Below are 57671 nucleotides of genomic sequence, written 5' to 3'. Positions count from 1 at the left end.
CGACACCCGCCGTCTCACCGGCTCCGCCACGACCCAGGTGCTCGAGGCCCTGAAAAAGCTCGGGTTGCCCTACAAGATCCGTTATCTGCCCTGGGCGCGGGTGCAGCAGGAGCTGGCCGATTATCGCCAGAACCGCTTGTGCGAGCTGACCTGGGATGCCAGCTACAAGCTGGAGCGGGCGGAATATGCCTTCTACAGCGTGCCGCTCTACTACACCCACCTCGGATTTTTCTATCTCAAGCGGCGCTTCCCCGAGGCGCCCGATCTGCAGACGGTCAATCGCTCCCGGGTGTGCGGGGTGATCGGCTACAACTATGCCCCTTACGGACTGGCGCTGGAGCCGCGCCGGGTCAAACAGCTGCAGCAGGCGCTCGACATGCTGGGGCGCGATCGTTGCGACTTCTTGCCCAGCGAAATTGAGCCGCTGATGAGCGGCATCGGCCTTGGCATCTACCAGAGCGAGAGCGGTCTGCTCAACCTCGCCCTGCCCAGCCGCAAGGGCTTCTATCTGCTGGTGAGCAAGGGATCGCCACGGGCCTATGAACTGGTGACCCGCCTCAATCAGGTGTTCATCGAGTTTCAGGACAGCGGTTACAGCGACGAGGTGACGCGGCGCTTTTTACCGCCGACAGAGTGACCAGCATCAACAACCGGGCCTGGCGCCCGGTTTTTTTATGGCGGTGATGGGGCTGGCTGGCGGTGGCTCTTTGGCGGGTTCCGCGCTCGGATGTCATCTCGCCCGTTGCCATGGTGCAGCCTCCTTGTCGAGGAGTGTGCCTATTCCCGCACCAAACCGGGCAGAACCAGAGCAACGGCGGCGGCGATGCGCGCGCGGATGTCGCTGCCCGGCGCCAGCAAGCCGAGCGCCATCTGGCGCAGCGGCTCCGCCATGGTCATCGCCAGCAGCAGATCGCTGGTCTGGGCGGTGTCCAGCTCGCGCAGCCAGCCCAGTTGTTGCTGGCGCTGCAACCACGCCGCCAGGGTCGCCCTGCCGCGCGCAATGCCGTTCTCCTGATAGGCCGCCAGCAGGGCATCGCGCCCCGCGAACTCATGCTGCAGCAGCCGGAACATGCCCACAGCCTGCGCGCTCAACACCTGGCTGGCAATGGCTTGCAAACCCTGCTCCAGCATCTCCCCCAGCGCGCCTGGGTGAGCTGCATCCTGCTCGAAGGCCGGCTGAAAGGCATCGGTCCAGCTGCGCACCGCCTGCGCCACCAGATCGTCACGGTTGGCGGCAAAGCGGTAGAGGGTTTTCTTGGCAACCCCCGCCTGCTTGGCCACCGCATCCACGGTCGCGGCGCCGTAGCCCCCCTTGAGCAACAAGGTCAGCGTCGCCTCGGCCAGGGCGGCGCGCAGGTCGGCTTCCGGGGTAAGCGGGCGGCCTCGTGAGCGTGTTTCTTCATCGGTTTGCTGTGACATGATTGACTCCTGGAAAGCATTGACAGACCCAGCATACAGGCATAGTTTAAATTAGGAAACGAAATTAGTTTCCTAATTTATCGGAGTCTCATCATGGATACTTCCCCGCTGTTTGCCCCCTGGGGCGTCAATGACATCAATGAGTTGCTCAGGCCGCAGCCGCTGCGCCTGGAAATGGGCCTGACCCGCAGCACCGACGGCCTGCTGACGGTCGCCATCCGCACCGATCTGCACGGCTGCAAGGGGCGCATGCTGGATTGGTGGTTCACCTTCTTCGAGACGACCCAGCACATCAGGTGGTGGCACCCGCACGACCACGTCGAGCACCGGGGCTGGGATCATCACTGGAAAAAAGGGGAGCGCTATGTGGGGGCCAGCATAGCGGCGGTGGAGTGGCTTGCCGAGCTGCCACCGGTGGCGGCCCGCCTCAAGTTCCACTGTGCCGAAGAGGTGTTCGCCCCGCAGCCACTGCTGGAGGCGCGGGAGACACAGGCACTTTCTGCCGCCATCTGCGCCAGCATCGGCTTTGGCGACGAGGTAGCCCTGGATGAGCAGGGGGCGCCGCTGGATGGCGAGATGCTGCACCTGGCGCGCGATACTTCCTATGGCTGTGTGCTGCGCAGCCGCTTCCTGCTGGGCAAGGCCTGCGCCAATCCGTTTGACGAGGTGCCGGACGAGGTAGGCTTCAACCTAATGCGCCACTGCTACAGCGAGTTCAGCTATCTGGCGCAGTTTCTGCCGTCGCTCTACTACGCGGAAAACGGCCGTGAGCCGGCGCCGACGCTCTGGTGACGGGGCTGACAGTTGGCATTGAATGTTGCTGGGTGCCTTGGCACATCCAGGGATCATGCCCGCTATCGGGCTGCGGCGTGAGCCGCCGAGGGAGCTATAAAAAAACCGGGCACTTGGCCCGGTTTGTCATTGCGTCAGGATGCGCTTACTGGAATACCAGTACCATCAGCAGACCCAGAGTGATGGCGGACACCAGGAAGGCGAAGCCATAGAACACATAGTGGTGCAGCTTGGTGGTGTGGATCCCCAGATCATGCAGACCGTGGTAGATGCGGTGCATGCCGTGCCAGATGGGCAGGGCGATGATGACCAGCAGGATGCAGGCACCCCACCAGGAGCTGGCGAACTCGAGTGCGCGTTCGTAGCTCATGGTCTCCACGTCCATGATGCCCATGGGCACCAGCAGACCGGTGATGAGGACAATGACCGGCAGCAGCATGGCAACCACCATGCCGCCGGCACCAAACAGTCCCCAATATATAGGCTCGTCAGAACGTCTCATATTTTTTCCTCAAATCATGATTGAGAGATCGTGGCCGACGTTTCTGAGTGACAGCCCGGCACCAAACAGGCACCAATAACTGGGTTCGTCAGAACGTCTCATGGTTTTCTCCTCAGGCCACGATGATCAGGACAAGCAGGGATACCACCGCCAGCGCCACATACTGGGCGATGACGATCGGCTTCTCCGGCACCAGGTCTTCGCCACGGAAGATGCGCATGGCTTTCGGGGCCAGTGCGAACCAGGTCTTGGCGTGGAACAGGCAGGCTGCCAGGGCGATGACATGGAACAGGATGGCGATCGGGCTTTGCAGGGATTCCAGCCAGCCGTTGAACGCCTCCTGACCCTGTACCAGCCGCAACAGACCCCACATCAGCACGACGGCGTAGATGGAGACGAAGATGCTGGTGCCTTCGCGGATCATGTAACCGGTGTAGAAGGCATTCTTCAGCCACCAGTCTTTCTTCATTTCGCGGACGTAAGGCTTACGTTTGCTATTGGTGTTGTTCATGGTCTCATTCCTGATCTCAATCTGGCTTGAACATGGCGATCATGTAGTCCTTGGCGCTCTCGACCTTGCCAAGCTGGATGGCCGCCGCCGGATCCACGCCTTTCGGGCACACTTCGGAGCAGTAGCCCACGAAGGTACAACCCCAGACGCCCTCGTCCTGGCTGATGATCTTCATCCGCTCTCTGGACGCGCTGTCGCGGTTGTCGGCGTTGTAGCGATAGGCCAGCGCCAGTGCTGCCGGACCGGTGAACTTCTTGTTGATGCCATATTGCGGGCAGGCCGCATAGCACAGACCGCAGTTGATGCACATGGAGAACTGGTGATACTTCGCCATGTCAGCAGGTGTCTGGGTGTACTCGCCGTCGCACAGGCTGCGCGGCTCGGCCGGGATGATGTACGGCTTGATGCTCTCCAGCTTCTCGATGAAGTCGGACATGTCGACCACCAGATCGCGCTCGATCGGGAAGTTGTTGAGCGGCTCTATGGTCATCTTGCCCGGCAGGTAGTCGCGCAGGAAGGTCTTGCAACCCAGCTTGGGAATGCCGTTGACCATCATGCCGCAGGAGCCGCAGATCGCCATCCGGCAGGACCAACGGAAGCTCAGGGTAGAGTCCAGATGATCCTTGATGTATTGCAGCGCATCCAGCAGGGACATCTCTTTGAGGTAGGGCACCTGGAAGGTCTGCATCCAGGGCTCGTTATCCTGCTCGGGACGGTAGCGCAGGATTTCAATTTCGATCATCTCAGCCATTCTTCTTAGCCTCGTCTTGTTTCTCACCCTCGGAACCGTATACGCGTTTCGCCGGTTGGGATTTAGTGATCTTCACATCGGAGTAATCGATGGTCGGGGCCCCTTCGCCGTTGTAGAAGGAGAGAGTGTGCTTGAGGAAGTTCACGTCATCACGCTCTTCGTAACCGTCCAGACGCTGGTGGGAACCACGAGACTCTTTCCGGTTGAGGGCGGAGTGCGCCATGGCTTCGGCCACGTCCAGCATGTAGCCCAGTTCGATGGCGTACAGCAGGTCGGTGTTGAAGACCGAGGACTTGTCGTTGATCTTGATCTTCTTGTAACGGGCTTTCAGCTCGTTGATCTTGTCGATGGTGCCCTGCATCAGCTCTTCGGTACGGTAGATACCGACCCCGGCTTCCATGGACATGCCCAACTCGTTGCGGATATCGGCCGGGTTTTCGGTGCCGTCGATGTCGAGCAGGGAGAGGTGCTGCTTGATCAGCGCCTCGGCCTTGGCGGCCAGCGCCTGGGTGTTGCCGTGTTGCTGGGTCTTGGCAAACTCACCGGCGTGCTCACCGGCTACCTTGCCGAATACCACGATCTCGGACAGGGAGTTGGAACCCAGACGGTTGGCGCCGTGCAGACCGACGGAGGCACACTCGCCCAGGGCATACAGACCCGGCATGCGGGTGGCGCACTGACCGTTGGTCTCGATGCCGCCCATGGTGTAGTGGGCAGTCGGACGTACCGGGATCGGCTCTTTCACCGGATCCACACCCACGTAGGCCTTGGCCAGTTCGCAGATGAACGGCAGACGCTCTTTGAGGTACTTCTCGCCGAGGTGGCGCAGGTCGAGGTGAACCACATCGCCCATCGGGCCCTGGATCACGCGGCCTTTTTGCTGCTCCTGCCAGAAGGCCTGGGAGAGACGGTCGCGCGGGCCCAGCTCCATGTGCTTGTTCTTCGGCTGGCCGACCGGGGTTTCCGGGCCCAGACCGTAGTCTTGCAGGTAGCGGTAGCCATCCTTGTTGAGCAGGATGCCGCCTTCACCACGACAACCTTCGGTCATCAGGATGCCGGTACCCGGCAGGCCGGTCGGGTGGTACTGCACGAATTCCATGTCGCGCAGCGGCACGCCGTGGCGGTAGGCCAGCGCCATGCCGTCACCGGTGACGATGCCGCCGTTGGTGTTGTAGCGATAGACACGACCGGCGCCACCGGTGGCCAGAATGACGGATTTGGCCTGGATGAAGCGGGTGATGCCGTTCTGGATGTCGAAGGTCAATACGCCCTGGACGCGGCCATCTTCCACGATGAGATCCATGCAGAAGTGCTCGTCAAAGCGCTTGATGGTCGGGTACTTGATGGAGGTCTGGAACAGGGTGTGCAGAATGTGGAAACCGGATTTGTCTGCCGCGAACCAGGTGCGGGGAATCTTCATCCCGCCGAAACGACGCACGTTGGCCTTGCCGTCCGGCTTGCGGCTCCAGGGGCAACCCCAGTGCTCCAGCTGGATCATCTCGTTGGTGGCATTGTTGACGAAGTAGTCGACCACGTCCTGCTCACACAACCAGTCGCCACCGGATACGGTGTCGTTGAAGTGGTTTTCGAGGGAGTCATCATCACGGACGACACCGGCGGCACCGCCTTCTGCGGCCACGGTGTGGCTGCGCATCGGGTAGACCTTGGAGATCAGGGCGATCTCCAGCTCCGGGTGGGCTTCTGCTATGGCGATTGCGGCACGCAGGCCACCGCCACCAGCACCGATGATGGCGACATCGGTCTTGATAATATCCACATCTGCCTCCTTAGGGATAGATTTGCTGGGCACGATTTTGCTCTATGAAAAAAATTCAGGCTTGATGCAAGTCAAACTGGTTTGTTTTAGTGCTTGGCAATGGTGACTTTTATCAAAATCACCCCATTCCTTGGATGAAAACGCCGTAATTATCGCCATCCTTCAGTTATCGGTATCAGCCGCTGTCATTGCTATGGTTATTTTAAGCTCAGGATTATACGTAGTTTTCTTTCAAAAAAATGAGAAACACCTCTCTTTTTAGGTATTACCCATAAAGTTTTTAAGTTTTTTATCAAAAATATTTAATAAGAATTATTCACGGATAGAACAATACTGTGCTTGAGTTCAAAAAACTAATCCGAATGTCAGCCTTGATGCGTTGCTTTATGACGAGATAGCGCTTCGTATGGGGATTTTCATCCCCATAGTCCCGATGGTTGATGTGGTAATAACTATTGAAACAAAAGCATTTTTCTATAAAAAAAGGGGCCTGTGTGGCCCCTTTGATTGCGGTTGATCAGATCCGGAACATGCCGACCTGATTGCTCAGTTCACCTGAAATATTTTTAAGTTGTTCAGACAGATGGCGCGAACTGTCGGCATCGACCGCCAGCTCGTCCGAGACATCCTTGACCGCCTGGATGTTGCGGCTGACCTCGTCGGTCACCGCCCGTTGCTCCTCGGCGGCGCTGGAGATCTGGGTGGCCATGTCGGAGATCTGGTTGATGGAGGCGGTGATCTGCTCCAGTGCCTGGGTGGCATCGTTGGCATCTTCCACGCTGTTCTGGGCCAGCAACTGACCCTCGTGCATGGTGCTGACGGCGCCCTGGGTGTTGCGCTGCAGGGTTTCGATCATGCTGCGGATCTCGACGGTGGAGCTGTGGGTACGCTGGGACAGCACCCGCACTTCGTCGGCCACCACCGCAAAGCCGCGACCTTGTTCACCGGCCCGTGCCGCTTCAATGGCGGCGTTCAGCGCCAGCAGGTTGGTCTGCTCGGCGATGCCTTGAATGGTGGAGAGGATGGTGTTGATCTCCTGGGCATTCTTTTCCAGTTCCTGAATGATGCCGGAGGCCTGCTTGACCTGGGTGGCCAGATCCGTAATGGAGCGCTGGTTGCGGGCGATCACCTGCTTGCCATGCTCGCAGCTGCTGGAAGAGCTGCGGGCCGCATCGGCGGTCTGCTCGGCGTTGCTTGCCACTTCCACCGCAGTGGCGGACATCTCGTGCACAGCGGTAGCGATCTGGGAGATCTCGTTTTGCTGGCGAGCCAGACCCTGGCTCGATTTTTCCGCCATGTTGTGGGACGACTTAGCTTGCTGGTTCAGTTGGCCGGAGGAGTTGGAGATGTCCTGCACCATCACGTGGATCCGGTCGATGAAGGTGTTGACGTGCTTGGCGACAATGCCCACTTCGTCTTCACGCTCGATCTTGACGCGGCGGGTCAGATCGCCGTTGCCGCGGGAGAGATCGGCAATCGCTTCGCCCAGGGTTTTCAGCGGGGCCAGCGAACCGTTGATGGCGACATAGGAGAAACCGGCGACGATGAGGATGGTGAGCAGACCTTGCAGCAGGGCGGAAGTCACCATGCGGGAGACGGACTGATAGGCGACCGCTTCATCCACCACTATGCCGAAATACCAGTTGGTGTTGGGGATCTCGGTCAGGTCGAACACGCTGGGTTTGCCGCTGATATCCATCTCGGAGATGGTGTTGTCATGAGCCAGCTCGTTGACCTTGGCGGCGGTCAGCTCGGGGGAGATGGCGGTGGCCTGTTTGAGGGTCAGATCCTTGTCCGGGTGGGCAATGATGGTGCCGTTGCTGTCCACCAGGATGGCGTAGGTTCCTTCCGAGTTGATGGCCAGCACATCGCGCACCAGGGCGTCGATGGAGACGTCACCGGCGATGACCCCCTGGGTATTGCCCCGGGTGAATGGCTCGGCGATGGTGATGATCAGCTGGCCGGTGGTGATGTCGGCGTAGGGGGCCGTGATGACCAGCTTGCCGGCGGCCATGGTGTCCTTGTACCAGGGGCGTTGACGAGGGTCATAGCCGGCCGGCAGGTCGGTCGGCTTGCTCTGGATCATCTTGCCATCCTTGGTGCCGACGTAGACCAGGTCAAAGTTGCCGGCATTCATGGATTGGGCCAGATGGCTGATGGGTTCGTCTTCCTTGGCGAAGGCCTCCTTGGTGGAGGTGACCATGCTGATGCGGGCATCCAGCCAGCGGGAGATGCCTTTCACATTGGATGCCGAGCTGTCGTCGATGAAGCTCCAGATCAGGCGCTGGGTTTCGCTTCTCAGCTGGGTGGTGTTGTACCAGACCTGCAGGCCGGTGATGACCAGGATAATGACCCCGATGGCGAGGACAAGCTTGTTCTTGATGGATAAGTTCATGTTTACATCCTTGTGAGCGTCAGTCTGCGATGTGTGGTTTTATTGTTATGGGCCAACACTGTATCGGCCAAAGTAGAACTTTTTGTATCCCGGTGCGCCTTTAAATTTATAGCTTAAATCAGCGGTTATCGATCTCCCCCTGGCACAATGAGTCCGTTTTTGGCCGGCGGCAGGAAGCGGTCCGGCCGGTTGGTAAAGATGCCATCGACGCCGATGGCGGCCAGCATCGCCTGATCGGCGGGTTCATCGACCGTATAGACCAGCACCTTGAGCCCGCGGTCGTGGGCATCCTGCACCAGCGACTGATCGACAAAATCCACGTCGCAGTTGAGCGACCAGGCCCCCAGCTCGGCTGCAAACTTGGCGAGGGTGAGGGGAATGGTGGAAGTCAGTGCCCCCAACCGGATGTCGGGGCGCAGAGCGGCAAAGCGGGCGAGCTCCGGGTGATGGAAGGAGGAGACGACCCACTGCGTGGGCGCGAAGCCAAGCTCTGCCTCGGCACGCCGGGTCAGTCGGGCCACCTCGTCGGCTGTTTGTGCTCCTTTCAGCTCGATATGCAGCTCGGCCTGGCCAGCAATCGCCTCCATCACCTGCCACAGGGTCGGGATCCCTTCTCCCTCACCGGCATTCAGGCTCGCCAGATAGGCGTGCGATTGGGCCGTCAACACGCCGCCGCCGTCGGTGCAGCGCTCCAGCCGCCGGTCGTGGAACACCCACAGCTGGCCGTCGGCCAGCTGCACGTCGATTTCGATGGCCTCAGCGCCCAGCGCCAGCGCCAACCGGATGGCCTTGAGGGTGTTTTCCGGCGCGAGTCCGCTGGCACCGCGATGGGCAATGATCTGCATGATGTACTCCTGTGGTGCCTGCTCAGGCCCGGCTCAGACGAATGTCGATCTGCTGGTGCGGCAGCCCCAGCCCCTGTTGCTGCAATTTCTCCAGCACCAGCGAGTGGACCTCGTGGGTGATGGGCATGCGGTGATCCATGCTGTTGACGTAGAGCCGGATCTCGTAGATCAGCGCCGAGTCGGTGAATTCGATCAGGAACACCTCGGGGGAGGGGGTCTCCAGCACCAGGGTGGAGGCCCGGATCGACTCTTCCAGAATGGTCTGTATCTTTCTGGGCTCCTGGGTCAGGCCGATGCGGATGCGCAGCCGTACCCGAGTGATGGCGTCTGACAGCGACCAGTTGATGAACTGTTCTGTAATGAAGGCCTTGTTTGGGACGATGATCTCCTTCCTGTCCCAGTCCACTATGGTGGTGGCGCGGGTCTTGATCTTGGTGACGGTGCCGGTCAGCTCGCGAATGGTGACGGTGTCGCCGAGCCGGATCGGCTTCTCGAACAGGATGATGAGGCCCGACACGAAGTTGGCGAAGATCTCCTGCAGTCCGAAACCCAGACCCAGGGAGAGGGCCGCCACCATCCACTGCGCCTTGGACCAGTCGATGCCGAGGATGGAGAAGCCGGTCAGCGCCCCCACCACCAGCACTATGTACTTGGTCACCGTGGTGATGGCAAAGCCGGTGCCGGGGGAGAGGCTCAGGTGTTGGAGCAGGGTCAGCTCCATCAGGCCCGGCAGGTTGCGGGCGGTGACCACGGTCAGGATGAAGGTAAACACCGTCAGCATCAGATCCTGCAAGGTGATGGCGGAGAGCTGTTCGATGCCGCCAATCTTGCTGCTCACCTGCCACACCTCGATGCTGCGCAGGAAGCTGAACGCCGAGTTGAGTTCAGACCACTGCACCACCACCAGCATGGTGAAACCCAGCATCAGCAGGGTGCGCACCAGCCCGAGCGACTGGGCGCTGATGGTATCCAGATCCAGCTCGGTGTCTTCCACCACATCCGGGATCTCGGAGCTGAGCTCGTCATGCCCCTCTTCCCGGCCGCGCTGGGCCAGGATCTCGGCCCGCTTGCTCTTGGCCCGCTCGAAGGCGAGGCGACGGCGCTGGATCAGCATCCAGCGGTGCGCCAGATAGTAGACGAGCAGACAGCCCAGTCCCATCAGCAGGCTCAGCTCCAGCTGGCGCAGCAGGATGCGGGAGGTATAGAAGTAGCCGAGCAGGGAGCCGATCACCGCCAGCAACGGGGCCAGCATCAGGCTGTTCCAGATGAAGTGGTGCAGCAGGTGTGGCTTGGTCATGTCGGCCTGGCCCCAGGTGAGCGGCAGCCGCTCCCGGTTGAGGCGGGCGAAGAACAGCAGCAGCCAGAGGGCGCCGACGATGAAGGCCAGCCGGCCGAGAGAGTCGTAGAAGGCGTGCTCCTGATAGCTGTTGGCCATGCCCTGCACGAAGAAGCTCGGGATGATCACCAGCAAGAGGGTGCGGAACTGGCTCCACACTTTCTGCACCCGCTCCTTCTGCCAGCGGAAATGGAGGATCAGGATCCCCTTCTCCAGCGTCAGGTGACGGGCCATCAAGAGTGCCAGCAGCAGGAACCAGATCTCGCCGAGGCCACGGGCCACCGCCACCGCGAACGGATATTGCCATGCGCCGTCGAGCAGGCCGCGCACCATCAGCACCATGGCGGGCAGCGGCAGGGAGGCGAGCAGGGAGCGCATCAGCAGCCTGCTGGTGAGGCTGAACTTGTCCTGGGTCACCTTGCCGATGCGGGGCGCTATGTGCTGGCTGTAGTGGGTCAGGTGGCGAGCCAGTTTGAACCAGCACCAGGCCAGCACCAGGATGCCGATGCCGGCGAAGGTGAGGGTGATGGGGTTGTTCTCGGCGATGGCCTGGGGCAGTTGTAGCCAGTTGACCGGGTTGAGGGCGAGGCCGAGGGCCGCCGGCACCCCGAGCAGCACGGCCGGGGTGAGCGGGCGCACGTCCGGCATCCAGAACAGGTGGCTGGCGCTGAGCTCGCGGATCTCGTCGATCTTGCTGTTCTGGCGGCTGTAGAGCAGCTTGAGCCGGGTCTGCTCCTGAATGAGGCTGTCGGAGGCGTCGTTGAGCCGGGTCAGCAGCTGGCGACGGGCCTTGAGCAGGTTGTCGAGCACCGCCTGCTGAGCGCGATCGAGGGCCACTTCGTCGGTGGCCAGCAACTGATCGCGCATCTGGCGCGGATCCTTGAGCGCGTCCTGCTCGGTCTCGTACTGGTACTTGGCCATGCGGGCGTTGACGATGGCCGACTCCAGCTTGTCGAGAGGGAAGTAGGCGGGCAGATCCGAGAGCTTGCTGCGCAGGTTCTCGCCGTAGGCGTTGCTGATCTGCAGCCACTCCAGTTGCTCGCGCACCGAGTTGACCAGGTCGTTCAGGCTCGACAAGTTCTTGTCGATCACCCGTTGCTCATCCTGCACCCGCTCTATCTGGTCCTCCAGCGCGCCGAGCTGGATGGAGAGCGCCTGGTTCTGCTGTTGCTGCTCCAGCAGCAACGGCATGTCGGAGGTGAGCTGCTTGCGCAGGCGCTCGCTCTCCGCCAGCGCCTGCTCGGTCTTGTCGCGGCGCAGCTGGTTCTGCTGGTTGAGCAGGCTGGTCTGCCACTCATCCTCGTCGGTGATGGCGAGGTTGAGCTCCTGCAGCCTGAGCTTGCCGAGATCGTTGCGCTGCTGGGCGGAGAGCTGCTCCAGCTCCAGCATCTGGATCCGGTCGGAGAGGCTCTGCTCCTTGAGGCGGGTGACCAGCTGCTGGGCATCCTGCAGGCGATCCGATTCACTGCTGAAGCTGAGCCGGTCGAGTAGAGTGCGGGTCTGCTGCAACTGCTTGCGCAGCTCGTCGACCCGCAGGTGATACTCCTGGCCGGTGCTCTCCAGCTGGTTGAGGCTGTCCATCACCCCCTGGCGCTCCTTGCGCAGGTTGAGCTGGCGGTTGCTGCTCAGGCCGATGGCCTGGCGCAGCGCCTCCTCCTTCAGGGAGGATAGGGCCGGGCGAGGCTGGGGCTGGTAGTTGTGCAGGCTCTCCTTGAGGCGGGCCGACTCCTTGGGATAATCGATGAGGATCTGCTGATAGGCCTTGCCCTGCTCGCGATAGCGCTGGGCCTCCCGGGCAAATTGCAGCGCCTGCTGGTAACTTTCCCGCAACTTCTGGTTTTCCGGGGTGTCGGTCTTGGGCACGCTCTGCAGCAGCTCTTCCACCTGGGTGATGGCGTCATCGGCCTGGGCAAGGGGAGTGAGGAGAGTGAGAGAGAGCAGCAGGCAGAGCAGGCGTTGCAACATGGCGCACGTTTCCGTTCAGGTGAGGTCGCCCTAGCCTAAAGCAGGGGCCGGGGTGGGTAAAGTTTTCCATATTAATGATTTGTAACATAAATAACGGGCGTTCCCAGCCTGCTTTGGCTATCATTCTGGCCGTTTTTCCCTCCGTTGAGCGTTTTATGTCCGCAGTCGATCTGGGCACTGCCCCTCTTTCTCGCCTGTTCTGGCGCTACGTCACCCCGACCGTAGCCGCCATGCTGGTCACCGGCATCTATGTCACCATAGACGGCATCTTCGTCGGCCATATTCTGGGTCAGGACGGGCTGGCCGGCATGATGCTGGCGTACCCCATCTGCGCCGTGCTCTATGCGGTGGGGGCGCTGATCGGCATGGGCTCCTCGGCGCTCGCCTCGTTTTATCTGGGCAAGGGGGAGCAGGCGAGGGCCCGCCACATCGTCGGCAACGCGCTGGTGATGGTGCTTATCGCCTCTGGGCTGCTCGCCTTCATCGGCATCCGTTACGGCGAGGCCATGCTGATCTGGATGGGGGCGGAGGGAGTCATCTTTGACGCCGGTTTCGCCTATTTGCAGTGGTATGCCTGGCTCGGAGTGTTTGCGGTGCTCTCCATGGCGTTTACCGCCCTGCTGCGCAACGACGGGCGACCCGGCCTCACCACCTGGATCCTGGTGGGAGGCGGCGTGCTCAACGTGCTGCTCGATTACCTGCTGATGGCGGTGATCCCCTGGGGACTGGCGGGGGCCGCCATTGCGACCATGCTCTCCCAGGCGGTGACCGGCGGCCTCTGTCTGTGGCACTTCTTCACCCCGCGCAGCCAGCTGCGCATTGGCTGGGACACCCTGCGACCCGACTGGCGGTTGATGGGGGAGACGCTGCGACTCGGGGTGTCGAGCTTTTTGATGTACCTCTATCTGTCGGTGGTGCTGGCGCTGCACAACAAGGCGCTGCTGGCGGTGGGCACCTCGCTGCACGTGGCGGCCTACGGCGTCATCAGCTATAGCGAGGCCTTCTTCTATCTCATCTTCGAGGGGATCGCCATGGGCATCCAGCCCATCGCCAGCTTCAACGCCGGGGCGGGCCACTGGGCACGGGTGCTGCGGGTGCGCAACCTGGCGCTGGGGGTGACCCTGCTGGTGGCCCTGTGCGGCATGCTGCCGCTCTATCTGTGGCCGGAGGGGGTGGTCTACCTGTTTGCCGGGGACAACGCGGCCCTCTTGCCGGTGGCCAGCCTAGGCATCTGGCTCTACTTCTGGGGCTTGCCGATGGAAGGGTTGCTGCTGGTGGGGGCCACCTACTTCCAGGCCATCAACCGGGCTCGTATCGCCTCCCTGCTCACCGGCGGTAAGCTGGTGCTGATCGGTGGTTTCCTGTGGGGCTTCTCCTCCCTGTGGGGGGTATCCGGCGTCTGGCTGGCATTGCCCACCTGCAGCACCCTGCTGGTGCTGGTGATGTGGCGAGCCATGGGCAAGGAGGCGCGCCAGCACGCCGCCGCCTGACATGTCATCATTCGGCCATCAAAAAGGCAGCCTAGGCTGCCTTTTTCGTTTTGAGCGCCCCTGACAGGTCACCGACCTCAGGGCTTGAAGGCACCGATGAAGATGGCGGGGTCGACACGGGCGTCGTTGAGACTGACATTCCAGTGCATGTGGGGACCAGTGGCACGGCCGGTAGCGCCGACCCGGCCGACGATGCCGCCGCGGGGCAGGCTCTGGCCCAGCTTCACGTCGACCTTCGACATGTGGCAGAACATGCTGATGAGGCCCTGACCGTGATCGACGAACACCGTATTGCCGTTGAAGAAGTAGTTGCCGATCAGGATCACCTTGCCTGCCGCCGGCGACTTGATGGGGGTGCCGGCACCGACCGCGAAGTCGAGGCCTGAGTGGGGGTTGCGCTCCTCGCCGTTGAAGAAGCGGCGCAGCCCGAACGGGCTGGAGAGCGGCCCGTCCACCGGTTTGTCGAACAGCAGGTTGCTCGGCTGGGTCGGGCTGAAGGTCTGGTAGGCGCGGGTCTGTTCCGCCAGTTCGCGGTTGATGCGGGTCATGTCTTCGGCCAGCGGGTTGACCTGACGGCTGTTCTTGAGCTTGATGTGCTGCTCCCGGTAGTGCTTGGTGCCGACCGTAAAGCCGAGGGTGCGGCCATCGCTCACCTGCAGCTGGTGGGCGCCGGGCTGGCTCTTGAGGGGGATGCCGACGATGGCAATCCAGCGTTTGCCCTCTTCACGCACCACCAGCACCGGCTTGCCCTGATAGCGGGCGGTCGGGGCCTGCGCCTCGCTGCCGAGCGCCACCACGGCGACGCCCCCCGGCACCGGGTGGTTGAGCAGGCGACTGATGAAGCCCTCGGCGAGGGCGGACTGGCTGGCCAGCAGCAACAATAGACAACAAACGACTCTCATGATGATTCCAGACTGGGTTGACTAAAACGAAACGGTAACGAAATCAGGACGCTGGCTGGAAGCGCTGGTAGATGGCCTCCATCTGGACCGACACCTCCTGGCGCACCAGGTCCAGCTCCAGCATGTCTTGTACCACCTTGAGCTGATCCGGATTGAGGAAGCTGCGGCTGCTCTCCAGTACCCGCTGGGTATAGGCGCGCTGGTTCTCCAGATAGGTGCCGGCATCACCGCTCTCCTGCTGGGCCAGCTGCTGGTTCGCCTCGCTCAGCAGACGCGTCAGGGATTGGCGCTGGGCCGGTGCCAGCAGCTCGCCGTGCTCCGCCAGGCGACCCTGGATCTCCAGCAGGCGGTTGGTATCGCCCGAGTAGATCTCCTGTTCGAGCCGGGTGCGGGTATCCTCCCCCAGCAGGTTGCTGAGGTTGCCCCAGATGCGCTGGCTCTCTTGCTCATAGGCATCGGGATGGTCGAAGCCGAGGCGATAGAGCTCGCGCAGTTGCTCTTGTACCTGGCCGCGCACGTCTTCCACTATGTCGAGCCGGTCGAAGACGGTGGTGAGCTGGCTGCCCTGTTCGGCGTCATAGAGCCGCTCGATCAGCACGGAGCCTTCGCTCGACTGGCTCCACTGGCTGATGGCGGCCTCCAGCTCGGGATTGGGAGGCAGCACCTCCTGGGCGGGGGCGGGCTCGCTCTGGCTTCCCTTGCCGGGCAGCTTGGCCAGCAGGCTCTGCCCGGTGCTCTGGCCGCTGTTCTGGCTGGTGGCCGAATCGCATTGCGACGGGCTGTTGACGGGGCTGGCGGTGTCGGATCCCGACTGAGGTGCGACAGGGTCGGCCTGCCACTGCCAGAGGTTGAGCAACAGGGAGGCCAGCAGAAGAATTGGCGCCAGGTGAGATGTACGCATCTTGGATTCTCTTGAATAAGTGAATGCCCCTTGCAAAGGGGTCTCTTATGATAACCGTAACGTCTGATACAAGCAGCCATGACGTGCAAAACCGGCCTCGGCGGTGACCCGCCATTGAGTCGGTCGGCCCATGGCTCTAGAATCGGCAACCAGCCGTTTTGAACCGAGGAAATGTTATGAATGGATTGTCCCCCCTGCGCGCAGAACCTGCTCGTCACCCCATCGGGCGTGGCTGGGTCTGGGTGCGATCCGGTTTCGATGTCTTCAACAAGGGGATGGGGGTCAGTGTCGCCATGGTCCTCATCTGGTTTGCGGTCGGCCTGTTGCTGGAGCGTCTGCCAGCGGGCAGCCTCATCTCCCAGCTGCTTTACATGGTCTGGGGTGCCGGCTGGGTGGCGGTGGCCCGTCACGGTTATGAAGGCAATCCGCTGCGCTTTGCCGATTTCTTCTCCGGTTTTCGCCACAAGCTGACCCCGCTGATGCTGGGGGGTCTGCTGGTGCTGGCCCTGTTCAGCCTGATCGGCCTCATCTGCCTGGGACTGCTCTCCATGTGGGGGCTCACTTCCCTGCTGACCCAGGATCCGGAATCTCTGGTGGTGACGGCGGCCCAGGCCCAGGGGCTGCTGCTCTGTCTGCTGCTGGGGCTGGTACTGCTGATCCCGGTGCTGATGGCCATCACCTTCGCCCCCGCCCTCATCTTTTTCCACGATGTGGGGATCCTGCAGGCCGCCAAACTGAGTTTCAAAGGCTGCCTGACCAACATGTGGCCCTTCCTCTGGTGGGGGTTGATCGCCGCCATCCTGATGCTGTTCGGCGCAGCGCTGATGCTGGTGGGTCTGCTGGTGGTGATCCCGGCGCTCAACTACTCCATCTATGTGGCCTATCGGGATATCTATCTGGACGTGACGCAGGAGACGCCTGCCGAAACCCCGCTGACCGGCTTCGAAGCCTGACGCCAACGGATGGGTGTGACATATGCGCGAAAGGGGCCTGCCGGCCCCTTTCGCATGTTTGCATTGTCTCTTACTCCTGCCACTACTCTCGCCACATGGGGTCGACGGCCATGCGTTCCACCAGAAAGTCGAGGAAGCTGCGCAACAGCGGTGACATCTGCTTGCGGGTGCCGTAGACGGCGTAGACGCCGAGTCGCTTGGGTTGCCACTGCTCCAGCAGCGGCACCAGGGTGCCGGTGTCGAGGTGGGGTTGGACCGAGTAGCGGGGCTGCAGGCTGATGCCGGCCCCCTCCAGCGTCGCCTCCAGCAGCAGGTTGGAGATGTTGGCGCTGAGGTTGCCGCTCACCGGCACCGATTCGGGCCCGTCCGGTCCCTGAAACTCCCACAGGCTCTTGCCGAAATAGGTGTAGGTGAGGCAGTTGTGCAGGGCGAGATCCTGCACCTTGTGCGGGGTCGGGTGTCTGGCCAGATAGGCCGGACTGGCGCAGACCACGGAGTGACAGGTACCGAGCCGGCGGGCCACCAGGTTGGGGTCGAGGTCATTGGTGATGCGCACGGCGAGATCGATCCGCTCCTCCACCAGATTGACGGTGCGGTCCAGCAGCAGGATGTCGATGGCGGTGCCCGCATAGCACGCCAGGTAGTCGTTGGCGGCGCCCACCAGCAGGGCTTCCGAGAGTGAATAGCTGCTGGTGATGCGCAGTTGCCCCTTGGGGGCCTCGTCGCCGCGCACGGCGATCTGCTCCATCTCTTCCCCCAGCGCCAGCATGGCGCGGGCCCGGTTCAGCGCCTCTTCCCCTGGGCCGGTCAGACTGAGCCGGCGAGTGGTGCGGTGCAGCAGCCGTGCCCCCATCCACTGCTCCAGCTCTGCCAGGTAGCGCGTTACCATGGCGCGCGACATCTCCAGTTTCTCCCCGGCGCCGCTCAGGCTGCCCTGTTCGACTACGCTGACAAAGACCCGCAATGCGGTCAGTCGATCCATCTCAGACTCTCTATATGCTCGATTAATGCAACAGTGATGCGCTTATTATGCTGTATTTGTACCGTAATTGATCCAATAAACTGTGTCCATCTGATGAACCCCTGATGACTTGATGAGGAATACCCGATGAACAATACCCTGATCCGCAACCTGACCCTGGCCACCACCCTGCTGAGCGGTGCCGCCATGGCCGCCCCGCTCACCGTGACCGTCTACAACCCGGGCGAGAAGGCTATCTTCCCGGTCTCCTCCTCCCTGGTGACCGGCGACAAAGAAGCAATCCTGATCGATGCCCAGTTCGACGTACAAAACGGCCAGGCGCTGGTGGACATGATCAAGAAGAGCGGCAAGAAGCTGACCACCGTCTATATCAGTGCCGGTGACCCCGACTTCTACTTCGGTCTGGAGCCCATCAAGGCAGCCTTCCCGGACGTCAAGGTACTGGCAGACCAGCATGTGGTCGACCATATCAACCAGACCAAGGACGCCAAGCTGAGCTACTGGAGCCCCATCCTCGGCAAGGGTGCACCGAAGAGCTTGACCGTGCCGCAAGTGATGACGGCCAGCCATCTGACACTGGATGGCGAGAAGATCGAGATCAAAGAGATGAACACCCCGAATGCCTACCTGTGGGCACCGTCCATCAAGACGGCGTTTGGTGGCGTACCGGTCTACAGCGGCGTGCACGTGTGGATGGCTGACAGCCAGACCAAGGCTGCTCGCAGCAACTGGGTCAAGGCGTTGAACAATCTGCTGGCGCTGAAGCCCGAGCGTGTGGTGCCGGGTCACTTCCTGGGGACTGCGCCCAAGGGTACTGAAGCCGTGACCTTCACCCGTGACTACGTAGAGCGCTTTGAGCAGGAGCGGGCCAAAGCCAAGAACTCCGGCCAGCTGATTGAAGCACTGAAGAAGGCTTACCCGTCCCTGCCGGTCGACGATGGTCTGGCCATCGGTGCCAAGGTCAACACCGGCGAGATGAAGTGGTAAGCCCCTGACGCCTACTTCCCTGTGTTTTTTTACCGGGCCCGAGGGCCCGGTTTTTTTAGCCGAATGAACGAGTGAATCACATGAACGAAACGACTCTGCATTATGTATACGACCCCCTCTGCGGCTGGTGCTACGGCGCTGCCCCGCTGTTGAAGGCTGCGGCTGCCATCCCGGAACTGCGTATCGAGCTGCACGCCGGTGGCCTCTGGCTTGGCGGGCGCAGGCAGGCGATGGGCCAGGCCCTGCGCGATTACGTCCGTCCCCATGACGAGCGGATCCAGGCGCTGACCGGCCAGCCTTTCGGCGAGCGCTATTTCAACGAGCTGCTGCTGCGCGATGGTCTGCTGCTCGATTCGGAGCAGCCCATCCGCGCCATCCTGGCGGTGACGGCGCTGGGTGGCAACGGTCTGAGCCTGCTGCACCGCATTCAGCAATCCCACTATCGCGATGGCATCTGGATCGGTTCGCTCGCGCATCTGACCAGCCTGGTGGCGGAGCAGAACATTGGCGCGGATGATTTTGTGAAGGCCTACCAGCAGGTCGACCTGGCGAGCCATTTGGCCGACAGCCAGCGCTGGATGCGCCGTCTCGGCGGACAGGGCTATCCGACCCTGGGGCTGGTGCAGGGCGACAATGTCACCCCCTTGTCCGCCTCCTCCTTCCTGGGTGAGCCAGAGGCGTTTGCTCGCCAGATCCAGCTCATGATGAGTCGCTGAGCGAACAGTAGGTCGTATCCGGTGGCGGATGTGCAGCGCCCGAGGTGCTCGTTGCAGATTTTTCCTACCTGTCCGGCACTCATGCTATCCCCTGGCGGGACGATATATTCAGTAGCGGACAGTTTGAAAATCATCCGCTTGCGATCATCACGCTATGCTCTATGGGGATAGCCCGGGCGTTTGAGGCCACGGGCTTGCGTCTAGCCGCCAAGGATACCAATCATGTTCAAAAATATGTCTATAGGTCAGAAGTTGAGCGCCGGTTTTGCCGTATTGGCCCTGCTAGTAGTGGGGCTGGCGTGGTTCTCCATCACTCAGCTGTCCCATCTTTATGCCGATACCGCCACCATCTCGGGCAACCTGTTGCCATCGACCCGTTATGCCAGCCAGATGCATGTGGCCATTCTCGATGCCCGTCGCTCCGAACTGGCGCAGGTGATTGGCGGCCTCAACAAGGATGCTCAGGAGGTGAGCGAACGTACCGTCACCTTCAACAAGGCCAAGCAGGAGTTTGACGCGGCGGCGCAGAAGTATGGCTCGTTGCCTTTCAGCACCGATGAGGAGAAGCAGACTTACGAGGCGTTGTTGGCCGCTGGAGCGAAGTACTTCTCGGTACACGAGCAGCTGATAGCGGCTTTTGCCAGCGGCGATCTGGAAAAAGTGAAGAGCCTGCGCAAGAACGAGACTCGCGCCGCACTGGAAGAGGCGGGGGCCAAATCCTACCGTCTGCGCGAGATCAACAACGAGCTGGCTGACAGCATGGTGAAGTCGGTGGCCGACCTTTACAGCAGCTCGCGTACCATGAGCATCATCGTCAGTCTCATCACCGTCTTGTTCGTGGTGGTGGTGGCCTGGCTGCTGACCGGCCAGATCCGCAATCCGGTGATGGCGATGCTGGAACAGACCCGCAAGGTAGCAGCCGGCGATCTGGCGGCTCATCTTGACGCCAGCCAGTTCAACAACGATGAGCTGGGGCAACTGGCCAAGGGCTTTGGCGAGATGCAGAAGAACCTGCGTACCCTGGTCAGTGAAGTTTCCGGCTCCGTGGTGCAACTGAGTTCGGCAGCCGAAGAGATCAGCGCGGTGGCGCGCCAATCCGCCAACAACATGAACAGCCAGCAGCACGAGCTGAATCAGCTGGCCACCGCCATGAACGAGATGCAGGCCACGGTGCAGGAGGTGTCCCGCAACACCAGTGACGCCGCCAGTGCCGCCAGTGCCGCCAGCAGCACTGCCGAACTGGGGGCTCGCACCGTCAACGACTCCATCAAGCGTATTGAGCAGGTGGCCGGTGCCATCGAGAGCACCGCCGTGGTAATCCGTCAGCTTGGCGACGACAGCCGCAACATCGGCATGGTGCTGGAGGTGATCCGCGGGATCGCCGAGCAGACCAACCTGCTGGCGCTCAACGCCGCCATTGAAGCGGCTCGGGCCGGCGAGCAGGGCCGCGGCTTTGCGGTGGTGGCCGACGAGGTGCGTACCCTGGCGAAGCGGACTCAGGATTCCACCTCCCAGATCAACACCATCATCGCCGAACTGCAGCAGCGGGCCGAGCAGGCCGGCACCACCATGCAGCAAAGCCAGGACATGATGAATTCCACCGTGAGCACGGCGCGGGAGGCGGGGGCATCCATCTCCGAGATCAGCGGCTCGGTGGAGAGCATCTCCCACATGAATATCCAGATTGCGACCGCCACCGAAGAGCAGGGGGCGGTGAGTGAAGAGCTCAACCGCAACGTGGTCAATATCAGCCATGCCTCCGAGGAAGTGGCTGCCGGTGCAACCCAGATGGCACAGGCCTGTAACGACCTCAATCACCTGGCGACCCAGTTGCAGGAGATGGTGCGCCGCTTCCGGGTGTAAGGCGGGTTGGATGCTCGCTGTTGCGGGCCCGGATCCTGGATCCGGGCCCGCCTTGTTTTATCGGCCTGTCGACTTTCCCCCTTGCTCCATCCCTTGTTCGCTCCGCCGTTCTTGGGCATGCTAATGGCCCCATTGGTTGGCAGGATTCTGGATGTATGAACCTTCGCGATCTCGAGTATTTGGTGGCGCTGGAAGAGGAGAAGCACTTTCGCAAGGCGGCGGAGCGCTGCTTCGTCAGTCAGCCCACCCTGAGCGGCCAGCTGCGCAAGCTGGAGGATGAACTCGGGGTGATCCTGATCGAGCGTACCTCGCGCAAGGTGCTGTTTACCCCGGCTGGTGATGCCATGGCCCAGCAGGCCCGCAAGGTGCTTAAAGAGGTGCGTGAGCTCAAGAGCATAGGCCAGCACTTTGCCGAGCCCATGTCTGGTGAAATCCACATCGGCTTCATTCCTACCGTCGGCCCCTACCTGCTGCCTCACATCATTCAGGATCTGCGCGAGCACTTTCCCAAGCTGGAGTTCTACCTCTATGAAGAGCAGACCCAGGTGTTGCTCAAACGGCTGGAAGAGGGGGAGCTGGATTGCCTGATCCTGGCCGAGCTGGAGGGGATGGACGGGTTTGGTTCGATCCCGCTCTACCAGGAGCCCATGTGGCTGGCAGTGCCCCAGCAGCACCCGGAGGCCAAGGCCAAGGCGGTGCCGCTCAGCAATCTCAAGGGCAAGAAGTTGCTGATGCTGGCCGATGGCCACTGCTTGCGGGATCAGGCGATGGGATTCTGTTTCGCTGCCGGTATCGGTGAGGATCAGCGCTTCAAGGGCACCAGTTTGGAGACGCTGCGCAACATGGTGGCCGCCGGCAGCGGCATGACGCTGGTACCCAGGCTTGCCGTGCCCGCCAATGCCGAAGAGGGCGGCGTCAGCTATCGACCTGTGATAGACCCCGTGCCTGGACGCACTATAGCGCTGCTCTATCGCCACTATTCGGTGCGCCGGCCCTGCTTCAACGAGCTGGCCGCTCGTATCTCGCGCTTGATGCAGAGCCTGCTTGGTTAACTGCAGATCACCACTACAAGGCCACAAAAAAGAAAACCGGCGCATTGCGCCGGTTTTTTTATCTTCTGCGGTGATTTAGAAGATATCGTCGGTGGAGACGGGGCCATCAGTGGGCGAACCCTCACCGCCGTACACCTGATTGCCATCCGAGCTCTGTGTCGCGTAGCGGGTCGGCTCGGTGCCTTCCTTGAAGAACTCTTCCGTGCTGCTGCCGTCGGTTCGGTTGGTCAACAGGCCGGTCTCACGATCGATCCGCACCGTGATGATCCCTTCCGGTACCGGCATCTTGCGCTCAGGCACCTGCTTGAGCGCCGTCTTCATGAAGTCGATCCAGATCGGCTGTGCGGCACCACCGCCAAATTCGGCCCGGCCCAGACCACGCTGGTGGTTGTCAAAACCGATCCAGGAGGTGGCGACCAGATTCGGGGTATAGCCGGAGAACCAGGCATCACGGGATTCGTTGGTGGTCCCGGTCTTGCCGGAGATATCGTGGCGTTTGAGGTCGCGCGCCGCCCGCCAGCCGGTGCCGCGCCAGCCATTGCCACCCCAGATGGCGGTGGTCAGGGTGTCGGTCACCAGGAAGGTGCTCTGGGCACTGATGGTCTGCGGTGCCATGTTGCCGGGGACGACCGGATCGATGGGGCACTGGGCTTTCCAGTCCGGCGCCGTATTGGCATAGGCATCCGCACTGTCGAGACCTGCGGCGGCCAGCACGCCACAATCACGGCAGGCGGCTGCCGGGTTGGCCTGATAGAGAGGTGCGCCGAAGCTGTCGGTGACTTCGGTGATGAAGTAGGGGGTGACCTGGAAGCCGCCGTTGGCCATGACCGAGTAGCCGCGCACCACTTCCAGCGGGGTGAACTCGGCGGCACCCAGAGCCAGCGACTCGTTGGGTGAGATGGTATCGCGAGCAAAGCCGAAGCGGGTCAGCCCGTCGATGTAGGTATCCAGCCCGATGGCGCGCATCAGGCGCACTGACATCACGTTCTTCGACTTGGCGAGGCCGAGACGAAGGGAGGTGGGGCCTTCATAGATGGCCGGGGAGTTTTTGGGCTGCCACATGGGGCCCTTGGAGGGATCCCACTGGTTGATCGGCGCATCGTTGATGAGGGAGGCCAGGGTGTAGCCCTGTTCCAGCGCGGTGGCATAGAGGAAGGGCTTGATGTTGGAGCCTATCTGGCGGCGTGCCTGGTCGACCCGGTTGAACTTGGAGAGCTCAAAGCTGAAACCGCCGACCAGCGCCTCGATGGCACCATCCTGCGGGTTCATGGCCACCAGAGCGGCGTTGACCTCGGGAATCTGGGAAAGCAGCAGTTCTTCACCCTTTTCCCGAACCCAGATCTGGGCGCCCACTTTCAGCATGTCGCGGGCCGAGCGGGGAGCAAAGCCCTGACGATCGTCGGTGATGAAGGCGCGCGCCCACTTGATGCCGTTCCAGCCAAGTTCAGCCTGCTTGCCGTTCTTCAGTACTATGGTCGCACTCTTGTCAGCCAGCTTGGTGACGACGGCGGCCATCAGCGGCTCATAGGTGGGCTGCTTGGCCAGATGGGCCATGATCTTGTCATAATCCCAATCGGCTTCGCCCGCTTTCCACAGCTGGGCGGTCACGCCCTTGTAGCCATGGCGGGTGTCATAGTCGAACACGCCGTCGAGCAAGGCCAGACGGGCGGCGCGCTGGCGCTTGGCGGTGACTGTGGTGTAGACGTGCAGACCCATGGTGTAGGCATCTTCACCGAACTGCTCCACCATCTTCTGGCGCACCATCTCCCCCAGATAAGGGGCATTCAAGGTGATCTCGGCACCGTGATAACGGGCCTTGACCGGCATCTTGGACGCTTCGTCGAACTGGGCCTGGGTGATTTTGCCGGTTTCCAGCATGCGACCAAGTACCACGTTGCGACGGGCAAAGGCACGTTCCGGCGAGCGGATCGGGTTAAGCATGGACGGCGCCTTGGGCAGACCGGCGATGATGGCGATCTCGTCCAGCGTCAGGTCCTTGACCTCCTTGCCAAAGTAAACCTGGGCGGCGGCACCGACCCCGAATGCCCGGTAGCCGAGCGGGATCTTGTTGAGGTAGAGCTGCAGGATCTCGTCCTTGGAGAGATTCTGCTCGATGCGCCAGGCCAGGAAGACCTCTTTTATCTTGCGCACCAGCGTCTTTTCATTGCTCAGGAAGAAGTTGCGGGCGACCTGCTGGGTGATGGTACTGGCGCCTTGGCGGGCCTGACCGGAGACGGCCCAGACGGTGGCAGCACGAATGATGCCGATGGGGTCAATCCCCGGGTGCTCATAGAAACGGGCATCTTCGGTCGCCAATACTGCATCGATCATGGACTGGGGGATTTCATCCAGATGCAGCGGGATGCGACGAATTTCGCCAAATTGGGAGATCAATTCCCCATCCCGGCTGTACACCTTCATCGGGGTGGCCAGCTTGACGTCGCGCAGCGCGGTCACATCCGGCAACTGGGGCTTGATGTAAAAGTAGATACCGATGAGGCTGGCAACACCCAGCACAGCACCCAGCATCATGACAATAAACAGGCGTACGAGCCATTTCAGCATGGAAGAACTACCAATCGTCTTAAAATTAGCCAACGGGCGCAGAGTATAGCCCTTTTGCCTCCGGAAATTCGAGGTTTTCCTGACGGCTGCCCGGCTCCTCGAGAAGAGGCGGGAGGTTAGCATTCTGCGGCTCAATAACCAAGGGGAGGCGAGGGGCGGCCGGAAAGCGAGTTGTATCACTTTTCGGCATAAACTTTATGACATTGATAGATAGAGCATTTAGGATGAGTTAAGTCATCATCTTCTGATTAGCTGTCCTACAATCAATCCTAAAACCCAATAACGCATGGATGTGTATATGTTTGGGCTATTCAACAAAGGTTCTCTGCTTCCTCTGGCGGGTATTGATTTTGGCAGCCAGACCATCAAGGCCGTGACCATTACCGGTCGTCCCGGCAAGCTGCATCTCGAATCTGTGGCCGAAGTTGCCACTCCCAAAGGCACTCTGGTTGATTATCAGCTGCAGGATATCGAACGGGTCAGCCAGTCTCTCAAGGCCCTCAAGCGCCTCATCTCGGGCAGCAGCCAGTACGTTGCGACTGCCGTCACCGGTTCCAACGTGATCACCAAAGTCATTCAGGTGGATGCCGCGCTGGGTGAGAACGAGCTGGAGAATCAGGTTCAGCTCGAGGCCGAGCAACTCATCCCCTTTCCCCTAGATGAAGTGAGCCTGGATTTTGAGATTCTGGGCAAGGTCAATGATCAGGAGCGCCGCGAAGTGTTGCTGAGTGCGGCCCGCACCGAGAGCGTGAGCGGGCGGGTGACCGCGCTGGCGGAAGCCGACATGACCACCAAGGTGGTGGATGTGGGCGCCCACGCACTGGGCCGCGCCGTGCTTGCCTGCCTGCCGGAGCTGCAGGAGTGGGATAAACCGGTCGGCGTGATCGATATCGGAGCGAGCGCCATGACCTTTGCCGCACTGGTAAAGGGAGAAGTTATCTACTCACGCCTGCAAAACTTCGGTGGCGATCAATATAGTCAGGCGCTGGCCTCTTTTTACAACCTGTCGCTGGATGATGCCGAGCAGGCCAAGTTGCAGGGCAAGCTGCCAGTTGATCACGAATTGGATGTATTGCTGCCCCATATGAATGCCCTGCTGCAGCAAGTCAGGCGGAACGTGCAGCTTTTTTGCAGCTCTTCCGGGCACAGAGAGCTTTCCAGACTGGTGCTCACCGGCGGTGGCAGCCTGCTGCCCGGGCTGGCGGCCCAGGTTGGCAGCGAGTTGAACTGTGAGGTATTGCATCCTGATCCCTTTGCCCTGTTCGGCAAGCCGAAAGGGGAGGGGGCGGTCCACGGTGCCAAGTTCATGACTGCGCTGGGTCTGGCATTGAGGAGCTTCACGCCATGTCAAATATAAACCTCCTGCCCTGGCGTGAGGCCAGGGCCCAGCGGCAGAAGAAGCAATTCGGGGTCATGCTGGGCATCTTCATGGCCATCACGGCTTCACTCGGCTTTGCCGCCGACTGGCTGGTAGAGCAGCAGATAGGCCATCAGCAGCAGCGCAACCAGCGTTTGCAGCAGGAGATGACAATCCTCGATGCCCAGCTTGGCGAGATCCGCCTGCTCAAGGAGCGACGCAAGGAGTTGATCGATCGCATGCAATTGATCGAACACCTGCAGATGCGCCGCAATCTGCCGGTTCGTCTGTTCAACCAGTTGCCTTCGCTGGTTCCCAACGGGGTTTACCTCAATACGCTTGCCTTGCAGAACAACCAAATAGATGTGAATGGCAAGACCGAGGCCTATGGCAGGGTAGCCAGCATGATGCGTCGTATCGATGGCTCCGGCTGGCTGGGGCAGTCGCAGATCAGCACGATTTTTGCGGCCGATGTGGCGCCCGTTTCGCTCAGCCAGTTCTCCATGATGTTCCAGGTCGCGGGTGCGGCAGGTGCCACGGTCGATGTGGCTAAGGGGCAGCAATGAATCTACAACAGCTCAACGAACTGGATCTCAACAACATTGCCAGTTGGCCCAAGCTGGCCAAGGGGATTTTCATCCTGTTCTTCTGTGCCTTGTTGGGGGGAGCCATCTATTACTACGTGATTGCCAACTCACTGACCCTGTTGACCCAGGAGACCAACAAGGAGGCCGAACTCAAGGCGCAGTTCGAGAGCAAGGCGATGCTGGCTGCCAACCTCGGTGCCTACAAGACGCAGATGGTGCAGCTCGAACAGCTGGTTGATACCCAGCTCAAGCAGTTGCCGAATACTCACGAAGTGGCCGGATTGCTGGATGACATCAGTTTCATTGCCACCGACAATGGGCTCAAATTGAATCGCATCAATTGGGAACCCGAGATCAAACACGAGTTCTCCACCGAGCTACCCATGCGAATCGAAGTGGTGGGTACTTATCATGAGATAGGCAAGTTCACGGCCGACATGGCGGCCTTGCCGCGTATCGTCATCCTGGAATCGTTCACGTTGGGACAGGGCAAGGAGCAGGGTGACATGATTGCCATGTCGATGCTGGCCAAAACCTACAAATACAATGGCAAAACCGTGGGGCAGACCAAATGAAGCTACTCTGCGTGCTGTTGCCTGCTCTGTTGTTGACCGCCTGCGGTGGGCAGGACGACATGGACAACTATGTGGCCGCAACCAAGGCCAGAAAACCAGTACCCATCGAGCCTCTTCCCGAAATCAAACCCTTTTCCCCCATGGCTTATCACCTCAGCGATCAGCGCAGCCCCTTCATTGCTCCCCAGCCTGAAACCAGCAGTGCCAAGGTGGATGCCAAGGTGAAGCCGGATTGCGCCCAGATCGTGGCCAACAGGGAAAAAGAAGTACTGGAACGCTATTCATTGGCCAGCCTGAGCATGCAGGGCTCACTTGGCAAGCAGGGACAGTTGTGGGCCTTGATCAGGACTCCTGATGGTCAATCCATCCGGGTGGGTCTCAATCAACACATGGGACTGGATCAGGGACGGGTGATCAGGATCACTGACACCTACGTGGATTTGATTGAGACTATACCGGATGGCAAAGGATGCTGGGTGACCCGAGAAACTCAGCTGGGCATGGCCAATCTTGAAGCAAAACGATAATCAGGGATGATGCGATGAAAACAACAATAGGTATGGTAGCCCGAGTTACCCTGCTGTTTTGCACCGGAGCATGGAGCCAGGCCTGGGCCGTGGCAACCCTGCAGGAGGTCAAGGTCAATCCGCTGATGGCCGATCAGCTGTTGCTGGAGTTGAGTTTCAGTGAACCGGTCAGCGGATTTACCGATCGTCTCTCCTATGAACCCAACCAACTGCTGCTGCATGTGCCGGGAGCTGTGGGAGCACTCAACGTGAACCCGTTGCCCATCAAGCAGCAAGGGGTGGACAACCTCAAGGTCGAGGGCAAGGGGGCAGGTCTCGATATCAAGATCGCCCTCGATCAACTGACCCCCTATCAGGTGCATCAGCAGGGCAACAAGTTGTTGGTGGCTCTGGGAGAAAAAGCAGCCATGCCGCTGCCAGCCACCACAGCATCCTCCGGGCTGGTGGCCCCCCAGCCGACCTCGTCTGCACTTATCAATACCCAGCCGGCAGCCTCGTCCGCCCTGATCAACAGTCAGCAGCTTGCTCGCCAGAGCGCTCCAGTGGCAGCGTCCGTGGCCAGCAAGCCTGTCTTGCCATCACCACAGACGGCGGCCAGCGGTGCCTACTTCAATTCCGTGAAGGGGGTCGACTTCAGGCGTGGCAAGGACGGGCAGGGGGAATTTCTGGTGACGCTGGACAACAGCTCCGCCGCCGTTGACGTCAGCAGCCGTGGTCAGACGGTGCTTGCCAAGTTTCACGGCACCCGGGTACCGGACGATTTGCTCAACCTGATCAACGTGCAGGATTTTGCGACCCCTGTCTCTCAGGTTGAGGTGTTCCGCCAGGGTAACGACACCCTGTTTGAACTCTCGGTCAACGGTCAGTTTGACTACCGTTACGATCAGGCGGACAAGATGTTCATCGTCGAGGTGAAAAAGCGCACCGCGGCGACTGCCGGCAAGCAGTATCAGGGCAAACCCATCTCTCTCAATTTCCAGGATATCCCGGTGAGAACCGTGCTGCAGCTCATCGCGGATTTCAACAACCTCAATCTGGTGACCACGGATTCGGTGTCGGGCAACATCACCCTGCGGCTGGACGGGGTGCCCTGGGAGCAGGCACTCGACATCATCTTGAAGGTGCGGGGGCTCGACAAGCGGTTGGACAACAACATCCTGCTGGTCGCGCCTGCCGAAGAGATTGCCGCTCGCGAGAAACAGCAGCTGGAGAGCCGCAACCAGGTCGCCGATCTGGCACCGCTTTATACCGAGTATCTGCAGATCAACTATGCCAAGGCATCCGAAGTGGCGGCGCTGCTCTCGTCCGAGAGCACCAAACTGCTCTCTTCCAAGGGGGCGGTGAGTGTCGATGAGCGGACCAACGTGCTGGTGGTCAAAGACACTGCCGACGTCATCAGCAACATCAAGCGGATGCTGGATATCCTGGATATTCCGGTCAAGCAGGTGGTGATCGAGGCGCGCATGGTGACCATTGATGACGGCTTTGACGAGGCTCTCGGGGTGCGTTGGGGAGTAACCAAAAACGACGGGCACGGCAACAGTACCTCGGGCACCATCGAAGGCAATGACAGTTCCGGCAACAACAATGGCGGCTCGACCATCACCCGACCTGGGGTGGACGATCGGCTTAACGTCAATCTGCCGGTGACCAATGCGGCCGGCACCCTGGCCTTCCAGGTGGCGCGGCTGGCGGATGGTACCTTGCTGGATCTCGAGCTGTCGGCACTGGAGAAAGAGAGCAAGGCCGAGATCATCGCCAGCCCCCGGGTCACCACGGCTAACCAGAAACCGGCGCTGATCGAGCAGGGTACCGAGATCCCCTATGTGGAGTCCTCTTCCAGCGGGGCAACCTCGGTCACCTTCAAGAAGGCGGTGCTGAGCCTCAAGGTGACGCCGCAGATCACCCCCGACAACAGGGTGATCCTGGATTTGACCGTGACCCAGGATACCAAGGGTGAAACCGTGCCGACCGGTACCGGTGATGCCGTCTCCATCAACGCCCAGTCCATCACCACTCAGGTGCTAGTCAACAATGGCGAGACCCTGGTGCTTGGCGGCATCTATCAACAGACCATCAAGAGCGACGTCAGCAAGGTGCCCCTGCTGGGCGACATCCCGGGTCTGGGGGTGTTGTTTCGCAAGACAACCAGCGAGAACAAAAAGCGCGAGCTGCTGATTTTCGTGACGCCGAAGATAGTCACCGACGCCTTCTGAAGACTTTACATGTGAAGGTAAAACACATATAACCTTACGCCCCAATGAGGCTGGGGCGTAAGGGCTGCGGTTGCCAGTCCTGATTTCTATTGAGATAATCCCCCTCCTGATCCATCGCAAGATAAGGTTCATAGGTACCCCGATCGAGAGTTTGTCGGGGTCGTACAGTTTGTAATTACTAACGAAAAGACATGGCTGAGAAACGCAATATTTTCCTGATAGGTCCCATGGGTGCGGGCAAGAGCACCATAGGTAGACATCTGGCAGAACAACTGCATATGGAGTTTTTCGACTCAGATCATGAGATTGAGCGCCGCAGTGGTGCCGATATCGGCTGGGTGTTCGATGTTGAAGGCGAAGAGGGTTTCCGGATCCGCGAAGAGAAGGTCATCGGTGACCTTTCCGAACAGCAGGGTATCGTGCTGGCGACGGGTGGCGGTGCCATCAAGAGCCGTGAAACACGCAACAAGCTCTCTGCTCGCGGCATCGTGGTGTACCTCGAAACCACCATTGAGAAGCAACTGGCACGTACGCAAAGAGACAAGCGTCGCCCCTTGCTGCAAACCGAAGAGCCGCCGCGCGAAGTACTCGAGCGTCTGGCACAAGAACGCAACGCCCTGTATGAAGAAGTGGCTGACTTTGTCATCCAGACTGATGACCAGAGCGCTAAAGTTGTTGCCAATCAAATCGTTAAGTTGATCGGCATGTAATATAGAGGACGTCCATGGAAAGGTTGAAGGTCGAACTGGGTGAACGCAGCTATCCCATCGAGATAGCCGCAGGTCTGTTGCAGCACGCAGAGGTGCTGACGCAAACCATCAAGGGCAAGCGGGTCATGATTGTGACCAACACAGTGGTTGCGCCCTTGTATCTTGAGCGGATTGTCCAGTTGCTGTCGGGCTATCAGGTTGAACACTTGATCCTGCCGGATGGCGAGGCCTACAAGACCCTGGCTACCTTTGAGCGGATCATGTCCGCTCTGCTGGAAACCAACCATGGTCGTGATACCACTCTGATTGCCCTGGGTGGCGGTGTGATAGGGGACGTTGTCGGCTTCGCTGCTGCAAGCTATCAACGTGGCATTCCGTTCATTCAAGTGCCTACCACACTGCTCTCCCAGGTTGATTCCTCCGTTGGTGGCAAGACTGCCGTCAACCATCCCCTCGGCAAGAACATGATTGGGGCCTTCTATCAGCCCAGACACGTCGTGATCGATACCGAGTGCCTCCAGACCCTGCCTGCCCGCGAATTTGCCGCCGGCATGGCCGAGGTGATCAAATACGGCATCATCTGGGATGTCGAATTCTTCTGCTGGCTCGAAGCCAACATGTCCCGTCTGCAGGCGCAGGAGCCGGCCGCGCTGGCCTATGCCATCCGCCGCTGCTGCGAGATCAAGGCCGATGTGGTTGGCCAGGACGAGACCGAACACGGTGTGCGTGCCCTGCTTAATCTGGGCCACACCTTTGGCCATGCCATTGAAGCCGAGAAGGGCTATGGCAACTGGCTGCACGGCGAAGCCGTGGCGGCAGGCACCATGCTGGCTGCCAATACCGCCCTGGCCCGTGGTGACGTGACCGAGCAACAGGTAGACCGTATCCGGGCCTTGCTGCTGGCAGCCAATCTGCCGGTGACGGCGCCGCCTGAGATGGATTTTGCGGCCTTCATTCGCCACATGCGCCGAGACAAGAAGGTGCTGGAAGGCAAACTGCGTCTGGTGCTGCCGGTCGGCATAGGTCATGCCCAGGTGGTGGCCGATGTCTCCGATGCTGAACTGCTGGCGGTGATCGAGTCTGGTCGTGACGAATAAACTGCTGAAATTTCCCTCCCAGCGGCAGCTGGTTGACCGGCTGCTGCATCTGATTGAATTCAATCATCCTTTTATCTTTCTTTCCGGCAAACCCGGCAGTGGTCGCGGCACGTTGTGCGAATCCCTGCTGGGAGCGCTGCCGGAAAAAGTGCGGGTCGTCAGCCTGATCGGCAGCCCCGCCATGAAGATGGTGGACGTGCGTCAGCTGCTGCTGCCCCAGGTGGTGGCCCGGCCGTTGTTCAACCCGCAGGATGCGCTGGCAGACAGCTTTTTCCGCATGCTGGAAGGCAAACCCGCTACCCTGCTGCTGCTCATTGAGCGGGCCGACGAGCTGCCTGCCGAGCTGGTTGGTGAGCTGTGGAGCCTGTGTCGTCACAACGATACCCTGAAGATCCCCCATCAGTTGGCCATCGTGCTCTCCGGCAGTGACGTCTGGTGTCGCAATCAGAAGGCGCAGCTGAAAGGGCGGGCGATGCCCGCGCTGGAGCTGGAAGTCGCGCCGCTTGGCGCGCCCGAACAACGCATCTTCTTGTATGAGAAGGCCAAAGAGCTCAAGATCCCGACAGCCCTCTTGCCCAAGCCGAAAGTGGAAGAGATCCTGAAAGTGGCAAATGGACATCCGTCCACCATCATGCAGTTACTGGAGGATATCATGACCGACAGAAGGCCCAAGAAACGTCAGGCCGAGTTGCCCGTCAAGAAGATTGCGACCCTGCTGGCCCTGTTGGCCGGCGGTCTGCTGGCGCTGAGTTATCTGCTGCCGGCCCTGTTTGGCGGCGACAGCAAGAGTACCGTCCCCGAGCCCACCCAAACCACGGCGTTGCCCATCCCCGTCTCGGGTGGCGATCCGCTGACCATCGGTGGCAGCAACACCAGCCAGAACGGCAGCCAGAGTACGGCCAGTGATGGCGCCGCCAGCAATCCCGGCGGCGTGGTACGCGACTGGCAGCCGGATGCCAAGGTATTGCCCAAGGCGGTGGAGAGCGACACCGTGACCACCGAATCGACCAACTACGAAGGGCGCCGGGTGGTGATCTCCGACGAGGTGGTCGAGAAGCTGATGAAGCAGCCCAACGTCAGCGGCGCCCTGCCCACTGCGGTAGTGGATGAGCTGACCGGCGCCGATTCGCAAGCAGCGGCCACTCAAGTTGCTCCTGCCGAGCCGGCTGTTACACCCAATGCCACTGCTCAGACTGCCCAGCCGGCAAACACCGCCAAGGCCCAACCCACGCCAGCGGCCAGCAAGCCGGTGGCCAAGCCAGTTGCGGTTGAACCGGTGGCGGGACCTGCTCCCAAGGTGGCGCTGACCCCCGCTGCCACTCTGAACAAGAAGCCCAGAAACCACTACAGCATCCAGCTGATGGGGGCGAGCAACACCAAGGCGGTGGACAAGTTCGTGGCCGAAAATGGTCTGGCCGGCAAGATCTGGGTCTATCAGACCAAGTTCCGCGGCAGCCCCTGGTACGTGGTGCTGCAGGGGGACTACGCCAGCAGCAACCAGGCCAAGGCCGCCATTCGCAAGCTGTCGCCCGCCTTGCTGAAGGGTCAACCCTGGCCCAAGTCGTTTGCTCAGGTACAAAAAGAGTTGAAGCAATAGCCATTTTGGCCGGGAAGGGGGTAGAATCGTCCCCCTTTTTTGGTCGATGCCTTCTTAACACCGGATTTCCATGAAAAAAACACGCGCTTTTTTAAAATGGGCCGGGGGAAAATACTCCCTGGTTGAAGAGATTGCCGAGCGTTTGCCGGCCGGGCGTGTGTTGCTGGAGCCCTTCGTCGGGGCCGGGTCCGTGTTTCTCAACACCGACTACGACGCCTATGTGCTCAACGACATCAATCCGGATCTGATCGGTCTTTACAATCATCTCAAGTTGACGCCGGATCGGTTCATCGCTGAGTCGCGCAAGCTGTTCGTGACCGAGCACAACCACAAGGCCGCCTACTACCGACTGCGCACCCAGTTCAACCAGACCGACACCAGCTTCGAGCGCGCCCTGCTGTTCCTGTTTCTGAATCGACACGGTTTCAACGGCCTGTGCCGGTACAACAAGAAGGGGGGCTTCAACGTCCCGTTCGGTTCCTACAAGAAACCCTATTTCCCGGAAAAAGAGCTGTGGGCCTTCGCCGAGAAGGCGCAGAAGGCGACCTTCATCTGTGAAAGCTATGCCGATGCCATCCAGCGCGCCGAAGAGGATTGGGTGATCTATTGCGATCCCCCCTATGCCCCGCTCTCCACTACCGCGAGCTTCACCACCTATTCGGCCGGTGGCTTCACCCTGGACGATCAGGCCGTGCTGGCCAGGCTGGCCCGCCATACCGCGGCGCGCAAAGGGGTGCCCGTGCTCATCAGCAACCACGATATCGAGCTGACCCGCGAGCTTTATCGCGGTGCCCGCCTCGACGAAATCCTGGTCAAGCGCACCATCAGCCGCAACGGCGGCACCCGCAACAAGGTGGCCGAGTTGCTGGCGCTCTATCCGCCCGGTATCGAGCCGGAGCAGGGCTACTACCCGAGCGATGCCGAATTGGCGCCACTCGGCTGACACAGACGGCACCTGGGGGTGCCGTTTTTTATGTCTGCTGCGGCCGATGATGGCATGCGCTTTTTCCGTACCGTGTGCGGGCTGTTTTCAGTGCCTGTTTGCGGTGATGATGGCGTCCGCTTTTTCCGTACCGTGTGCGGGTCGTTTTCGGCGCCCGTTTGCGGTGATGATGGCGTCCGCTTTTTCCGTATCATGTGCGGGTCGTTTTCAGTGCCTGTTTGCAGTGATGATGGCGTCCGCTTTTCCATACCGTGTGCGGGTCGTTTTCGGCGTCTGTTTGCGGTGATGATGGCGTCCGCTTTTTCCATACCGTGTGCGGGTCGTTTTCGGCGTCCGTTTGCGGTAAAATTGCGCCGCTTTTTCTGCCACGCTGCCAATGGATGACGCTGATGAAAGACTTTCTGATTGCCCCCTCGATCCTCTCCGCCGACTTTGCCCGTCTGGGGGACGATGTCGCCAAGGTGCTGGCCGCCGGTGCCGACGTGGTCCATTTCGACGTGATGGACAACCATTATGTGCCCAACCTGACCATAGGCCCCATGGTCTGCCAGGCCCTGCGTGACTACGGTATCGAAGCCCCCATCGACGTGCACCTGATGGTCAAGCCGGTGGATCGCATCATTCCCGATTTTGCCAAGGCGGGTGCTTCCCTCATCACCTTCCACCCGGAAGCGTCCGACCACGTCGACCGCTCCCTGGGCCTCATCAAGGAGCAGGGCTGCCAGGCCGGTCTGGTGCTGAACCCGGCCACGCCGCTCACCTGCCTGGAGTACGTGATGGACAAGCTGGACGTGATCCTGCTGATGTCGGTCAACCCGGGCTTCGGCGGCCAGAGCTTCATCCCCGGCACCCTCGACAAGCTGCGCCAGGTGCGCCGCCTGATCGACGAGAGCGGCCGCGACATTCGCCTTGAGATCGACGGTGGGGTCAAGGTCGACAACATTCGCGAAATTGCCCAGGCTGGTGCCGACATGTTCGTGGCCGGCTCGGCCATCTTCAGTCGTCCGGACTACAAGGCGGTGATCGACGAGATGCGGGCGGAGCTCTCTCATGTCAAACGCTGAACGTGATTTTGACCTGGTGCTGTTCGATCTGGACGGCACCCTGATCGACAGTGCCCCGCAACTGGCGCTGGCGGTCAACCGTACGCTGACCGAACTGGGGCTGGCCGAGGCCGACGAGGCCGTGGTGCGGACCTGGGTCGGCAACGGTGCCGACAAGCTGATCCAACGTGCGCTGGACTATCGCGCGGCGCCTGAGCTGTTTGCCAGCGCCCGTCCGCTGTTTGACCGCCACTATCAGGCCTGCCTGCTGGAAGGGCTGGCCATGTATGACGGGGTCGAACAGAGCCTGCGCCGCCTGCAGGCGCTGGGTTACCAGCAGGCGATCGTGACCAACAAGCCGAGTCACTTCGTGCAGCCGATCCTCGATGCTCTCGGCATCGGCGACTGTTTCGCACTCTGGCTGGGGGGCAACTGCGTGCCCGTCAAGAAACCGAGCCCGGAGCCGCTGCTGCTGGCCTGCCACGAGTTGGGCGTCAGCCCGTCGCGCACCCTGATGGTGGGCGACTCTGAAAATGACGTGCTGGCCGCCCAGGCTGCCGGCATGAAGGTGGTGGGGCTGACCTATGGCTACAACTACGGCCGTCCCATCGCGGATTCCCGCCCGGACTGGGTATGTGAACAGTTTGCCCAGCTCGACGCGCTGCTGGCCGAATAAGCTGGCCAGGCAGGCCGAATAACAAGGATCAACACTCTGATGACTAAACCTATCGTATTGAGCGGGGCCCAACCGTCGGGCCAGCTGACCATCGGCAACTACATGGGGGCCCTGCGTCAGTGGGTCAACATGCAGGATGACTTCGACTGCCTCTACTGCATCGTCGATCTGCACGCCATCACCACCCGCCAGGATCCGGCTGCCCTGCGCAAGGCCTGCCTGGACGCCGCCGCCCTCTATCTGGCGGTCGGTATCGATCCGGCCAAGAGCACCGTGTTCATCCAGTCCCACGTGCCGCAGCACGCCGAGCTTGGCTGGATCCTGAACTGCTACACCCAGATGGGCGAGCTGTCGCGCATGACCCAGTTCAAGGACAAGTCCGCACGTTTCGAGAACAACGTCAACGTCGGCCTGTTCGGTTATCCGGTGCTGATGGCGGCCGACATCCTGCTCTATCAGGCCAATCAGGTGCCGGTGGGCAACGATCAGAAGCAGCATCTGGAGCTGACCCGCGACATCAGCACCCGCTTCAACAACCTCTACGGCGAGGTGTTCACCCTGCCGGAGCCCTTCATTCCGACCGAAGGCGCCCGGGTGATGAGCCTGCAGGATCCGACCAAGAAGATGTCCAAGTCGGATGACAACGAGGCCAACTTCATCGGCCTGCTGGAAGATCCCAAGCAGATCGTCAAGAAGATCAAGCGCGCGGTGACCGACTCCGACGAGCCGGCGGTGGTGCGTTTCGATCCGGAGAACAAGCCGGGGGTCTCCAACCTGCTGACCCTGATGTCCGGGGTGACCGGCCGTTCCATCCCCGAACTGGAACAGCATTTCGAAGGCAAGATGTACGGTCATCTCAAGACCGAAACCGCCGAGGCCGTGGTTGCCCTGCTGGAGCCGATTCAGGCCCGTTTCCACGAGCTGCGTCAGGATGAGGCTCATCTGCAGGCCATTTTGGCGGCCGGTGCACAAAAGGCGCGGGAAAGGGCTGAAAAAACCCTGGCCAGCGTATATGATGTAATCGGCTTCGTTCCTCGAGCCTGACATACTGGGAAGGTGTAGTAGAAGAGAGCTGGGTATTTGCCTGGCTTTCTTTGTTTTACCCGACCTGCTATTCGTTATTTCATCTTCCAATTTCAAACGCGGGCGTCTGCCCCAAGAGTTAGCATGTCTGTCGAATCAAATACCACGATTGAAGAGTTGGGTGACAAGGGTCACTGGCTGCGCAAGTTTCGCAAGGCCAAAAACCTCAATACCCTGCAACTGATGGTCTCCAATGCCATCGACAAGCACCACAAAACCCCTGCCATCGCCGCCGCCATCTACCTGGCCGAGTGCCAGCGCGAGCGTGAAATGGAACAGGGTCGCTATCTGGATCGTTAATTCTCTGCTCTGGTTGACCCATGCTGTTGTTGATCGATAACTACGACTCCTTTACCTGGAATCTGGTGCAATATTTTGGCGCCCTGGGGCAGGAGGTAGTGGTGAAGCGCAATGACGAGCTGACGCTGGACGCCATTGCCCGGCTCTCTCCCCGTTATTTGGTGATTTCTCCCGGTCCCTGCACCCCCAATGAGGCGGGTATCTCGCTGGCGGCCATCTCCCATTTTGCTGGCCAGCTCCCCATTCTCGGCGTCTGCCTCGGTCACCAGTCGCTGGCGCAGGCCTTTGGTGCCAGAGTGGTGCGCGCCCGTCAGGTGATGCACGGCAAGACCTCGCTCATTCGCCATCGTGGTGAGGGGGTATTCAAGGGGCTCAACGATCCGCTGCGGGTCACTCGTTACCATTCGCTCATCGTGGAGCGCGACACCTTGCCCGATTGCCTCGAGATCACCGCCTGGAGCGAACATGCCGATGGCAGCCCGGACGAGATCATGGGGCTGCGCCATAAGCAGTTGAATATAGAGGGTGTTCAGTTCCATCCGGAGAGCATTCTGAGCGAGCAGGGTCATCAGTTGCTGGCCAATTTTTTGGCTAATCCCTGAATAGTTGTGATCGGCCTCCCAGAATTGAAAGGAGGCCAAAAATATTTTCCCTGACACTTTATTCACCTCCCTCCCTGTCCAAATTATCTCTTGCCAACACCCCCTGAGCCGTTATGCAATGCGGTTGCCTAAAATCTCACGGGCAGTCGAACATTGTTCCCTGTAACGCGCTTTGTTGCAGACTTTTAGCTTTTTTTCTGTGACAATGCCGATGTGTTTACATGGATTTAACTTTTGGGCGGTGGATTATTCTGTCGCCAGATCGAAGGAGAGCAATATGTCAGAGTTGTTGGCAGTGACACGTGAAGTGTTTGATGAAGTGATGGTTCCCAACTATGCGCCCGCCAAGATCATCCCGGTGCGTGGTGAAGGGTCACGTGTCTGGGATCAGGAAGGCCGTGAGTATGTGGATTTCGCCGGCGGGATCGCCGTCAATGGCCTGGGCCATTGCCATCCCAAGCTGGTCGAGGCCCTGAAAACCCAGGGCGAGAAGCTGTGGCACCTCTCCAACGTGATGACCAACGAGCCGGCCCTGCGCCTGGCCAAGAAGCTGGTCGCCGCTACCTTCGCCGACAAGGTCTATTTCTGCAACTCCGGTGCCGAAGCCAACGAAGCCGCCCTCAAGCTGGCCCGCCGCTACGCCATCGAGAAGTTCGGTGCCCACAAGACCCAGATCATCGCCTTCCACCAGGGCTTCCACGGTCGTACCTTCTTTACCGTCAGCGTCGGCGGCCAGGCTGCCTACTCCGATGGTTTCGGTCCCAAGCCCGCAGACATCACCCACGTAGCCTACAACGATCTGGCGGAGCTGGCTGCCGTCATCTCCGACAATACCTGCGCCGTGGTGATGGAGCCGCTGCAGGGCGAGGGCGGCATCATTCGTCCCACCGACGAGTTTGCCAAAGGGGTGCGCGAGTTGTGCGACAAGCACAACGCCCTGCTGATCTATGACGAAGTGCAATCCGGCGTCGGTCGTACCGGCGATCTGTTTGCCTACATGGGTCTGGGCGTCACGCCGGACATCCTCACCAGCGCCAAGGCACTGGGCGGCGGCTTCCCCATCGGCGCCATGCTGACCACCACCGACATCGCCTCCCACCTGAAAGTGGGCACTCACGGCTCCACCTACGGCGGCAACCCGCTGGCCTGCGCGGTGGCCGAGGCGGTGATCGATGTGGTCAACACCCCGGAAGTGCTCAATGGCATCAAGCAGCGCGAACAGCTGTTCCGCGAAGGGATCGAGGCCATCAATGCCAAGTACCACTGCTTCAGCGAAGTGCGCGGCAAGGGTCTGCTGCTGGGCGCCGTGCTGAACGACGACTACAAGGGCCGCTCGCGCGACTTCCTGCTGGCCTCCATCGATCAGGGTCTGATGGCGCTGGTAGCCGGCACCAACGTGGTGCGTTTCGCGCCGTCCCTGGTTATTCCGGAAGCGGACATCAAGGAAGGGCTGGTACGGTTCGAAAAAGCGGTTGCCCAGGTGGTTAACGCCTGATCCAAATTGAGGTGGGGAGCCCTCCCGGCAGGAGCCGGGACCCCACCTGTCGTCAATGAAAGGGAGTTGTCATTTATGTTGGTTATCCGTCCCATCGAGCAAAAAGATTTTGCCGGTCTCAAGACCTGTGCCATCGAATCCGGCACCGGCATGACTTCGTTGCCCGTCAACGATGAACTGCTGCAGCGCAAGATAGACGCTTCCACCCAGACCTTTTCGGACAAGCCTGCGGGCAAGGGTGACTGCCTCTATTTCTTCGTCGCCGAGGATCTGGAGACCGGCGAAATGGTCGGTACCTGCGCCATCGATGCGGCCGTGGGCCTGTCCCAGCCGTTCTACAACTATCACATCGGCAAGGTGGTGCACTCTTCCCCCAAGCTCGGCATCTACAACGTAGTGGAAACCCTCACCCTCTCCAACGACTACACCGGCAATTCCGAGCTCTGCACCCTGTTTCTGCGCGAATGCGCCCGCGAGGGGCTCAACGGCCGTCTGCTCTCCAAGCACCGCTTTCTGTTCATGGCCGAACACCCCGAGCTGTTTGACGAGACCGTCTTCGCCGAGATGCGTGGCGTCTCCGATGCCGATGGTCACAGCCCCTTCTACGAGTGGCTGCAAAAGCATTTCTTCTCGATGGATTTTCCCACCGTCGACTATCTCACCGGCATCGGCAAGAAGCGCTTCATCGCCGAGCTGATGCCCAAGTACCCCATCTACGTCAATCTGCTGAGCAACGAGGCGCGCGCCGTCATCGGTCAGACTCACGAGAAGACCCGCCCGGCCATCAAGATGCTGCAGGACGAAGGATTCGTGAATCGCGGCTATGTCGACATCTTCGATGCCGGCCCCACCGTCGAGTGCGACGTGAAGAACATTCGCAGCGTGCGCCGCAGCCAGAAGCTGCGGGTGCTGGTGGGTGAGCCCATCGGCGGCAAGACCCATCTGGTCTGCAATACCCGCTACGAGCACTATCGCGCCTGCTACGGCAACATCCGGGTCGATCTGGACAAGCACGAAGCCATCATCCCGCCCAAGATGGCGGCCGCACTCAAGGTGCAGGATGGCGACATGGTGCGTGCCGTCGATCTTGATTGAGCCATATCAGCAGCAAAACCGCATATGAAACAGGCAGCCAAGGCTGCCTGCGAACCACAGGGAGTGAAGGATGAGCCAGTTAGTTCAGTTTATTGACGGTCAGTGGCTGGCCGGTGCAGGCAAGCCGTTCGAGTCAAAGGATCCGGCCAAGAATCAGGTGATCTGGCAAGGGGAGGCGGCCAGCGCCGCCCAGGTGGAGGCCGCCGTCAAGGCCGCCCGCCATGCCTTCTATCATTGGTCCGATCTGGCCCTCGACTATCGTCTGGCCATCGTGCGCCGCTATGCCGACCTGCTCGGCGAGCACAAGGAGGCGCTGGCGCTGACCATCGCCCGCGAAACCGGCAAACCGCTGTGGGAGACCCGCACCGAAGTGGCCGCCATGCAGGGCAAGATCGCCATCTCCATCCGCGCCCATGACGAGCGTACCGGCACGGTGGAGAACCCCATGCCCGGCGCCAAGGCGTTTGTGCGCCACAAGCCCCACGGTGTCGTGGCCGTGTTCGGCCCCTACAACTTCCCGGGCCACCTGCCCAATGGCCATATCGTACCGGCGCTGATCGCCGGCAATACAGTGGTGTTCAAACCCTCCGAGCTGACCCCCATGGTAGCCGAGGCCATGTTGAAGATCTGGCAGGAGGCGGGGCTGCCCAAGGGTGTGCTCAACCTGGTGCAGGGTGAGGTCGACACCGGCAAGGCGCTGGCCGGCAATCCGGACATCGACGGCCTCTTTTTCACCGGTTCGTCCCGTACCGGCCACTTCCTGCACCAGCAGTTTGCCGGTCAACCGGGCAAGATCCTGGCCCTCGAGATGGGTGGCAACAACCCGCTGATCGTGAAAGACGTGAGCGACATCGACGGCGCCGTCCATGCCATCGTGCAGTCCGCCTTCATTACCTCAGGCCAGCGCTGCACCTGCTCGCGCCGCCTGTTTGTCGAGCGCAGCGTCCAAGGCGATGCCTTGGTGAAACGTCTGGTTGAGGTGGTCGGCCAGATCAAGGTCGGCCTCTATGACGCCGCCGAGCAGCCGTTCATGGGCGCCATGATAAGCGAGAAGGCAGCGCTTGGCATGGTCGAGGCGCAAGCCAACCTGCAGCGCCTCGGTGGCGAGAGTCTGCTTACCCTCACGCACCTGGAAGCGGGCACCGGCTTCGTCTCCCCGGGCATCATAGACGTGACCGCAGTCAGCGCGCTGCCGGACGAAGAGTACTTCGGCCCGCTGCTGCAGCTCATTCGCTACGACGACTTCGATGCCGCAATCGATCAGGGCAACGCCACCAGCTTCGGCCTCTCGGCCGGCCTGCTCGGTGACAGCGAGGCGGACTGGCAGCACTTCTTCAAGCGTATTCGCGCCGGCATCGTCAACTGGAACAAGCCCATCACCGGCGCCTCCAGTGCCGCGCCGTTCGGCGGCATCGGCGCCTCCGGCAACCACAGGGCGAGCGCCTACTACGCCGCCGACTACTGTGCGTATCCGGTGGCTTCCGTCGAAGACAGCAAGGCCGCCATGCCGGATCAGCTGTCTCCCGGTCTGACGTTCTAAGCAAGACAAAGGCGGGCGCTCTCTGCGTTGGAGCCAGCGCCTGACCACGACAATAAAAGGGGCACTGAACTGGTGCCCTTGTCTGTACCCGCAATCAAAGGAAAGAGAGATGCAAAAGGATATCGACACCCTGTTCGGTCATTTGTGGGATAACTACATTCAAGTCACCCCGAGTGCCCACAAGGTTCATCAACTGCTGGGTGGTGGCGAGCCCATCGTCAACGACCATGTGGCGTTTCGCACCTACAACCTGCCCAAGCTGGGGCTGGAAAAGCTGGCCGCCCACTTCCTGGCGCTCGGCTACGAGCAGAAGGGCGAGTACGTGTTCAAGGCCAAGAAGCTCTACGCCAAGCACTTCGAGCATAAAGACCCGGACGCGCCCAAGGTGTTCATCAGCGAGCTGAAGGTGGAAGAGCTCTCCGATGCGGCCCAGGCCATCATCCACAAGCTGGCGGCTCAGGTGCCCGATCACCTGACCGACACCCAGGCCTTCCTCTATGCCGGCGCCCCCTGGCAGGTCTCCTGGGCCGATTACCAGACCCTGCTGGCGGAGAGCGAGTATGCGGCCTGGATGGCGGCCTGGGGTTATCGTGCCAACCACTTCACCGTCAACATCAACCGCCTGAAAGACTTTGACACCATCCAGCAGGTCAACGCCGCCCTCAAGGCCGCGGGCTTCGTGCTCAATGGCGTGGGTGGCGAGGTGAAAGGGGATCCGCAGGTGATGCTGGAGCAATCGTCCACCATGGCCGACAAGGCGGACGTGGCCTTCACCGATGGCGTGCGCACCATCCCGAGCTGCTTCTACGAATTCGCCCTGCGCTACCCGCAGGCCGACGGCGTGCTCTACCCGGGCTTCGTTGAAGCCTCGGCCGACAAGATCTTCGAATCCACCAACGCCATGTAAGCCGGGGCCGGGTCATCCCGGTACTGCTGCATGCAAAACGCCTCCTTTGCGGAGGCGTTTTCATTGGTGGCAGGGGCAGTGTGGCCTAGCGCTGGTAGAGCTCTCCTTCCAGTGCCAGCACCGTCTCCATCCCGGCGGCGCGGCCCGCCTGCAGGCCGATCTGGGTATCTTCGAACACCAGGCAGTTGGCGGGGTTGGCGCCGAGCAGCTCGGCCACTTTCAGGAAGGTGTCGGGGTGGGGCTTGTGGTTGTCGATGTCATCGGCACTGACCAGCACGGGAATATAGGCATCCAGACCGGTGTTTTTCAGGATGTGCAGGGCGTGCTCGCGCGATGAACCCGTGCCTATGCCCATCGGAACCTTGCCGTGGCAGCGCTTGACCAGCTCCCACATGGCGGGAAACACGCTGACCTTGTCGATATGCTCAAGATAGAGCGCCACCTTGCGCCGGGTGAAGGCATCCACATCGATATCCAGCCCATGTTGCTCGGCCAGGATGGCGACTATCTTGCGGGTGGGAATGCCGCCGAATTCATTGAGCTGGGCGCGATCGAAGGGCAGGCCGAACTCGGCGCTGGTCTCCTCCCAGGCATCCAGATGCAGGGGCATGGAGTCGACCAGGGTGCCGTCCATATCGAAAATCAGGGCATCGTATTGCTCAAACCGGAACTGCTCGGACATGGGGCTGCTTCCTCTTGGGGGGTGAACAGCCAGCCTACCAGAATGCAGGAGGCAATGCCGCGACCGGGGTCATGCTTGCCGCTCAGGGGCGGTTTTGGCCATCGGCTGATGATTTATGAGACAATAATAAGTTCTGCGTTGCAGATCCCGGCATTTTCAAATGAGCGAGCCCGTCATATGTCCCCAAAAACCATCTTCTCGAGCGTGGCCCTGGTGATCGCCCTGGGTTCACTGGAAAAGAGCATAGTCACCACCCCCTTGCCCATCATAGGGGCCGAGTTGAACGCTGGCACCGCCCTTACCTGGGTGGTCACCGCCTACCTGCTGGCGGCCACCGCTGCCCTGCCCATCTACGGCAAGCTGAGCGACATGTTCGGCCGGGTGCGCATGCTCAACATCGGCATCGGTCTGTTTCTGGCCGGATCCGTGGCCTGCGGCCTGGCCCAGGATCTGCCGACCCTGCTGGCGGCCCGGGTGCTGCAAGGCCTGGGGGGCGGCGGCCTGATCGCGCTCGCCTTCACCGTCATCGCCGACAGCATACCGCCGCGGGAGGTGGGCAAGTATCAGGGCTACATCTCGGCGGTCTATGCGGTCTCCAGCATCGCCGGGCCCCTGCTCGGTGGCTACTTCACCGAGCAGCTCAGCTGGCGCTGGATCTTCTGGATCAACCTGCCGCTCGGGGCACTCGCGCTCTGGCTGGTGAACCGCAACCTGGGTCACCTCAATGTGCGCCGCCACAGTCGCTTCGACTGGAAGGGGGCGGCGCTGCTGATCACCGTCACCACCCTGAGCCTGCTGTTGCTCTCGCCGGAGACCGCCCTGCCCGCCATCTGGCTGGCGGCGGGACTGGCGCTGGCTCTGCTGCTGCTGATCCTGGTGGAGCGGCGGGCCCACGATCCCATTCTGCCGGCCCATCTGGCCCGGTTGCCCGGTTATCTGGTGAGCGTGCTGCTGGCGCTGGCCTCGCAGCTGTTGATGTTCGCCGTGCTGGTCTACCTGCCGCTGCAGATGCAGTGGCAGAAGGGAATGGGGGCCAGCGAGAGCGGGCTCTACATGGTGATCTTCATGGTCTGCATCACGGCAGGAGCCTTCGTCGGCGGCAAGCTGATCGGCCGCACCGGCTACTACCGGCGCTTCGTGGTGGTGGGGTTCGCCCTGTCGGCGCTGGCGCTGTGGCAAATTCATTTCGACGTCTGGGCCAGACTGGGACTGGGGTTTGCCGGATTGGGGCTGGGCCTGGTGCTGCCGGCGCTGTCGGTGGTGGTACAAAACGCCCTGCCAAGGGAAGATCGCGGCATCGGCATGTCGCTGTTCAACTTCGGCCGCGAGCTGGGTGGCGCGGTCGGGGTGGCCATCTGCTCCGTGCTGTTTCACTCCGCCCTGCCGGCGGGCAGCAGCCACAACCTGGCCAGCCTGAGCCCGGCCGAGCTGGCGCCCGGTTTCAGCGCCACCTATATCGGCATGGCGCTGATCGCCACCGCCGCGCTGCTCATCACCCTGCTGGCGTTGAAACGCCACGAGCTGGCCAGCATCCACGCCTGATGGCGTGACGGCGACATAGCAACAGGGCTCCCCATGGGGAGCCCTGTTTGTTGGTGGGTCTGCGTTGCTACTCCTGGGCTGGCGCCTCCTTGCCGGCCAGCTGACTCAGCCAGGCGAAGCGGCGGTTGGCGTCCAGCTCCGCCTCCCGATAGAGCTGGCTGGCAATCTCCGGCAACTGGCGTTCCAGCCGCTTGAAGCGGGGCTCCTGCTGCAGGGTCTCGGCCAGCGATGCGCTGGGGGCCCGGGAGTCCAGCGCCAGCGGCGCCTTGCCCTCCTCGCTGCGGCGCGGGTCGTAGCGATAGAGCGGCCAGAAGCCGGTGGCGGTCAGCTGCTTCATCTGCTCATGGCTCTGGGCCAGATCGTAGCCGTGCTCCTCGCAGGGGCTGTAGGCGATGATGAGCGACGGACCCGGGTAGGCTTCGGCCTCCTGAATGGCCTTCACCGTCTGGTTCATCTGGGCGCCGAGGGAGATCTGCGCCACGTAGACGTGACCGTACATCATCACGTTGGCGCCAAGATCCTTGCGCCCCTTGCGCTTGCCCTGCTCGCCAAACTTGGTGATGGCGCCGAGCGGGGTGGCCTTGGACTGCTGGCCGCCGGTGTTGGAGTAACACTGGGTGTCGAGCACCAGCACGTTGATGTTCTCCCCCAGGCTCAGTACGTGATCCAGCCCGCCGTAGCCGATGTCGTAGGCCCAGCCGTCGCCGCCGATGAGCCAGACCGATTTCTCCACCAGATAGTCCGCATCACGGGCCAGCTCCTGGGCCGCGGCGTCGGTGCGCCCCTGCAGCAGGTCGCGCAGCTGCTCGATATGGGCGCGCTGCTCGGAGACCGGCAGGCTGGTGTCTTGCAGCCCCTGTTGCAGTTCGGCCGGGACGGCGTCCCCCAGGCTCGCCAGCAGGCGGCGTACTCGCTCGCGATGTTGATCCACGGTGAGCCGGAAGCCCAAGCCAAATTCGGCGTTGTCCTCGAACAAGGAGTTGGCCCAGGCCGGCCCGCGCCCGTCGGCGTTGGTGGTGTAGGGGGTGCTTGGCAGGTTGCCGCCATAGATGGAAGAGCAGCCGGTGGCGTTGGCAATCAGCAGCCGGTCGCCGTAGAGCTGGGTCAGCAGCTTGATGTAGGGGGTCTCGCCGCAGCCGGAGCAGGCACCCGAGTATTCGAACAGCGGCGAGATGAGCTGGGAGGTACGGATGTCGATGCGCTCCAGCTGCTCGGCGCTGCGCTCGGGCAAGTCCAGGAAGAAGTCGTAGTTGGCCTTCTGGGCCTCGAGGTGATCCAGCCTGGACTCCATGTTGATCGCCTTGCGGCTCGGCTCGGTACGATCCTTGGCCGGGCAGACCTCGACACAGAGGTTGCAGCCGGTGCAATCCTCAGGCGCTACCTGCAGCACGTATTGCTGGCCGCGCATGTCGCGGGCCTTCACATCCAGTGCATCCAGGGTGGCGGGAGCCTGCTCCAGCGCCTCCTTGTCCACCACCTTGGCGCGGATGGCCGAGTGCGGGCAGGCCGCCACGCAGTAGTTGCACTGGGTGCAGAGGTCCGCCTGCCAGATGGGCACCTCCTTGGCGATGTTGCGCTTCTCCCAGCGGGTGGTGCCCACCGGCCAGGTGCCGTCCGGCGGGAAGGCGGAGACCGGCAGGCTGTCACCCAGCCCCGCCAGCATGGCGGCGGTGACGGTCTGCACGAAGTCGGGGGCCTTGGTCGATACCACGGGTGGGCGCTGGTGGCTGGCGGGGTCAAGCGCTTGCAGCGGCACCTGAACGAGTGCCTCGCAGGTGGCGGCCAGGGCCTGCCAGTTGCGCTCCACCAGTGTCTGCCCCTTGCTGCCATAGCTCGATGCGATGGTTTGGCGCAGCAGCTCGGTCGCCTCTGCCGGTGGGATGATGGCGGTGAGCTGGAAGAAGGCCATCTGCATCACGGTATTGATGCGGTTGCCGAGCTGGCACTCGCGGGCAATTTTGGCGGCATTGATGGTGTAGAGGCGCGCACGCTTCTGGAGCAGGGCCTGTTGCACCTCCTGGGGCAGTCGCTGCCAGATCTGCCCGGCGTCGTAGGGACTGTTAAGCAGGAAGATGCCGTCGGGCCTCAGCCGCTCCGCCATCTGGTACATGTCGATGAACTGCCACTGGTGGCAGCCGATGAAGTCCGCCTCGTCCACCAGGTAGGCCGATTGCAGCGGCCGCTCGCCGACCCGCAGGTGGGAGACGGTGAGCCCACCCGCCTTCTTGGAGTCGTAGACGAAGTAGCCCTGGGGGTAGAGGTCGGTGTGGTTGCCGAGGATCTTGATGCTGTTCTTGGCCGCCGACACTGTGCCGTCGCTGCCAAGGCCGTAGAACAGTGCCTCCAGCTTGTGCTGGTTGCCAAGGCCTGGGCTCGAATAATCGAGGGCCGGCAGCGGCAGGGAGAGGCCGGTGACGTCGTCGAAGATGCCGACGGTGAAGCGCGGTCGTGGGTTATCCAGCGCCAGCTCATCGAAGATGGCCTGCACGCAGGCCGGGTTGAACTCCTTGGAGGAGAGGCCGTAGCGCCCGCCGATGACCCGCGGCAGGCTGGCGCGATCCCCACGGCTGACCGCCTCGGCCAGCGCACTCATCACGTCCAGATAGAGCGGCTCGGCCAGGGCGCCCGGTTCCTTGGTGCGATCCAGCACCGCTATCTTGCGGGCGCTCTCTGGAATGACCGCCAGCAGGTGCGCGGCCGAGAAGGGGCGGTAGAGCCGTACCTTCACCACTCCGACCTTCTCGCCCTGTGCAATCAGCCGCGTGATCACCTCCTCGCAGGTGCCGATGGCGGAACCCATCAGCACCAATACCCGCTCGGCCTCTGGGTGACCCACGTATTCGAACGGCCGGTAGTGGCGGCCGGTGCGCTCACCGAAGGCGTCCATCGCCTCGCTCACATGGCGATACCCATCGTCATACCAGGGGTTGGTAGCCTCCCTGCACTGGAAATAGGTGTCCGGGTTGGCGGCGGTGCCGCGAATGACCGGTTTGTCGGGGGTCAGCGCCCGCTCCCGATGGGCACGGATCGCCTCGGCGGGCAGCAGGGCACGCAGGGTGTCGTCATCGAGCGGCACTATCTTGGCGATCTCGTGGGAGGTGCGAAAGCCATCGAAGAAGTGGATGAAGGGCAGTCGGCTGTTGAGGCTGGCTACCTGAGCGATCAGGGAGAAGTCCTGGGCCTCTTGCACATTGCTGGCGCAGAGCAGGGCGCAACCGGTCTGGCGCACCGCCATCACGTCGGAGTGATCGCCGAAAATCGACAGGGCATGGGTCGCCACGGTGCGCGCCGCCACGTGCAGCACGAAGGGGATGAGCTGGCCCGCCAACTTGTAGAGGTTGGGGATCATCAGCAGCAGTCCCTGGGACGAGGTAAACGAGGTCGCCAGCGCCCCGGTCTGCAGCGCGCCGTGGACGGCGGCGATGGCGCCCCCTTCCGACTGCATCTCGACCACGCGCGGCACGTCGCCCCACAGGTTCAGGCCCCGCTCGCTCGACCAGGCCGATGCCTGCTCCGCCATGCTGGAGCTGGGGGTGATGGGGTAGATGGCGATGACTTCGCTGGTGCGGTAGGCCACCGAGGCGACCGCGTTGTTTCCGTCTGTGGTGATCATGAATTGCCCACTTGCTATGCCAGTTTGAATGACGGCTGCGATCAGCCGGCCATGGATAGGTCATCGCCATAGTAAGAGTGGAAATTAACGCGGAACAAACGGGATAAATAATCAGGTCGAAGGCAGCGGCGGCGCGGGATAGCGGCTTACCGCCGGTGATGGGGGCAAGCCGAAAGAGGGGCGGGCGGGATGGTTGTTGAGGGTAATTCGATTAACTGAATCGTGCGCAAAACGGGTCGATCCGGCCCCGTCAATAAATAATCAAGCAGCAAATAAATTTGCGCCGTCGAGCGATGCGAGAGTGTTTCATGGCCAGGATGACAGGGTCATGGTACGGGAGGGCCTTTCACATCAGCCATAAAAAGGGCTCCCAAAGGAGCCCTTTTGAATCGCCTTGGCGGCTCTCTGCCACCACTATTTCCCTTGCACCTGGCCTCGGGGAATGGGCCAGTCAGATGCATTGCCGGCCCGTGCGAGGGGGGTAGCCCTACTCGTGGTGCTGGGTGATGCAATCCAGCCCGCCGCTGCCGCGCAGCAGGGCTTCCGCCTGGTTGAACTCCTCCCGTTTGTTGCTGGCAGCCTGACCCACGAAATAGGGGGTGAGCCCGGCCACTTCGCGTTGCAGCCAGGCGGCGAATGCCTGATTGAGGGGGGCGAGGCTGGCGGCATTGGTGATGTAGAAGGGCTGCTGGCGGGTGCCCATGATGCCGTTCATCCAGTTCACCGGCCGCTTGCCCACGCTGAACACGCCCGGGGTGGCGATGGGGGTCAGGCCGGCATCGCTCAACTGCTGGCGGATGAGGGTGTGGATCTTGTGCCAGCGCTCGCTTTGCTGGCGCAGGTCGGTCACGCTCTGGCGAAGTTCCTGCCGCTCGCTCTCGCTCAGGCTGCCGCCCTCGGCAAGCACCTGTTCGATCAGCGCTGCACTGGCCCCGTGATCGTTGAGCAGGATGCGACCGTCGGCCAGCGGGCGCATGGCCATGTCGAGGTGAAAACCGGGCTGGGCCAGGATCACCAGATCCCGCTCGGCCACCTTGAGCTCCTGCGCCATCAGGCGCTGGCTGATGGCCATCATGGCGAGGAAGCGGCGGGTCTGATGATCTTGCTCGGCGTCAGCCAGCCCTGTTCGCTGGTAGCCGCCGGCCTGCAACATGTGACCCAGCCGGGCCAGGGTGGCGGCATCGGCCGCCAGCGTCGGCAGTGCCTGGGCTATCTGCTCATCACCAAACTCGGAGTGAAGCTCGGCGGTCACCACCAGGCTGGCGTACTCCTGCTTGAGGCGGGTCAGCAGATCGAAGGAGGCCGGCAGCGATTGGCCATGGATGGCGCGATAGCGCTCGGCAATCCGCTCCCCTTGCTGCGGGCTCAGAAACATCCGCTGCTCCGCCGCCTCCCGGGTTGGCCCATCCACTTCGTACTTGGCGAGCTCGGCCTTGGCACGCGCGGTTCTGGCAAAGGCGTGGCGCTGCGGCTCATCCAGCCCCTGTGGCAGCAGGTTGGCCGCCTCCAGCAGGATGAGGTCCACCTCGGTGTCATGGCCCTTCTGGAAGGTATAGGGGCTGCCCAGCCACTCCTCTTCGCTGAGGTGCAGCCGAAACTCGCCGTCGCGCTCCATCTTCTCCTGCAGGGCGGCGATGCGCTCACTGTCCAGCCGGCTGTGGTGCAGGGTGGTCTGCAGCAGGGCATCGCGGCCGATCAGGGCATAGGGGGTGCCGTCGGCCCGCTGGCCGGTCAGCATGTTGCCGCCATCGATGATGGAGAAGGTGGGGATGAGCTCGCGCCCCTGCGCCTCGGCGAAGGTGTTGGCCTGGGAGAGCATGTAATCATCCAGCCCCTGGGAATCCTGGCTGCCGAGGCTGTGATGGCCCTCCTGCTCGGCCTCCGGGCTCTGCCCGGTCAGGGCGGTGACGAAGGCGTGGTAGCTATCCTTGTCGGCCAGCGGCGCCCGGGGGCGGAAGATGAGGGCGCCATCGCGCGACAGCCACATGTTGTCCTCGGTCCAGGTGTACATGTCAGCGTGGGTGCTGACCGAAAAGCCCTGCTCCCTGCCGATCTGCTCCAGCTCCGCCACCAGTTCCGGTTCGGTCTGGAGGGGCAGGTGGAGCTGGTGGATCCGGTTGCCCAGATCGTCCTGGGCCAGCTGGAAACTGCGATCGAGGGCAGGGGAGTGCTGGCCGTCGGTGAGGGTCGGATCGTCCGGGAAGATCAGAGGGGCCGCCATGGCCGAGTGGAACCAGAAGAGGGTGGAGAGGGCGAGTGCCACGCCGGTTTTGCGCATGATGATTTCCTGTTGTTATGGCGGGAGAGTGCCCGCGAGCCTGAACGTCGGCGTGCGGCGTTGTGCCGCACGCTTCGGATGGAAACCATAAGGAGCCGGCGAAGAACCACAAGGGCGCAAATCTGAATTGACTTTTAACCCTGACTAAACAGCGTTTAATATCGCCGGTTGATGATAAAAACGTCGTTTTTGATGGCGGTTATTGCCAATAAAAACAGGATGTTGAACTATTTCAATTGTCGATAGCGAGCCGTGGTTGGATACCGCCTGGCAAGGCGGTGCGGGCCTGAAAACGCGAAGTTTTTAAGTGAGTAAATCGCCGGGGCGTATTGACCGCCGAGGGGAGGGAAATCATCAGGGGGCAGGGGCCCCCCGTGGCGGAGGATGGCGCGAGGGATAGCGTTGCCCGTTACTCCCGTGCTGGCAGCAGCCAGGCGGCCGCCTGATAGGGGGCGAAGGTGGCGGTGGGCTGCCCCGGGTAGTTGCTCATCAGCAGGGTGGCACCTGCTTCCACCTGGTCAAGGTGCGGCATGACCAGGGGGCGCTCGGTGAGGTTGGCGAGCAGCAGCAGGGTGTGCCGCTCCGCGCTTGCCGGATCCTGCCAGCGGCGGCGATAGCCGATGCGATCGGGGTCATCCCCATCCAGCAGTTCGAAATTGCCGTGGCGAACGACAGGGTGGGCCTTGCGCAGGGCGATGAGCTGGCGATAGCAGTGAAACGGCGAGTCGGGACGGGCCAGCTGCTCGGCGGCGTTGATTTCAATGTGGTTGGCGTTGAGGGCAATCCAGGGCGTGGGCGTGCTGAATCCGGCGTGGGGGCCTGCGTCCCACTGCATCGGGGTGCGGGCGTTGTCGCGGCCGATGGTATCGAGTCGCCGACTCAGCTCGGCAGGCTCCAGCTCCGCCTGGCTGGCGCAGTAGTTGATGGCCTCCACGTCGCGCAGCTCGTCCGGCTGCCAGTGACGGTTGGTCATGGCGAGCTCCTCCCCCTGATAGATGAAGGGGGTGCCCTGCATCAGGTGCAGCACCATGGCCCACAGCTTGGCGCTGATTTCACGCCATTCGGGTCTGTCATCGCCAAAGCGGGAGACGGCGCGGGGCAGGTCGTGGTTGCCGAGAAACAGGCTGTTCCAGCCTCGGCCGTGCAGCCCCTGCTGGTGGCGGGCCATGGCCCGTTTGAAGGCGAGCGGGTCGAAGCGGGAGGTCCACTTGTCACTGCCGAGCCCCAGATGTTCGAAGTTGAACACCATGCTGAACTCGCTGCCATCAGGGGCTGAGTAGCACTGCATATGGGCGAGATCCGCTCCCCAGGTCTCCCCCACCGTGATGATCCCCTGGCCGCCGAAGCTCTCGGCATTGAGCTCGCGAATATAGTCGTGCAGGCGGGGACCGTTGCTCATGGCAAGTCGGTCCCACTCCTTGCTCACCATGTCGATCACATCGAAGCGAAATCCCTTGATTCCCTTGCCCAGCCAGAAGTTGATCACCTCTGCCATTTCGGCCCGCACAGCCGGGTTGTCCCAGTCCAGATCGGCCTGACTCGCATCGAAGTTGTGCAGGTAGTAGCGATCAAGCGTCGGCACATACTGCCAGCCGCTGCCGCCAAAAATTGAGGTAATGGGGTGAGCATCGACAAAGGCTTGATCCCGGAATACGTAATAGCCCTGATAGTGGGGATCGCCGGCCAGCGCCTGCACAAACCACTCGTGCTCGGTGGAGGTGTGGTTGGCGACGATATCCATCATGATGCCGATACCGTGAGCGGCTGCCTCGGCTACCAGCTGCTCCATCTCGGCCAGGGTGCCGAAGGCGGGGTCGATGGCGCGGTAGTCCGCCACGTCGTAACCGTTGTCCCGCTTGGGGGAGCGATAGAGGGGGGTGAGCCACAGCATATCGACCCCCAGGGTGGCCAGATAACCGAGGCGCTGACGAATGCCGTTGATGTCGCCCATGCCGTCGCCATCGCTGTCCTGAAAGCTCATGGGATAGATCTGGTAGATAACGCAACTATCGAGGTCGATGTCGGGTGTGTGGAGAGGTTGCGGGTTCATCAGCGTGGCCGGTTGGGGGAAGCGATGGTTTATCTTACGCAGATGCGCGGGCCCTCGACAGGGCGGAGAAAGGCTTGAAAAGGGTTCCATAGTTGGCTGATTGCCAAAAGTGAGGGGAGGGTCACAACTGGGCCATCCCGAACCATGGTGGTGGTCGGGATGGCACGACACTCAGCGATGATGCTGTGCAAAGAAACGGGTTATTGAGCCGTCTTGGCCTGCTCGCTGCGCTGCTCCTGCTGGCGCTCTGCCTTATCTTGCTGGCGTTCCGCTTGTGCTTCCAGCTCCTTGCCGAGGAAGTAGTTCAGGAAGGTGCGGATCACCGCGATGATGGCGAGGCGGATCAGCTCCTCCTTGCTCGGTGCCACCGTGGTGGCCAGGATGTCGGCCGCGAGCTGGAACTCCAGCGCCAGAATGAGCCAGCTGCCGAAACAGAGCCGGATGTGGGGAAAGCCGGGCTCGTGATCCCGCACCCGCGCCGCCAGCCAGAGGGTCTTGCCCAGCCCTATCACCACGCAGGCAATGGAGATGATCTCCAGCAGCAGCTGGAACAGCTCGACCCCGTGCATCATGCCCTCTCGCAGGCTCGCTATCTCAAACACTCGGGTCACCTCCCTGATTCAAAAGAGGACACTATTAACACATCGCTCGGCAAAGACCAAATCCGGCTCAATCAAGCACTTTGAATTCAATGACATAGAGCGGCGGCAGGGCGGGGTAGATGTCGCGGATCACCTGTTTGAGCTCGGGGAGGGTCATGTTCTCCTGGCGGGCGTGTTCGTCATTGAGCTCATCGAAGGCGACTGCCTTGACCGAGAGCACCTCGATGGTGCCAAAGGGCTGGTGCTCCGGGTTGGTGAACAGGGCCAGCCGCTGGCCGGGTTGCCAGTTGGCCTCGCTCTCGTCGCGGATGGTGATGGTCTTGCGGCCGGCCTGGATGTCGGCGACGAAGCGGCTGAAGAAGGTGAACTCGGGATGGGTAGGCATGGCACTCTCCTGACAGGGTGAATCGAAATGGGGTGAATGGAAATCAAAGGTCGAGGTAGGCGCGCAGCCTGGCCAGATCGGCGATGACCGGACCGTCGCTGCCGTCGGCAACTATGCCCTGTTCGATCAGCTCCTTGAGGGCGCGCCGATAGACCCGCTCGGTGGTACCGAAGCGCGCCGCCTCGTGGGCCCGCTTGCGCGATCCGAGCATGGGGGTGCGCTGGCGCTCGCGCCACAGCTCGAAGGCGATGTTGTAGGCGATGGGGTGCAACAGCCGGCTGGTGGTGATGTCCAGGGTATCCAGATAATCGCTGGCGAGCGCCGCAGCGAAGAAGAGGGTCAGCTCGGGCTCGGCCAGCAGCCGTTTGGCCAGCTTGTCGGCGCAGATGACGGCGGCGTCCAGCTCGGTCTCGGCCACCACGCTCCACTGCACCGGGGTGGCGCTGAAGAACTCCATCTCGCCGAAGATCTGCTGGTGGCACTCAATCTCGCCGAGCTGAAACAACCGCCCTGAGTGGACCGCACTGTTGAGGGAAATCCGGCCCTGGGCCACCAGATAGAGCTGCTCGCACTGCTCCCCTTGGCGCATGATGGGTTCACCTGGCAGGTAGCGGCGCGAAAACAGGGTGCAGTCTGCCAGCACCGCGGCAAAGCGCGGTTCGAGTGCGGCAAGCTCGGCGTGAAAGCGACCGAGCGGATAGGGTTGTTGCTGCATGGTGAAGGCCCGACTTGACGAGGGGCATGAGGCTAGCAAGAGCGCATGCGGGATGCCAGCTTTGGCGCCTCTGAATGTGCCGGGCTTAACGTTTTGCCGGGGCCGCTGCGGCCCCGGCAGACCCGGTCTATTGCGTCAGGGCGTGGAGGGCGGCGGCGATGGCCAGCCGCTCGCCGGTCATCATGGCGGCTTCGCTGGCTGCGTAGTCGCTCACCCCCGCTTGCACGTCCTGCTCGAAGGCCACCACGTTGCAGAGCACGGCGGCCACCCGCACCTTGCGCAGGCGCCCCACGGCGAGCAGGGAGGCGGTCTCCATGTCGGCCCCGAGCACGCCACGGGCGTGCCAGTAGCGGCAGACTTCCTGCTCGTCATCCCGGTAGAAGCTGTCGTGGGAACGCACCAGCCCGTGCCAGTGAGGCTGGCCGCTGGCGCCGAGATGGGCGAGCAGGGCGGCCTGCAGGCGGATGTCGGCGCAGGCGGGGTACTCGGGGGGCAGGTAGGCCTGCGAGGCGCCTTCGCTGCGCACCGCTCCCTCCACCACGATGAGATCCCCCAGCGCGATCTCATGCTGCAGGGCGCCGGCGGAACCGACCCGGATGAGCGCGCGGGCGCCCGCCTGCACCAGCTCCTCCAGCGCGATGACGGCGGAGGCGCCGCCGATGCCGGTGCTGCACACCGTGACGGGCAGCCCCCGGTAGTGGCCGTTGATCAGGCGAAACTCCCGGTGCTGGCCCAGCACGTCACACTCATCGAGCTGACCGGCGATGCGGTCGACCCGGGCCGGGTCGCCGCACAGCACCACCCGTTCGGCGATCTGGTCCGGGCGGCATTGCAGATGGGGCAGCAGGCTCATGCGATCGCTTCCTGTTGCGGGCGCTTGGCGCTGACCATCCACAGGCGAGTGCCGTTGGCGGCAATGAACAGCAGGATCAGGTACTCAAGGGACATGGCATAGACCCCTTGGGCAGCGTAGACGCCGATGCTGATGATGTTGATGACCACCCAGAGGATCCAGTTCTCCACGTACTTGCGGGTCATCAGGATCTGGGCCACCACGGAGAGCACCGTCATGCTGGCATCCCAGAAGGGGAAGGCATCGGGGGAGGGCTCAGGGGTGGCGAGATTGGCGCCAAACAGGTTGAGCAGGGCGACCGAGGTACGTGCCAGGGCGGCGAACACCGGGTCGATATAGAGGGTCAGCAGGGCGATGGCCAACACGCTCACGGCGGCGGTGGCGATGAGCTTGGACTTGCTGAGCCAGCGGATCTGCAGGGTATCTCCCTGGGCGTTGGCCGGCCGGGTCCAGGCGTACCAGCCATAGAGGTTGGCGCAGAAGAAGAACAGCTGCAGCAGCAACAGGCCGTAGAGCTGGATCTGGAAGAAGATGATGGCGAACAGGCTGACGTTGATGAGCCCGAACAGGTAGTTGATGGTCTTCTCCTGGCTGGCGCACCAGATGCAGGCCAGCCCGAACAGGGTGCCGACGGCTTCAATCCACGACATGGCGTAACCACCGCCCAGCGGTATGGTCACCAGGGTGTGATTGATGCTGAACCACTCGAATATGCTCATTTTCGTTTCCTTTGAAAATTGGGGGCGTTAACCGGGCCTATTCTAGGGGCGATGGGGGGAGGCTGGCAGGACTTTTGTCCGACCCGGGCCGAGCCACCTCAAAGAATGGGCAAACAGCAGGGGCAACTTTAGGCCCCCGATGGCGCCCTGATATGCGATGATGCCCTGCCCCTTTATTGATATGTAACAAATCGGGGGGAAATGAGCTGTGGTCTGATGGAATCCGCTCCGCTCGGGGTGGAGCTGAACAAAAGGAGCAAGTGTGAATTCCGAGTTGGTCTGGGTCCTCTGCATGCTGGTGGGCGCCATTTATCTGTTTGTGAGCAACAAGGTCCGCATGGACGTGGTTGCCTTGCTGATCATCATCTTGTTCGTGCTGAGCGGCACCCTGACCCTGCCGGAGGCGCTGGCGGGGTTCAGCGATCCCAACGTCATCCTGATTGCCGCCCTGTTCGTGGTGGGGGAGGGGCTGGTGCGTACCGGCATCGCCTATCAGGTGGGGGATGCGCTGGTGAAGGTGGCCGGCAGCAGCGAGACCCGTCTGCTGGTGCTGCTGATGGTGGCGGTCGCCCTGCTGGGGGCCGTGATGAGCAGTACCGGGGTGGTGGCCATCTTCATCCCGGTGGTGCTGAGCGTGGCGAATCGGATGGGGATCCCGGCCGGCCGGCTGATGATGCCGCTCGGCTTTGCCGGCCTCATCAGCGGCATGATGACGCTGGTGGCGACGCCGCCCAACATGGTGGTCAACAGCGAGCTGATGCGCCACAACATCCACGGCTTCGGCTTCTTCGGCTTCACCCCCATGGGGGTCATCATTCTGGGGATGGGGATCCTCTACATGCTGCTGATGCGCACCTCTCTGGTGCGTGACGGGGAGGAGGGCAAGAGCAAGCAGATCGGCCGCAGCACCATGCGCGATCTCATTCGCGACTACCGGCTGGCCGGCCGGGCGCGCCGGCTGGCGATCCGGCCCGATTCACCGCTGATCGGCCAGACCCTGGACGAGCTGCAACTGCGGGCCCGCTACGGTGCCAACGTCATCGGGGTGGAGCGCTGGCGCAAGTTCCGGCGGGTGATGGTCACCGTCTCCGGAGTGACCGAGTTCCAGGCCAAGGATGTGCTGCTGATCGACATGTCCGACCCCGAGGTGGACGTGCGCGAGTTCTGCAGCGAGGCAC

At 61.6% G+C, this 57671-nt stretch carries 49 protein-coding genes (2 of these 49 only partly in view); 28 read left to right on the top strand and 21 right to left on the bottom strand.

Annotated elements, in window-relative coordinates; all coding sequences use genetic code 11:
* A protein-coding gene (locus AHA_RS16265) for a substrate-binding periplasmic protein (RefSeq protein WP_011706989.1) crosses the window boundary here: on the top strand, positions 1 to 637 show its 3' portion. The gene continues 140 nt to the left of window position 1, outside the view; 637 of the gene's 777 nt are visible here — the last part of the coding sequence; its start codon lies off the left edge, out of view; it ends in the stop codon at positions 635 to 637.
* A gap of 140 nt (positions 638 to 777) precedes the next feature.
* Here AHA_RS16265 and AHA_RS16260 read toward each other — a convergent pair whose 3' ends face one another.
* On the bottom strand, positions 778 to 1419 hold the full coding sequence (locus AHA_RS16260; protein ID WP_011706988.1) for a TetR/AcrR family transcriptional regulator: 642 nt from the start codon (positions 1417 to 1419) through the stop codon (positions 778 to 780).
* A 93-nt stretch (positions 1420 to 1512) separates the two neighbouring features.
* On the opposite strand from AHA_RS16260, the gene AHA_RS16255 reads away from it, so the two are divergent.
* Positions 1513 to 2211, top strand: a complete 699-nt coding sequence (locus AHA_RS16255; RefSeq protein ID WP_011706987.1) for a DAPG hydrolase family protein — start codon at positions 1513 to 1515, stop codon at positions 2209 to 2211.
* A gap of 145 nt (positions 2212 to 2356) precedes the next feature.
* On the opposite strand, the gene frdD is transcribed toward AHA_RS16255, so the two are convergent.
* From frdD to mscM, 7 genes are all read right to left on the bottom strand, one after another.
* Entirely contained in the window at positions 2357 to 2713 is a 357-nt protein-coding gene (gene frdD / locus AHA_RS16250) for a fumarate reductase subunit FrdD (RefSeq protein WP_011706986.1), read from the bottom strand.
* Positions 2714 to 2825: 112 nt separating this feature from the next.
* The gene (locus AHA_RS16245) at positions 2826 to 3224 is read right to left on the bottom strand and encodes a fumarate reductase subunit C (RefSeq protein ID WP_005298336.1); all 399 of its coding nucleotides are present in this window, start codon (positions 3222 to 3224) and stop codon (positions 2826 to 2828) included.
* 16 nt (positions 3225 to 3240) lie between these two features.
* On the bottom strand, positions 3241 to 3975 hold the full coding sequence (locus AHA_RS16240; protein ID WP_011706985.1) for a succinate dehydrogenase/fumarate reductase iron-sulfur subunit: 735 nt from the start codon (positions 3973 to 3975) through the stop codon (positions 3241 to 3243).
* Positions 3968 to 5752, bottom strand: coding sequence for a fumarate reductase (quinol) flavoprotein subunit (gene frdA, locus AHA_RS16235; protein WP_011706984.1), 1785 nt, complete (start codon positions 5750 to 5752; stop codon positions 3968 to 3970). The genes AHA_RS16240 and frdA overlap by 8 nt, the downstream gene beginning before the upstream one ends.
* Positions 5753 to 6269: 517 nt before the next feature.
* Entirely contained in the window at positions 6270 to 8147 is a 1878-nt protein-coding gene (locus AHA_RS16230; RefSeq protein WP_011706983.1) for a methyl-accepting chemotaxis protein, read from the bottom strand.
* Between the two features lie 125 nt (positions 8148 to 8272).
* Positions 8273 to 8992, bottom strand: a complete 720-nt coding sequence (locus AHA_RS16225; RefSeq protein WP_011706982.1) for a glycerophosphodiester phosphodiesterase — start codon at positions 8990 to 8992, stop codon at positions 8273 to 8275.
* A gap of 22 nt (positions 8993 to 9014) precedes the next feature.
* On the bottom strand, positions 9015 to 12293 hold the full coding sequence (mscM, locus tag AHA_RS16220; RefSeq protein ID WP_011706981.1) for a miniconductance mechanosensitive channel MscM: 3279 nt from the start codon (positions 12291 to 12293) through the stop codon (positions 9015 to 9017).
* 155 nt (positions 12294 to 12448) lie between these two features.
* Here mscM and AHA_RS16215 point away from each other — a divergent pair, with 155 nt between their 5' ends.
* Positions 12449 to 13783 carry an MATE family efflux transporter gene (locus tag AHA_RS16215; RefSeq protein WP_044800558.1) on the top strand — a complete coding sequence of 445 codons (1335 nt, stop codon included), beginning with the start codon at positions 12449 to 12451 and terminating at the stop codon, positions 13781 to 13783.
* Positions 13784 to 13860: 77 nt separating this feature from the next.
* Here the strand turns inward: AHA_RS16215 and AHA_RS16210 are convergent, their stop codons facing one another.
* Together AHA_RS16210 and AHA_RS16205 are read right to left on the bottom strand one after the other, a co-directional pair.
* Positions 13861 to 14685, bottom strand: a complete 825-nt coding sequence (locus tag AHA_RS16210) for a M23 family metallopeptidase (protein ID WP_115586421.1) — start codon at positions 14683 to 14685, stop codon at positions 13861 to 13863.
* A 43-nt stretch (positions 14686 to 14728) separates the two neighbouring features.
* The gene (locus AHA_RS16205; protein ID WP_011706978.1) at positions 14729 to 15586 is read right to left on the bottom strand and encodes a hypothetical protein; all 858 of its coding nucleotides are present in this window, start codon (positions 15584 to 15586) and stop codon (positions 14729 to 14731) included.
* A 176-nt stretch (positions 15587 to 15762) separates the two neighbouring features.
* Between AHA_RS16205 and AHA_RS16200 the strand changes: the two genes are divergently transcribed.
* Positions 15763 to 16539 (top strand): BPSS1780 family membrane protein, encoded by a 777-nt coding sequence (locus AHA_RS16200; protein WP_011706977.1) that lies wholly within the window; start codon positions 15763 to 15765, stop codon positions 16537 to 16539.
* An 82-nt stretch (positions 16540 to 16621) separates the two neighbouring features.
* Here AHA_RS16200 and AHA_RS16195 read toward each other — a convergent pair whose 3' ends face one another.
* Positions 16622 to 17521 (bottom strand): LysR family transcriptional regulator, encoded by a 900-nt coding sequence (locus AHA_RS16195; protein ID WP_011706976.1) that lies wholly within the window; start codon positions 17519 to 17521, stop codon positions 16622 to 16624.
* Positions 17522 to 17647: 126 nt separating this feature from the next.
* Here AHA_RS16195 and AHA_RS16190 point away from each other — a divergent pair, with 126 nt between their 5' ends.
* The 4 genes from AHA_RS16190 to oxyR all read left to right on the top strand — a co-directional run bounded on the left by AHA_RS16190 (position 17648) and on the right by oxyR (position 22139).
* Positions 17648 to 18508, top strand: coding sequence for a Vmh family MBL fold metallo-hydrolase (locus AHA_RS16190; protein WP_011706975.1), 861 nt, complete (start codon positions 17648 to 17650; stop codon positions 18506 to 18508).
* A gap of 80 nt (positions 18509 to 18588) precedes the next feature.
* Entirely contained in the window at positions 18589 to 19224 is a 636-nt protein-coding gene (locus AHA_RS16185) for a DsbA family protein (protein ID WP_011706974.1), read from the top strand.
* Between the two features lie 222 nt (positions 19225 to 19446).
* A complete protein-coding gene (locus tag AHA_RS16180; protein WP_011706973.1) occupies positions 19447 to 21087 on the top strand; it encodes a methyl-accepting chemotaxis protein in 1641 nt (546 codons plus the stop codon).
* A gap of 155 nt (positions 21088 to 21242) precedes the next feature.
* Positions 21243 to 22139 (top strand): DNA-binding transcriptional regulator OxyR, encoded by an 897-nt coding sequence (gene oxyR / locus AHA_RS16175; protein ID WP_017409206.1) that lies wholly within the window; start codon positions 21243 to 21245, stop codon positions 22137 to 22139.
* Between the two features lie 75 nt (positions 22140 to 22214).
* Here oxyR and AHA_RS16170 read toward each other — a convergent pair whose 3' ends face one another.
* A complete protein-coding gene (locus AHA_RS16170) occupies positions 22215 to 24704 on the bottom strand; it encodes a penicillin-binding protein 1A (protein ID WP_011706971.1) in 2490 nt (829 codons plus the stop codon).
* Positions 24705 to 24990: 286 nt separating this feature from the next.
* Between AHA_RS16170 and tapM the strand changes: the two genes are divergently transcribed.
* From tapM to AHA_RS16080, 18 genes are all read left to right on the top strand, one after another.
* Positions 24991 to 26061 carry a PilM family type IVa pilus assembly protein TapM gene (gene tapM / locus AHA_RS16165; protein ID WP_011706970.1) on the top strand — a complete coding sequence of 357 codons (1071 nt, stop codon included), beginning with the start codon at positions 24991 to 24993 and terminating at the stop codon, positions 26059 to 26061.
* Positions 26049 to 26627: a PilN family type IV pilus biogenesis protein TapN gene (gene tapN / locus AHA_RS16160; RefSeq protein WP_011706969.1), complete on the top strand. Its 579-nt coding sequence runs from the start codon at positions 26049 to 26051 to the stop codon at positions 26625 to 26627. Before tapM ends, tapN begins: the two co-directional genes overlap by 13 nt.
* Positions 26624 to 27223, top strand: a complete 600-nt coding sequence (gene tapO, locus AHA_RS16155) for a PilO family type IV pilus biogenesis protein TapO (RefSeq protein ID WP_011706968.1) — start codon at positions 26624 to 26626, stop codon at positions 27221 to 27223. Before tapN ends, tapO begins: the two co-directional genes overlap by 4 nt.
* On the top strand, positions 27220 to 27750 hold the full coding sequence (locus tag AHA_RS16150; protein ID WP_011706967.1) for a pilus assembly protein PilP: 531 nt from the start codon (positions 27220 to 27222) through the stop codon (positions 27748 to 27750). Before tapO ends, AHA_RS16150 begins: the two co-directional genes overlap by 4 nt.
* A 14-nt stretch (positions 27751 to 27764) precedes the next feature.
* Complete coding sequence (locus tag AHA_RS16145) at positions 27765 to 29966, top strand: type IV pilus secretin PilQ (protein WP_011706966.1); 2202 nt, start codon at positions 27765 to 27767, stop codon at positions 29964 to 29966.
* Between the two features lie 191 nt (positions 29967 to 30157).
* A complete protein-coding gene (aroK, locus tag AHA_RS16140) occupies positions 30158 to 30676 on the top strand; it encodes a shikimate kinase AroK (RefSeq protein WP_005298388.1) in 519 nt (172 codons plus the stop codon).
* A gap of 14 nt (positions 30677 to 30690) precedes the next feature.
* Entirely contained in the window at positions 30691 to 31773 is a 1083-nt protein-coding gene (gene aroB / locus AHA_RS16135) for a 3-dehydroquinate synthase (protein ID WP_011706965.1), read from the top strand.
* On the top strand, positions 31763 to 33370 hold the full coding sequence (locus AHA_RS16130; protein WP_011706964.1) for an SPOR domain-containing protein: 1608 nt from the start codon (positions 31763 to 31765) through the stop codon (positions 33368 to 33370). Before aroB ends, AHA_RS16130 begins: the two co-directional genes overlap by 11 nt.
* 70 nt (positions 33371 to 33440) lie before the next feature.
* Entirely contained in the window at positions 33441 to 34313 is an 873-nt protein-coding gene (locus tag AHA_RS16125) for a Dam family site-specific DNA-(adenine-N6)-methyltransferase (RefSeq protein ID WP_011706963.1), read from the top strand.
* Positions 34314 to 34702: 389 nt separating this feature from the next.
* Positions 34703 to 35377: a ribulose-phosphate 3-epimerase gene (gene rpe, locus AHA_RS16120; RefSeq protein ID WP_016351625.1), complete on the top strand. Its 675-nt coding sequence runs from the start codon at positions 34703 to 34705 to the stop codon at positions 35375 to 35377.
* The gene (locus tag AHA_RS16115; protein WP_011706961.1) at positions 35364 to 36032 is read left to right on the top strand and encodes a phosphoglycolate phosphatase; all 669 of its coding nucleotides are present in this window, start codon (positions 35364 to 35366) and stop codon (positions 36030 to 36032) included. The genes rpe and AHA_RS16115 overlap by 14 nt, the downstream gene beginning before the upstream one ends.
* Before the next feature lie 39 nt (positions 36033 to 36071).
* Positions 36072 to 37076: a tryptophan--tRNA ligase gene (gene trpS, locus AHA_RS16110; protein ID WP_011706960.1), complete on the top strand. Its 1005-nt coding sequence runs from the start codon at positions 36072 to 36074 to the stop codon at positions 37074 to 37076.
* Between the two features lie 123 nt (positions 37077 to 37199).
* Positions 37200 to 37415, top strand: coding sequence for a hypothetical protein (locus AHA_RS16105; protein ID WP_011706959.1), 216 nt, complete (start codon positions 37200 to 37202; stop codon positions 37413 to 37415).
* Between the two features lie 20 nt (positions 37416 to 37435).
* Positions 37436 to 38017 carry an aminodeoxychorismate synthase component II gene (locus AHA_RS16100; protein WP_011706958.1) on the top strand — a complete coding sequence of 194 codons (582 nt, stop codon included), beginning with the start codon at positions 37436 to 37438 and terminating at the stop codon, positions 38015 to 38017.
* 277 nt (positions 38018 to 38294) lie between these two features.
* Positions 38295 to 39512: an aspartate aminotransferase family protein gene (locus tag AHA_RS16095; protein WP_011706957.1), complete on the top strand. Its 1218-nt coding sequence runs from the start codon at positions 38295 to 38297 to the stop codon at positions 39510 to 39512.
* A gap of 75 nt (positions 39513 to 39587) precedes the next feature.
* Positions 39588 to 40607 (top strand): arginine N-succinyltransferase, encoded by a 1020-nt coding sequence (gene astA, locus AHA_RS16090; protein ID WP_011706956.1) that lies wholly within the window; start codon positions 39588 to 39590, stop codon positions 40605 to 40607.
* A 70-nt stretch (positions 40608 to 40677) separates the two neighbouring features.
* Positions 40678 to 42147 (top strand): succinylglutamate-semialdehyde dehydrogenase, encoded by a 1470-nt coding sequence (gene astD, locus AHA_RS16085; RefSeq protein WP_011706955.1) that lies wholly within the window; start codon positions 40678 to 40680, stop codon positions 42145 to 42147.
* A 109-nt stretch (positions 42148 to 42256) separates the two neighbouring features.
* Positions 42257 to 43054 carry a DUF1338 domain-containing protein gene (locus tag AHA_RS16080; protein WP_011706954.1) on the top strand — a complete coding sequence of 266 codons (798 nt, stop codon included), beginning with the start codon at positions 42257 to 42259 and terminating at the stop codon, positions 43052 to 43054.
* 85 nt (positions 43055 to 43139) lie between these two features.
* Here AHA_RS16080 and AHA_RS16075 read toward each other — a convergent pair whose 3' ends face one another.
* Positions 43140 to 43736 (bottom strand): HAD family hydrolase, encoded by a 597-nt coding sequence (locus tag AHA_RS16075; RefSeq protein ID WP_011706953.1) that lies wholly within the window; start codon positions 43734 to 43736, stop codon positions 43140 to 43142.
* 177 nt (positions 43737 to 43913) lie between these two features.
* Here AHA_RS16075 and AHA_RS16070 point away from each other — a divergent pair, with 177 nt between their 5' ends.
* Positions 43914 to 45278: an MDR family MFS transporter gene (locus AHA_RS16070; RefSeq protein WP_164927719.1), complete on the top strand. Its 1365-nt coding sequence runs from the start codon at positions 43914 to 43916 to the stop codon at positions 45276 to 45278.
* 67 nt (positions 45279 to 45345) lie between these two features.
* Here AHA_RS16070 and nifJ read toward each other — a convergent pair whose 3' ends face one another.
* From nifJ to pnuC, 8 genes are all read right to left on the bottom strand, one after another.
* A complete protein-coding gene (gene nifJ / locus AHA_RS16065) occupies positions 45346 to 48891 on the bottom strand; it encodes a pyruvate:ferredoxin (flavodoxin) oxidoreductase (protein WP_011706951.1) in 3546 nt (1181 codons plus the stop codon).
* Positions 48892 to 49378: 487 nt separating this feature from the next.
* Complete coding sequence (locus AHA_RS16060; protein WP_011706950.1) at positions 49379 to 51169, bottom strand: hypothetical protein; 1791 nt, start codon at positions 51167 to 51169, stop codon at positions 49379 to 49381.
* Between the two features lie 409 nt (positions 51170 to 51578).
* The gene (locus tag AHA_RS16055; RefSeq protein WP_164927718.1) at positions 51579 to 53219 is read right to left on the bottom strand and encodes an alpha-glucosidase; all 1641 of its coding nucleotides are present in this window, start codon (positions 53217 to 53219) and stop codon (positions 51579 to 51581) included.
* Between the two features lie 200 nt (positions 53220 to 53419).
* Positions 53420 to 53821, bottom strand: coding sequence for a DUF1622 domain-containing protein (locus AHA_RS16050; RefSeq protein ID WP_164927717.1), 402 nt, complete (start codon positions 53819 to 53821; stop codon positions 53420 to 53422).
* A gap of 67 nt (positions 53822 to 53888) precedes the next feature.
* Positions 53889 to 54206: a N(4)-acetylcytidine aminohydrolase gene (yqfB, locus tag AHA_RS16045; protein ID WP_011706947.1), complete on the bottom strand. Its 318-nt coding sequence runs from the start codon at positions 54204 to 54206 to the stop codon at positions 53889 to 53891.
* 43 nt (positions 54207 to 54249) lie between these two features.
* On the bottom strand, positions 54250 to 54921 hold the full coding sequence (locus AHA_RS16040; RefSeq protein ID WP_164927716.1) for a Crp/Fnr family transcriptional regulator: 672 nt from the start codon (positions 54919 to 54921) through the stop codon (positions 54250 to 54252).
* A gap of 127 nt (positions 54922 to 55048) precedes the next feature.
* Positions 55049 to 55774, bottom strand: coding sequence for a nucleoside phosphorylase (locus AHA_RS16035; protein WP_011706945.1), 726 nt, complete (start codon positions 55772 to 55774; stop codon positions 55049 to 55051).
* Positions 55771 to 56493: a nicotinamide riboside transporter PnuC gene (pnuC, locus tag AHA_RS16030; RefSeq protein WP_011706944.1), complete on the bottom strand. Its 723-nt coding sequence runs from the start codon at positions 56491 to 56493 to the stop codon at positions 55771 to 55773. Before pnuC ends, AHA_RS16035 begins: the two co-directional genes overlap by 4 nt.
* A 262-nt stretch (positions 56494 to 56755) precedes the next feature.
* Here pnuC and AHA_RS16025 point away from each other — a divergent pair, with 262 nt between their 5' ends.
* A protein-coding gene (locus AHA_RS16025) for an SLC13 family permease (protein WP_011706943.1) crosses the window boundary here: on the top strand, positions 56756 to 57671 show its start. It continues 917 nt past the right edge of the window; 916 of the gene's 1833 nt are visible here — the first part of the coding sequence; its start codon is at positions 56756 to 56758; the stop codon falls past the right edge of the window.

The sequence above is a fragment of the Aeromonas hydrophila subsp. hydrophila ATCC 7966 genome (assembly GCF_000014805.1).
In the GTDB taxonomy this organism is placed as follows: Bacteria; Pseudomonadota; Gammaproteobacteria; order Enterobacterales; family Aeromonadaceae; genus Aeromonas; species Aeromonas hydrophila.
The sequence above is the reverse complement of the archived record's forward strand: the minus strand, read 5'-3'. Positions and strand labels throughout refer to the sequence as shown.

Excerpts from the sequence above, each read along its gene's own strand:
- AHA_RS16260 (WP_011706988.1), bottom strand. The coding sequence starts at position 1,419 with ATGTCACAGCAAACCGATGAAGAAACACGCTCACGAGGCCGCCCGCTT.
- AHA_RS16255 (WP_011706987.1), top strand. The coding sequence starts at position 1,513 with ATGGATACTTCCCCGCTGTTTGCCCCCTGGGGCGTCAATGACATCAAT.
- frdD (WP_011706986.1), bottom strand. The coding sequence starts at position 2,713 with ATGAGACGTTCTGACGAGCCTATATATTGGGGACTGTTTGGTGCCGGC.
- AHA_RS16245 (WP_005298336.1), bottom strand. The coding sequence starts at position 3,224 with ATGAACAACACCAATAGCAAACGTAAGCCTTACGTCCGCGAAATGAAG.
- AHA_RS16240 (WP_011706985.1), bottom strand. The coding sequence starts at position 3,975 with ATGGCTGAGATGATCGAAATTGAAATCCTGCGCTACCGTCCCGAGCAG.
- AHA_RS16230 (WP_011706983.1), bottom strand. The coding sequence starts at position 8,147 with ATGAACTTATCCATCAAGAACAAGCTTGTCCTCGCCATCGGGGTCATT.
- AHA_RS16225 (WP_011706982.1), bottom strand. The coding sequence starts at position 8,992 with ATGCAGATCATTGCCCATCGCGGTGCCAGCGGACTCGCGCCGGAAAAC.
- mscM (WP_011706981.1), bottom strand. The coding sequence starts at position 12,293 with ATGTTGCAACGCCTGCTCTGCCTGCTGCTCTCTCTCACTCTCCTCACT.
- AHA_RS16215 (WP_044800558.1), top strand. The coding sequence starts at position 12,449 with ATGTCCGCAGTCGATCTGGGCACTGCCCCTCTTTCTCGCCTGTTCTGG.
- AHA_RS16210 (WP_115586421.1), bottom strand. The coding sequence starts at position 14,685 with ATGAGAGTCGTTTGTTGTCTATTGTTGCTGCTGGCCAGCCAGTCCGCC.
- AHA_RS16205 (WP_011706978.1), bottom strand. The coding sequence starts at position 15,586 with ATGCGTACATCTCACCTGGCGCCAATTCTTCTGCTGGCCTCCCTGTTG.
- AHA_RS16200 (WP_011706977.1), top strand. The coding sequence starts at position 15,763 with ATGAATGGATTGTCCCCCCTGCGCGCAGAACCTGCTCGTCACCCCATC.
- AHA_RS16195 (WP_011706976.1), bottom strand. The coding sequence starts at position 17,521 with ATGGATCGACTGACCGCATTGCGGGTCTTTGTCAGCGTAGTCGAACAG.
- AHA_RS16190 (WP_011706975.1), top strand. The coding sequence starts at position 17,648 with ATGAACAATACCCTGATCCGCAACCTGACCCTGGCCACCACCCTGCTG.
- AHA_RS16185 (WP_011706974.1), top strand. The coding sequence starts at position 18,589 with ATGAACGAAACGACTCTGCATTATGTATACGACCCCCTCTGCGGCTGG.
- AHA_RS16180 (WP_011706973.1), top strand. The coding sequence starts at position 19,447 with ATGTTCAAAAATATGTCTATAGGTCAGAAGTTGAGCGCCGGTTTTGCC.
- oxyR (WP_017409206.1), top strand. The coding sequence starts at position 21,243 with ATGAACCTTCGCGATCTCGAGTATTTGGTGGCGCTGGAAGAGGAGAAG.
- AHA_RS16170 (WP_011706971.1), bottom strand. The coding sequence starts at position 24,704 with ATGCTGAAATGGCTCGTACGCCTGTTTATTGTCATGATGCTGGGTGCT.
- tapM (WP_011706970.1), top strand. The coding sequence starts at position 24,991 with ATGGATGTGTATATGTTTGGGCTATTCAACAAAGGTTCTCTGCTTCCT.
- tapN (WP_011706969.1), top strand. The coding sequence starts at position 26,049 with ATGTCAAATATAAACCTCCTGCCCTGGCGTGAGGCCAGGGCCCAGCGG.
- tapO (WP_011706968.1), top strand. The coding sequence starts at position 26,624 with ATGAATCTACAACAGCTCAACGAACTGGATCTCAACAACATTGCCAGT.
- AHA_RS16150 (WP_011706967.1), top strand. The coding sequence starts at position 27,220 with ATGAAGCTACTCTGCGTGCTGTTGCCTGCTCTGTTGTTGACCGCCTGC.
- AHA_RS16145 (WP_011706966.1), top strand. The coding sequence starts at position 27,765 with ATGAAAACAACAATAGGTATGGTAGCCCGAGTTACCCTGCTGTTTTGC.
- aroK (WP_005298388.1), top strand. The coding sequence starts at position 30,158 with ATGGCTGAGAAACGCAATATTTTCCTGATAGGTCCCATGGGTGCGGGC.
- aroB (WP_011706965.1), top strand. The coding sequence starts at position 30,691 with ATGGAAAGGTTGAAGGTCGAACTGGGTGAACGCAGCTATCCCATCGAG.
- AHA_RS16125 (WP_011706963.1), top strand. The coding sequence starts at position 33,441 with ATGAAAAAAACACGCGCTTTTTTAAAATGGGCCGGGGGAAAATACTCC.
- rpe (WP_016351625.1), top strand. The coding sequence starts at position 34,703 with ATGAAAGACTTTCTGATTGCCCCCTCGATCCTCTCCGCCGACTTTGCC.
- AHA_RS16115 (WP_011706961.1), top strand. The coding sequence starts at position 35,364 with ATGTCAAACGCTGAACGTGATTTTGACCTGGTGCTGTTCGATCTGGAC.
- trpS (WP_011706960.1), top strand. The coding sequence starts at position 36,072 with ATGACTAAACCTATCGTATTGAGCGGGGCCCAACCGTCGGGCCAGCTG.
- AHA_RS16105 (WP_011706959.1), top strand. The coding sequence starts at position 37,200 with ATGTCTGTCGAATCAAATACCACGATTGAAGAGTTGGGTGACAAGGGT.
- AHA_RS16100 (WP_011706958.1), top strand. The coding sequence starts at position 37,436 with ATGCTGTTGTTGATCGATAACTACGACTCCTTTACCTGGAATCTGGTG.
- AHA_RS16095 (WP_011706957.1), top strand. The coding sequence starts at position 38,295 with ATGTCAGAGTTGTTGGCAGTGACACGTGAAGTGTTTGATGAAGTGATG.
- astA (WP_011706956.1), top strand. The coding sequence starts at position 39,588 with ATGTTGGTTATCCGTCCCATCGAGCAAAAAGATTTTGCCGGTCTCAAG.
- astD (WP_011706955.1), top strand. The coding sequence starts at position 40,678 with ATGAGCCAGTTAGTTCAGTTTATTGACGGTCAGTGGCTGGCCGGTGCA.
- AHA_RS16080 (WP_011706954.1), top strand. The coding sequence starts at position 42,257 with ATGCAAAAGGATATCGACACCCTGTTCGGTCATTTGTGGGATAACTAC.
- AHA_RS16075 (WP_011706953.1), bottom strand. The coding sequence starts at position 43,736 with ATGTCCGAGCAGTTCCGGTTTGAGCAATACGATGCCCTGATTTTCGAT.
- AHA_RS16070 (WP_164927719.1), top strand. The coding sequence starts at position 43,914 with ATGTCCCCAAAAACCATCTTCTCGAGCGTGGCCCTGGTGATCGCCCTG.
- nifJ (WP_011706951.1), bottom strand. The coding sequence starts at position 48,891 with ATGATCACCACAGACGGAAACAACGCGGTCGCCTCGGTGGCCTACCGC.
- AHA_RS16060 (WP_011706950.1), bottom strand. The coding sequence starts at position 51,169 with ATGCGCAAAACCGGCGTGGCACTCGCCCTCTCCACCCTCTTCTGGTTC.
- AHA_RS16055 (WP_164927718.1), bottom strand. The coding sequence starts at position 53,219 with ATGAACCCGCAACCTCTCCACACACCCGACATCGACCTCGATAGTTGC.
- yqfB (WP_011706947.1), bottom strand. The coding sequence starts at position 54,206 with ATGCCTACCCATCCCGAGTTCACCTTCTTCAGCCGCTTCGTCGCCGAC.
- AHA_RS16040 (WP_164927716.1), bottom strand. The coding sequence starts at position 54,921 with ATGCAGCAACAACCCTATCCGCTCGGTCGCTTTCACGCCGAGCTTGCC.
- AHA_RS16035 (WP_011706945.1), bottom strand. The coding sequence starts at position 55,774 with ATGAGCCTGCTGCCCCATCTGCAATGCCGCCCGGACCAGATCGCCGAA.
- pnuC (WP_011706944.1), bottom strand. The coding sequence starts at position 56,493 with ATGAGCATATTCGAGTGGTTCAGCATCAATCACACCCTGGTGACCATA.